General features: G+C 69.2%; 47 protein-coding genes and 3 pseudogenes (1 of these 50 only partly in view). 21 read left to right on the forward strand and 29 right to left on the reverse strand.

Annotated features, from left to right (window positions below; all coding sequences use genetic code 11):
* Positions 1 to 276: 276 nt before the first annotated feature.
* From ACZ5NH_RS05500 to ACZ5NH_RS05510, 3 genes are all read right to left on the reverse strand, one after another.
* Entirely contained in the window at positions 277 to 504 is a 228-nt protein-coding gene (locus ACZ5NH_RS05500; protein ID WP_468773096.1) for a hypothetical protein, read from the reverse strand.
* 356 nt (positions 505 to 860) lie between these two features.
* The gene (locus ACZ5NH_RS05505) at positions 861 to 2366 is read right to left on the reverse strand and encodes a S53 family peptidase (RefSeq protein ID WP_468773097.1); all 1506 of its coding nucleotides are present in this window, start codon (positions 2364 to 2366) and stop codon (positions 861 to 863) included.
* A 657-nt stretch (positions 2367 to 3023) separates the two neighbouring features.
* Positions 3024 to 3356: a helix-turn-helix transcriptional regulator gene (locus ACZ5NH_RS05510; protein WP_388627181.1), complete on the reverse strand. Its 333-nt coding sequence runs from the start codon at positions 3354 to 3356 to the stop codon at positions 3024 to 3026.
* 177 nt (positions 3357 to 3533) lie between these two features.
* On the opposite strand from ACZ5NH_RS05510, the gene ACZ5NH_RS05515 reads away from it, so the two are divergent.
* On the forward strand, positions 3534 to 4292 hold the full coding sequence (locus ACZ5NH_RS05515) for an ANTAR domain-containing protein (protein WP_468773098.1): 759 nt from the start codon (positions 3534 to 3536) through the stop codon (positions 4290 to 4292).
* 224 nt (positions 4293 to 4516) lie between these two features.
* Here the strand turns inward: ACZ5NH_RS05515 and ACZ5NH_RS05520 are convergent, their stop codons facing one another.
* From ACZ5NH_RS05520 to ACZ5NH_RS05540, 5 genes and pseudogenes are all read right to left on the reverse strand, one after another.
* Positions 4517 to 5146, reverse strand: a complete 630-nt coding sequence (locus tag ACZ5NH_RS05520) for a M1 family aminopeptidase (RefSeq protein WP_468773099.1) — start codon at positions 5144 to 5146, stop codon at positions 4517 to 4519.
* Between the two features lie 19 nt (positions 5147 to 5165).
* Positions 5166 to 5981: a phosphopantetheine-binding protein gene (locus ACZ5NH_RS05525; RefSeq protein WP_468773100.1), complete on the reverse strand. Its 816-nt coding sequence runs from the start codon at positions 5979 to 5981 to the stop codon at positions 5166 to 5168.
* Positions 5982 to 6036: 55 nt separating this feature from the next.
* Positions 6037 to 6858 carry a polysaccharide deacetylase family protein gene (locus tag ACZ5NH_RS05530; RefSeq protein WP_468773101.1) on the reverse strand — a complete coding sequence of 274 codons (822 nt, stop codon included), beginning with the start codon at positions 6856 to 6858 and terminating at the stop codon, positions 6037 to 6039.
* 537 nt (positions 6859 to 7395) lie between these two features.
* The gene (locus ACZ5NH_RS05535; protein WP_468773102.1) at positions 7396 to 8451 is read right to left on the reverse strand and encodes an alpha/beta hydrolase; all 1056 of its coding nucleotides are present in this window, start codon (positions 8449 to 8451) and stop codon (positions 7396 to 7398) included.
* Positions 8452 to 8725: 274 nt separating this feature from the next.
* Positions 8726 to 9616: pseudogene (locus tag ACZ5NH_RS05540) on the reverse strand (FtsW/RodA/SpoVE family cell cycle protein); the annotation flags it as partial.
* 215 nt (positions 9617 to 9831) lie between these two features.
* On the opposite strand from ACZ5NH_RS05540, the gene ACZ5NH_RS05545 reads away from it, so the two are divergent.
* Both ACZ5NH_RS05545 and ACZ5NH_RS05550 read left to right on the forward strand, forming a co-directional pair.
* Complete coding sequence (locus tag ACZ5NH_RS05545) at positions 9832 to 10806, forward strand: magnesium transporter CorA family protein (protein WP_388627169.1); 975 nt, start codon at positions 9832 to 9834, stop codon at positions 10804 to 10806.
* Between the two features lie 8 nt (positions 10807 to 10814).
* On the forward strand, positions 10815 to 11168 hold the full coding sequence (locus tag ACZ5NH_RS05550; RefSeq protein ID WP_468773103.1) for a cupin domain-containing protein: 354 nt from the start codon (positions 10815 to 10817) through the stop codon (positions 11166 to 11168).
* A gap of 205 nt (positions 11169 to 11373) precedes the next feature.
* Here ACZ5NH_RS05550 and ACZ5NH_RS05555 read toward each other — a convergent pair whose 3' ends face one another.
* On the reverse strand, positions 11374 to 13008 hold the full coding sequence (locus ACZ5NH_RS05555; RefSeq protein WP_468773104.1) for an oxidoreductase: 1635 nt from the start codon (positions 13006 to 13008) through the stop codon (positions 11374 to 11376).
* A 150-nt stretch (positions 13009 to 13158) separates the two neighbouring features.
* On the opposite strand from ACZ5NH_RS05555, the gene ACZ5NH_RS05560 reads away from it, so the two are divergent.
* Entirely contained in the window at positions 13159 to 13281 is a 123-nt protein-coding gene (locus ACZ5NH_RS05560) for a hypothetical protein (protein WP_468773105.1), read from the forward strand.
* An 869-nt stretch (positions 13282 to 14150) separates the two neighbouring features.
* On the forward strand, positions 14151 to 14978 hold the full coding sequence (locus ACZ5NH_RS05565; RefSeq protein ID WP_468773106.1) for an alpha/beta fold hydrolase: 828 nt from the start codon (positions 14151 to 14153) through the stop codon (positions 14976 to 14978).
* Here the strand turns inward: ACZ5NH_RS05565 and ACZ5NH_RS05570 are convergent.
* Positions 14929 to 15210: a hypothetical protein gene (locus ACZ5NH_RS05570; protein ID WP_468773107.1), complete on the reverse strand. Its 282-nt coding sequence runs from the start codon at positions 15208 to 15210 to the stop codon at positions 14929 to 14931. The genes ACZ5NH_RS05565 and ACZ5NH_RS05570 overlap by 50 nt on opposite strands.
* 49 nt (positions 15211 to 15259) lie before the next feature.
* A pseudogene (locus ACZ5NH_RS05575) lies at positions 15260 to 15346 on the reverse strand (YbhB/YbcL family Raf kinase inhibitor-like protein); the annotation flags it as partial.
* Between the two features lie 380 nt (positions 15347 to 15726).
* Between ACZ5NH_RS05575 and ACZ5NH_RS05580 the strand changes: the two are divergent.
* Positions 15727 to 16425, forward strand: a complete 699-nt coding sequence (locus ACZ5NH_RS05580; protein WP_468773108.1) for a type 1 glutamine amidotransferase domain-containing protein — start codon at positions 15727 to 15729, stop codon at positions 16423 to 16425.
* 887 nt (positions 16426 to 17312) lie between these two features.
* Here ACZ5NH_RS05580 and ACZ5NH_RS05585 read toward each other — a convergent pair.
* Positions 17313 to 17447 carry a hypothetical protein gene (locus ACZ5NH_RS05585; RefSeq protein WP_468773109.1) on the reverse strand — a complete coding sequence of 45 codons (135 nt, stop codon included), beginning with the start codon at positions 17445 to 17447 and terminating at the stop codon, positions 17313 to 17315.
* Between the two features lie 289 nt (positions 17448 to 17736).
* On the opposite strand from ACZ5NH_RS05585, the gene ACZ5NH_RS05590 reads away from it, so the two are divergent.
* Both ACZ5NH_RS05590 and ACZ5NH_RS05595 read left to right on the forward strand, forming a co-directional pair.
* Positions 17737 to 18300 carry a dihydrofolate reductase family protein gene (locus tag ACZ5NH_RS05590; RefSeq protein WP_468773110.1) on the forward strand — a complete coding sequence of 188 codons (564 nt, stop codon included), beginning with the start codon at positions 17737 to 17739 and terminating at the stop codon, positions 18298 to 18300.
* A 593-nt stretch (positions 18301 to 18893) separates the two neighbouring features.
* The gene (locus ACZ5NH_RS05595; RefSeq protein ID WP_468773111.1) at positions 18894 to 19553 is read left to right on the forward strand and encodes an MSMEG_1061 family FMN-dependent PPOX-type flavoprotein; all 660 of its coding nucleotides are present in this window, start codon (positions 18894 to 18896) and stop codon (positions 19551 to 19553) included.
* A gap of 85 nt (positions 19554 to 19638) precedes the next feature.
* Here the strand turns inward: ACZ5NH_RS05595 and ACZ5NH_RS05600 are convergent, their stop codons facing one another.
* The 5 genes from ACZ5NH_RS05600 to ACZ5NH_RS05620 form a co-directional block, all read right to left on the reverse strand.
* A complete protein-coding gene (locus tag ACZ5NH_RS05600) occupies positions 19639 to 21573 on the reverse strand; it encodes an ArnT family glycosyltransferase (RefSeq protein WP_468773112.1) in 1935 nt (644 codons plus the stop codon).
* Between the two features lie 72 nt (positions 21574 to 21645).
* The gene (locus tag ACZ5NH_RS05605; RefSeq protein ID WP_468773113.1) at positions 21646 to 22737 is read right to left on the reverse strand and encodes an NlpC/P60 family protein; all 1092 of its coding nucleotides are present in this window, start codon (positions 22735 to 22737) and stop codon (positions 21646 to 21648) included.
* Positions 22738 to 22780: 43 nt separating this feature from the next.
* On the reverse strand, positions 22781 to 23263 hold the full coding sequence (locus tag ACZ5NH_RS05610; RefSeq protein ID WP_388627160.1) for a poly-gamma-glutamate biosynthesis protein PgsC/CapC: 483 nt from the start codon (positions 23261 to 23263) through the stop codon (positions 22781 to 22783).
* Positions 23260 to 24723: a poly-gamma-glutamate synthase PgsB gene (pgsB, locus tag ACZ5NH_RS05615; RefSeq protein WP_388627158.1), complete on the reverse strand. Its 1464-nt coding sequence runs from the start codon at positions 24721 to 24723 to the stop codon at positions 23260 to 23262. Before pgsB ends, ACZ5NH_RS05610 begins: the two co-directional genes overlap by 4 nt.
* Before the next feature lie 15 nt (positions 24724 to 24738).
* Complete coding sequence (locus ACZ5NH_RS05620; protein ID WP_468773114.1) at positions 24739 to 26991, reverse strand: HAMP domain-containing protein; 2253 nt, start codon at positions 26989 to 26991, stop codon at positions 24739 to 24741.
* 609 nt (positions 26992 to 27600) lie between these two features.
* On the opposite strand from ACZ5NH_RS05620, the gene ACZ5NH_RS05625 reads away from it, so the two are divergent.
* Positions 27601 to 28434, forward strand: a complete 834-nt coding sequence (locus ACZ5NH_RS05625) for a PIG-L family deacetylase (protein WP_388627155.1) — start codon at positions 27601 to 27603, stop codon at positions 28432 to 28434.
* Between the two features lie 131 nt (positions 28435 to 28565).
* Here ACZ5NH_RS05625 and ACZ5NH_RS05630 read toward each other — a convergent pair whose 3' ends face one another.
* Both ACZ5NH_RS05630 and ACZ5NH_RS05635 read right to left on the reverse strand, forming a co-directional pair.
* Positions 28566 to 31322 carry an ATP-binding protein gene (locus ACZ5NH_RS05630; RefSeq protein ID WP_468773115.1) on the reverse strand — a complete coding sequence of 919 codons (2757 nt, stop codon included), beginning with the start codon at positions 31320 to 31322 and terminating at the stop codon, positions 28566 to 28568.
* Positions 31323 to 31932: 610 nt separating this feature from the next.
* Positions 31933 to 32607: a polysaccharide deacetylase family protein gene (locus tag ACZ5NH_RS05635; RefSeq protein WP_468773116.1), complete on the reverse strand. Its 675-nt coding sequence runs from the start codon at positions 32605 to 32607 to the stop codon at positions 31933 to 31935.
* A gap of 853 nt (positions 32608 to 33460) precedes the next feature.
* On the opposite strand from ACZ5NH_RS05635, the pseudogene ACZ5NH_RS05640 reads away from it, so the two are divergent.
* The 5 genes and pseudogenes from ACZ5NH_RS05640 to ACZ5NH_RS05660 form a co-directional block, all read left to right on the forward strand.
* Positions 33461 to 34345, forward strand: a pseudogene (locus tag ACZ5NH_RS05640) (DUF1152 domain-containing protein); the annotation flags it as partial.
* A gap of 151 nt (positions 34346 to 34496) precedes the next feature.
* Positions 34497 to 35114, forward strand: coding sequence for a hypothetical protein (locus ACZ5NH_RS05645; protein WP_468773117.1), 618 nt, complete (start codon positions 34497 to 34499; stop codon positions 35112 to 35114).
* Between the two features lie 288 nt (positions 35115 to 35402).
* Positions 35403 to 36542, forward strand: coding sequence for an acyltransferase family protein (locus tag ACZ5NH_RS05650; protein ID WP_468773118.1), 1140 nt, complete (start codon positions 35403 to 35405; stop codon positions 36540 to 36542).
* Between the two features lie 213 nt (positions 36543 to 36755).
* Complete coding sequence (locus ACZ5NH_RS05655) at positions 36756 to 37469, forward strand: DUF4232 domain-containing protein (protein WP_468773119.1); 714 nt, start codon at positions 36756 to 36758, stop codon at positions 37467 to 37469.
* A gap of 198 nt (positions 37470 to 37667) precedes the next feature.
* The gene (locus ACZ5NH_RS05660; RefSeq protein WP_468773120.1) at positions 37668 to 38498 is read left to right on the forward strand and encodes an SAM-dependent methyltransferase; all 831 of its coding nucleotides are present in this window, start codon (positions 37668 to 37670) and stop codon (positions 38496 to 38498) included.
* A gap of 88 nt (positions 38499 to 38586) precedes the next feature.
* Here ACZ5NH_RS05660 and ACZ5NH_RS05665 read toward each other — a convergent pair whose 3' ends face one another.
* On the reverse strand, positions 38587 to 38880 hold the full coding sequence (locus ACZ5NH_RS05665; RefSeq protein WP_468773121.1) for a hypothetical protein: 294 nt from the start codon (positions 38878 to 38880) through the stop codon (positions 38587 to 38589).
* A gap of 407 nt (positions 38881 to 39287) precedes the next feature.
* Here ACZ5NH_RS05665 and ACZ5NH_RS05670 point away from each other — a divergent pair, with 407 nt between their 5' ends.
* Complete coding sequence (locus tag ACZ5NH_RS05670; RefSeq protein ID WP_451553662.1) at positions 39288 to 39923, forward strand: nucleotide-binding protein; 636 nt, start codon at positions 39288 to 39290, stop codon at positions 39921 to 39923.
* 309 nt (positions 39924 to 40232) lie between these two features.
* Here the strand turns inward: ACZ5NH_RS05670 and ACZ5NH_RS05675 are convergent, their stop codons facing one another.
* Positions 40233 to 40400 carry a hypothetical protein gene (locus tag ACZ5NH_RS05675; RefSeq protein WP_468773122.1) on the reverse strand — a complete coding sequence of 56 codons (168 nt, stop codon included), beginning with the start codon at positions 40398 to 40400 and terminating at the stop codon, positions 40233 to 40235.
* Positions 40401 to 40611: 211 nt separating this feature from the next.
* On the opposite strand from ACZ5NH_RS05675, the gene ACZ5NH_RS05680 reads away from it, so the two are divergent.
* Positions 40612 to 41628, forward strand: coding sequence for a DNA-directed RNA polymerase subunit alpha (locus ACZ5NH_RS05680; RefSeq protein WP_388627139.1), 1017 nt, complete (start codon positions 40612 to 40614; stop codon positions 41626 to 41628).
* Between the two features lie 59 nt (positions 41629 to 41687).
* Here the strand turns inward: ACZ5NH_RS05680 and ACZ5NH_RS05685 are convergent, their stop codons facing one another.
* The 3 genes from ACZ5NH_RS05685 to ACZ5NH_RS05695 are packed head-to-tail and all read right to left on the reverse strand — an operon-like array spanning position 41688 to position 44459.
* Complete coding sequence (locus ACZ5NH_RS05685; protein ID WP_468773123.1) at positions 41688 to 43118, reverse strand: DHA2 family efflux MFS transporter permease subunit; 1431 nt, start codon at positions 43116 to 43118, stop codon at positions 41688 to 41690.
* A gap of 14 nt (positions 43119 to 43132) precedes the next feature.
* Entirely contained in the window at positions 43133 to 43951 is an 819-nt protein-coding gene (locus ACZ5NH_RS05690) for an alpha/beta fold hydrolase (RefSeq protein WP_468773124.1), read from the reverse strand.
* A 49-nt stretch (positions 43952 to 44000) separates the two neighbouring features.
* Complete coding sequence (locus ACZ5NH_RS05695) at positions 44001 to 44459, reverse strand: cupin domain-containing protein (protein ID WP_468773125.1); 459 nt, start codon at positions 44457 to 44459, stop codon at positions 44001 to 44003.
* Between the two features lie 150 nt (positions 44460 to 44609).
* On the opposite strand from ACZ5NH_RS05695, the gene ACZ5NH_RS05700 reads away from it, so the two are divergent.
* Positions 44610 to 45230, forward strand: coding sequence for a TetR/AcrR family transcriptional regulator (locus ACZ5NH_RS05700; RefSeq protein ID WP_468773126.1), 621 nt, complete (start codon positions 44610 to 44612; stop codon positions 45228 to 45230).
* A gap of 251 nt (positions 45231 to 45481) precedes the next feature.
* Here the strand turns inward: ACZ5NH_RS05700 and ACZ5NH_RS05705 are convergent, their stop codons facing one another.
* Positions 45482 to 46384 carry an RNA repair domain-containing protein gene (locus ACZ5NH_RS05705; RefSeq protein WP_468773127.1) on the reverse strand — a complete coding sequence of 301 codons (903 nt, stop codon included), beginning with the start codon at positions 46382 to 46384 and terminating at the stop codon, positions 45482 to 45484.
* A 921-nt stretch (positions 46385 to 47305) separates the two neighbouring features.
* Between ACZ5NH_RS05705 and ACZ5NH_RS05710 the strand changes: the two genes are divergently transcribed.
* The 3 genes from ACZ5NH_RS05710 to pntB all read left to right on the forward strand — a co-directional run bounded on the left by ACZ5NH_RS05710 (position 47306) and on the right by pntB (position 51483).
* Positions 47306 to 48166: a pyridoxamine 5'-phosphate oxidase family protein gene (locus tag ACZ5NH_RS05710; protein ID WP_468773128.1), complete on the forward strand. Its 861-nt coding sequence runs from the start codon at positions 47306 to 47308 to the stop codon at positions 48164 to 48166.
* Between the two features lie 287 nt (positions 48167 to 48453).
* A complete protein-coding gene (locus ACZ5NH_RS05715; RefSeq protein ID WP_468773129.1) occupies positions 48454 to 50010 on the forward strand; it encodes a Re/Si-specific NAD(P)(+) transhydrogenase subunit alpha in 1557 nt (518 codons plus the stop codon).
* A gap of 6 nt (positions 50011 to 50016) precedes the next feature.
* On the forward strand, positions 50017 to 51483 hold the full coding sequence (pntB, locus tag ACZ5NH_RS05720; RefSeq protein WP_468773130.1) for a Re/Si-specific NAD(P)(+) transhydrogenase subunit beta: 1467 nt from the start codon (positions 50017 to 50019) through the stop codon (positions 51481 to 51483).
* Between the two features lie 157 nt (positions 51484 to 51640).
* Here the strand turns inward: pntB and ACZ5NH_RS05725 are convergent, their stop codons facing one another.
* The 4 genes from ACZ5NH_RS05725 to ACZ5NH_RS05740 form a co-directional block, all read right to left on the reverse strand.
* On the reverse strand, positions 51641 to 52882 hold the full coding sequence (locus ACZ5NH_RS05725; RefSeq protein WP_468773131.1) for a L,D-transpeptidase: 1242 nt from the start codon (positions 52880 to 52882) through the stop codon (positions 51641 to 51643).
* A gap of 76 nt (positions 52883 to 52958) precedes the next feature.
* On the reverse strand, positions 52959 to 53912 hold the full coding sequence (locus tag ACZ5NH_RS05730; protein WP_468773132.1) for an SCO6745 family protein: 954 nt from the start codon (positions 53910 to 53912) through the stop codon (positions 52959 to 52961).
* A gap of 30 nt (positions 53913 to 53942) precedes the next feature.
* On the reverse strand, positions 53943 to 55061 hold the full coding sequence (locus tag ACZ5NH_RS05735; RefSeq protein ID WP_468773133.1) for a Ca2+-dependent phosphoinositide-specific phospholipase C: 1119 nt from the start codon (positions 55059 to 55061) through the stop codon (positions 53943 to 53945).
* 157 nt (positions 55062 to 55218) lie between these two features.
* Positions 55219 to 56475: an alkyl sulfatase dimerization domain-containing protein gene (locus tag ACZ5NH_RS05740; protein ID WP_468773134.1), complete on the reverse strand. Its 1257-nt coding sequence runs from the start codon at positions 56473 to 56475 to the stop codon at positions 55219 to 55221.
* Positions 56476 to 56550: 75 nt separating this feature from the next.
* Between ACZ5NH_RS05740 and ACZ5NH_RS05745 the strand changes: the two genes are divergently transcribed.
* On the forward strand, positions 56551 to 57237 hold the 5' portion of the coding sequence (locus ACZ5NH_RS05745) for a PucR family transcriptional regulator (protein ID WP_468773135.1). It continues 474 nt past the right edge of the window; the window shows 687 of its 1161 coding nt (coding positions 1-687); it begins with the start codon at positions 56551 to 56553; the stop codon falls past the right edge of the window.

Raw genomic sequence — 57237 nt, forward strand, 5'->3', positions numbered from 1 at the left:
AGCACGCGCGCTGCCCGGCGTCAGCAGCGGCCACAGGGCGGCTCCTGCGGCTGCCGCGGATGCTCCCGACACGAACCGGCGACGGCTCATCCCGCTCATGAATCCCCCTGTCCACGGCGGCAATTGAGTGTCACGCCCGAGGGCCGGGCGCGTCCGCCGGGGCAACCTTACTGAGGGGTAGACAAGTGTCCAGAGCACAGATGCAAACTTGGGGGAAACAGGGGGAACGAGTTGCATCGGCCGACGGGGAACTCAGCCCAAGGGCCTCTCCCCGCGTCACTGCTCGGCGAGGACGACCACTGCGGCGGCCGCGGTCAGTGTCAGTGGCACTGTCTTGGACGGGTCGAGGAAGACCCCGTACGCGGGCAGTACGCCGTTCGCATTCCTTGATCGATTGACGGGCGACGCGGTCGGCGCCCGGTGGCCGAGGCTGAGTGCTGTGATGGTGGCGGTGAGCCGGTCCGGGACGAAGGCGCGGGTATACACGAATCCGGCGCCCGGCATACGACGTCTGTGCGCAGGTTGACGGTCCGCGGGTGGCCGAGCCCGGGGTGGAGCCGCGGCGCCGGGCGTCCTGCCGGAAAGCAAGACCGGTCTCCGTCACCGCCAGCAGTGGCAGCGTACGTCGCCGTCCCCGACCCCGTCCCACCCTGGGGTGCGCGCGGTCGCTCATCGGCAGCGGGCGCAACGCGGCGAAGGCGTTCGTGATGGGCCGGTGGGCGAGACGCAACAACACAAGCGATCACGATGCCGCAGACGTGGACAGGGCGGTGAACTGGCTGAATGACGATTGTGGCAGGCGCAGTGCCAACGACTGCCGGGCATCCCGGTGTCGGGATGCCCGGTTGCTGCTCCGTGGGTCAGCCGCTGTGCACGGCACTGACGAGGTCGGGTAGGAGCTTCGCCGCATTCGGCGTGCCCAGTCCGGTGACGGGGTCCCACCCTGTGGTGGCCGAGTAGCCCGGGACCGAGGCTTCGGCGGTGTTGTTGCCCACGGTGATGTCGTTGAAGTCCGCCGCGTATGTGGCCGGGTCCGACGCGAGCTTGTACAGAGTCGGGTTGATGAGTCCGAGTCCACCGCCGTTGATCTGGTCGGCGAGGGAGACCAGGCCCGCCCACTGGGGACATGCCAACGACGTGCCGCCGATGTCGTACCAGCCCGTGCTGCACGGTGTGCTGCCACACTTCAGCCCGCTCTGGCCGTCGGGCGGGAGGGACAGGTACACCAGCGCTCCCGTGGAGGGGCTCGCCTGCAGGGAGACGTCCGGAACGCCGCGTGTCGCACCGATGGAGGTGCTGCCGGCCGGCATCGCGCCCGACTGGTAGTCCGGCTTGGCGAAGACGCTGCTGTAGCCGCCGCCGGAGCCGATCCAGCCGATCTCCGACTGGCCGGCGGCCTTCTGACAGGCCCCCGGCGGGGAGGCGCTGTCCACGACCCTGCCGTTGGTGGCACCCGGGTCGGTGCACAGGTCCGTGCCGCCGACACCGGTGACCAGCGGGTCGGACGCGGGCCACTCGACGGCGGGACCGGTGAGCGTGGTCCCGCCTTTGCCCACAGGCGTCTTGGCCGAACCGGCGCTTCCATCGTCACCCGACGAGCCGAGTACGGTGACGCCGTTCTGTGCCGCCGACTTGTAGGCGTAGCGCAGGTTCTCCAGCGATCGGGCGCTGCCGAAGGCGCCCTCCGCGGAGGCGAACGACTGGGAGATGACGGTCGCGAGGTGGTGCTCGACGACGTACTGCTCGGCGGCCATCATCTGAGGGAGACCCTGCACCCCGAGGGTCTCGGCGGTGGGGGTGGTGACCAGCAGGATGTTGGCGCCTGGTGCCATGGCGTGGGCGGTCTCGACGTCGAGAGCCACCTCCAGTGCCCACGCGCTCTTGTCCTCCTGCCCAGGGGATTTACTCGTGGACGGCGGCGCCTTGGTGGCGGGCGAGCCCTGCAGATGAAGCTCGCTGAAGGTCGGCATGCCGGGTGCGCAGCTGACGTTCTCTTCCCCGCACATGGCTGCGAGGTTGAACGCCTGGTCGAATACGTGCAGGTCGTGGGCCATGGTGTCGCTGCCGTAGGAGTCGACGATCGCGATCGTCTGACCGCGGCCATCGTCTCCGGCTGAGTGCAGCGGGCCCACGTTGTAGGCCGCCTGGATGGCCTGGGGGGTGAAGCAGCGGCGTCTCACTGACGCGCACTGAGCTTGTGTGGGGGGCGTCTGGCTGGTCGTCAACTGCGTGTAGTCGGCGACGGTTGGCCGTACGTGCGGATAGGTTGCCTGGTGGGCAGCGCTCGTCGCGGGCACGGCGCCCGCCGCTGCGAGGCTGAGTGTGCCCACCCCCGCGAGCAGCCACCGTCTGATGGTGCGTGCCATCAGAGTCCTTTCTTGAGATCGAAAGGGACCTTGCGTGTCCGCCCCTCAGGTGGGGGGTGGTGGCACAGGGGTTGCGGACGGGGCGAGGTTACTCTCGCAGTTGTTGGGCGGACAGTCTCGTCCTGTCAACAATGACCAAAGAATGGTGTCACTGGACCAGTTGAGCGGTGGTGCCTGAGTGTTCGGGCCGCTCGCGTTCGCCGCCACGTGGTCGCCGAACTGTTTGGCGCCCGCTCCGGCTCGGCTGGAGGCTGAGGCATGCGCTGCCGGCGCCCGGGGCCAGGTCCCTCGTCGGTGCTGACACATCCCGGATGGAGATGGTGCACGTCGGTTCTGCCGTAATGACCGTTTGGGGCAAGGCGGCCGGCTGCGAATCCGTTGGTCCATGCCGGCTCGGAGGACTGGGTCGGGCCCACGAGAGCAGCCGGCGCGAACATGCTCTTCCGGCTGCCGTGGCTCGCAGTCGTCAGGGCGGGCGGCCCACGAAGGGGAATCGGCGATCGGGGCAGCCACTGCGATGGACCGGTGGCCGTGGTGGTCGGCCAGGGCCCCGACCGGCGGGCCGCCGGCGGCGATGGCGATGCTCTGGGCCGCGCCGGCCGGTCCCGCGAAGGCGTAGCTGTGGGTCGCCGCCTGGTCCTGGACGAGCGTGGCCGCTTATCGAGTGTGTCTGGCGTCGTCCGCACGGGCGGTGTCGTGCCGGGAGAGGAGGGAGAGCAGGTCTGCGACGGTGAGGTCGGCTTCGGCGGGGTGGCGCAGGACGGTTCCGGGCTGGATGCGGTAGGCGTTGGCCCGGCCCTCACGGGTGTGGGTGAGATACCCGTCGGCCTCCAGATCGGAAATGATCTTCTGGACTGCGCGTTCGGTGAGCCGGCAGCGTGCGGCGATGTCGCGCATGCGGGTTGTGTGATCGTCGGCGATCGTGGCGAGTACCCGGGCGTGGTTGGTAAGGAACGTCCACCCGGTGTGCGGTTCCGGTGCTTCTCCCATGCATCCCAGGGTAGACGTCTTATTCACGTATCCAAAAGGGTGAAATATTTTTCCGGTATTCCTTGACGGGTGAGGTCCGGTGAGCGGAGTCTTGGAAGCGAGGTCGGAGGGACCCGGACGGGAGAGGTGGCCATGTCCGAACCGAGGCTTCCACCGCAGAGCGCCAGGGAGGAGGACATGACCGTGCACGCAGCAATGACCGACGCCTCTGCCACTGCGGAAGCGCCGCTGCAGGATCTGATGATCAATGTCTCCCCGTGCGGTGGGCGTGTGCTGGTGACGATCTGCGGCGAGCTGGACCTCTGTACGGAAGGGGCACTTCGGTCAGCCCTGAGGGAAGCCGTCGGGCGGGGCACCCGGGGCGTTGACCTCGACTTGACCGGGACAACGTTCTGTGACTGTTCCGGGCTCAATGTCCTGCTGGCCGCTCGGCGCGATGCCCTACGCACCGGGAAGACCCTGACCGTCCAGGCCGCCAGTCGGCAGGTCCAGCGTCTGCTGAGCGCGACAGGGACCGGTTCCCTGTTCGTATGTCGTCGTGCCCCGTACCCGCCGTCAGGGACTGCCCTGCCGGCTGCCGAGACCCAGGAGGATGCCCTGAGTCAGGAGGAGGAGCTGCGCACCGAGGTGGTTCAGCTGCGCCGCGCCATGCAGACACGCGCCGTCATCGACCAGGCGCTCGGGGTCCTGATGGCCTCGTTCCGCCTCAGCTCCGAGGACGCCTGGAACGTGCTGGTCACGGTCTCCCAGAACACGAACATCAAGCTCCATAGGCTCGCCGGGCAACTGGTCACCACAGTCCAGGGAGTTGCCCTGGCCGATGCGGTGCAAGCGCAAGTGGCCGCAGCCGTCGCTGCTCTGCATGCCGCCGCGAACATGCCTTCAGAGGTCCCGCGGCCCACTGAGGCGGGCGAAGGTGGTGGCGACGGGCAATGAAGTCGCCGTCGCGGCACTGCAGTTCATGGCGGATCTGGGTGAGTGCGGAGTGCAATGTGCTCCTGACTGTGCTGACAGCCGTGCTGAGGGCGGCAGCTGTTCTCTTGGTCGTGCCCTGATGAGGGGCGGGCTGGAGTGGCCGTTGCGGCAGGTGTAGCCGGTACGGTTGTGGGTCCAGTGGGATTCCAAGTGTCCGCCGCAGACGCCCCTCGCTCCGGCGGGTTTCAGCTCCGCCCGTGTCCCGGTTCCGGCGGGGGCAGGGGCGGCAGGTGGGTGTCGTAGAGCCAGGCGCGCAGCAGGGGTTCCACCGCCCTCGGTACGGTCCGGCCGGCGTGGGCGACGAAGGCTGCGGTGTCGGCGCTTTCGCCGCGGTGGGCGTGGTGCCAGCCGCGCAGCATGGCGAAGAAGCGGTCGTCGCCCATCGTCAGTCGTAGCGCGTGCAGCGTGCACGCGCCCCGGTTGTACACCCGCTCGTCGAAGATGCGGTCGGGGCCGGGGTCGGCGATCCGCAGCCCCTTGCCTTGGCGGGCGAGGGTGTGCCAGGCCGCGCGGGCGATGGTGTCGGCGGAGTCCTCGCCCAGGTGCTCCGACCACAGCCATTCCCCATAGGTGGCGAAACCCTCGTTGAGCCAGATGTCCCGCCAGTCGCGCAGGCTGACGCTGTTGCCGTACCACTGGTGGACGAGTTCGTGGGCGACCAGCGTCTCCCAGGTGCGCTCGCCGTCGATGTGGTTGCGGCCGAAGACGGACGCCGTCTGGTTCTCCACCGGCTGGTCCAGGTCGGCGTCCACGACGCCGGCGCCGTACGTCTCGAAGGGGTACGGCCCGAACCACCGGGTGAACGCCTCGAACATCTCGGGGTGGCGGCCCAGATCATGCCGGGCCCGGCCGGACAGGTGGACGGGGGTAGGCGTTGCGGCCGGTGATCGAGCGGCCGGTCGCGCTGTCCGTGACCTTCCAGGTCTCGTGCGCGAAGCGGCCGGTGCACAGCGCCGCGAGGTAGGGGGCCATGGGACCCCCGTGGTGGTATGTCCAGCACTCGGTGGTGTCCGAGGTGCGCCGCTCCAGCAGGGCTCCGTTGGCGAGCGCCTGGTGGCCGCGGGGCACGGTCACCCGGAAGGTGAACTCGGCCTTGTCGTCCGGACGGTCGTTGCACGGGAACCATGACGGGGCGCCCAGCGGCTGGGCGGCCACCAGCGTGCCGTCGTGTGCGTCGCCCGTGCGGTCCCACCCGATCTGCCCGAACGGTGTGCGTACCGGGCCGGGCCGGCCGCCGTAGCCGATCTCCAGGGTGAAGGGCGTGCCAGCCGGGATCGGGCGCGGGGCGGGCAGCAGCAGTTTGTGCCCCTTCCGGCCGGGCCGTACGGCGGCCCCGTCGACCAGCGCCTCGTACACGGAGAGCCTTGCCAGGTCGAGGCGGACCTGACGCAGCGTCCGCTCGGCCACCACGCGGATGTGCGCCCGGCCCTCCAGGGTGCCGGCGGCCGGGTCGTAGGCCAGGCGGAGGTCGTAGGCGAGCGAGCGTCGCAGCACCGGGTGCCGGTAGAGGTCGGCGACCGACAGACCCGGGTGATCCCGGCGCAGCATCGAGGCCATCCGGGCGGCGGTCAGGCTGGTGCCGCCCAGCTGGACGAAGTCGCTGTCCGGGCCGGGCCGCAGACCCAGCAACTCCTCCCAGCCGTCCGCCATTGGCGAACCAAATACCACAATTCACCCTGTCGTACTCCGGCGTGGTCCGGCCGCCTCACCGCACCGGGAAGCCGAAGACGTAGCCCTGCTCCTTCAGCCGGGGCAGGAGCGCGGCGAGCGCGGCCACCGTCTGCGACCGATCCCCGCCGCCGTCGTGGAAGAGGATCGTCGGGCCGTTGTGCAGTTCCCGTTCCACGGTGCTGAGGATCGTCCGCACCCCGGGCCGCCGGTAGTCCTTCGTGTCTATGTTCCAGCCGAGCGGGCGCATCCCCAGCGACGCGGCGATCTGGCGGCTGTACGGGGTGAAGGCGCCACCGGGCGCGCGGTAGTACAACGGTTTCACCCCGCCGGACGCGCGCTCGATCATCCGCTCCGCGTCGACGACTTCGCCGTACTGGTAGGAGGCCGGCTTGCGGTCCATCGCCGTGTCGTGGCGGACGCTGTGGTCGCACAGCCGGTGCCCGTCGGCGACGACCTGCCGCAGCACGTCGGGATACCTGGCCGCGTTCCGCCCGATCATGCAGAAGACCGCCTTGACGCCGTTGTCGCGGAGCACCTTCAGCACACGCGGCGTCCATACCGGATCAGGGCCGTCGTCGACGGTGATGTTGACGGCGTGCGCACCCTGGTCCGAGGCATGGGCGATGTCCATGCTCACCACCGGGGCGGACAGGTGCGGATCCGGTACGGACTTCTGGTCCGCCGGCGGCTGCTCGGAGGTGTAGAGCGGCGACGAGGGCGAGGCGATCGCCCGACCCCGGCCCTCCGGCCGGTCGTCCGTCGCACTGCCCGTGTGACCGCCCCATATCGGGCCCAGGACCGCGGCGACGACCACTGTGGTGGCGGCCGCGAGCACCGCCCGGGTTCCTTCCCGCATCCCGTGCTCCCCCCCCTGTTCGTGGCCTGAGTGTTCCTGCGTTCCCGTCCCCCGACACCGGACAAGAGGGCGGGATTCCGTCGCGGCAGCCCGCCCGGCTCGGTGCGGCGCTCATCCGGCAGGCGCCTGGGGCCAGTTCACGTACGAGCATAGCTTGCCAGCTTGCGCAACCATGCAACCAGGGGATTGATGCCGGGCTCGCGCCTCCGTACGTACGCTGCCGCGGCCGCCGCTCTTGCAGCGCTCCCGATCCCGACGACCGCCGCGCACGCCGCCCCGGCTGCTACGGCCGTCTCCAAGGCGGACCGGGCCTGTCCCTGTGGCCGCCACCTGTCGAGGCCTACCGCTGCGCCTACGTCACCAGCTGGGAGGCGGACAAGACCCGCTGGGACTTGAGCATCGACCGATCATCTGCGAGTTCAGCACAGTGAGGGCGGGGGAGTGCGGTATGCGCGGAAGGAACGCCTTCCTCGAGGCGCTGCGGGCCGTGTACGACCACGCTGCCAGTCCGCCAATCACTGAGGATTCCCATGCCCCTCATCCCTTCGGTGCGTCGGTATGGTGGCTGAGGAAGTTGAAGGCCACCGGGTACAGACGCATCCAGGTGTTGTAGTTGTGGCCGCCGCTGGGCAGCACCAGAGTCCGGGTCTGGACGCGTGTGCCGGCTGCGGCCTTCGCGAACTGTTCGATGTAGTGCGGCGGACTGAGCCGGTCCTCCGCCGAAGTGGCCAGGAAGAGGCTCACCGGTGCGGTGGTGTGCGTCACCATGTACGTGGGACTGGTACGCCGCCGTACCGCCGGGTCCCTGAGCACGCCCTTGTCACCGGTCAGCGGGTCGGGGTCCAGCGCGGCGCCGGCGCCGAAGACCTTGGGGTAAGCAAGGGGGAGTCGGGCGGCGCAGAAGCCTCCGGTGGAAAAGCCCATCACACCCCAGCCCTTGGGACCCGACAGTGTGCGGAACTTGTGGCTGATCAGTTCCGGCACGTCACGCGCCATCCAGGTGGCGACCTTTCGGTTGGGCTGATCGGTGCAGTCGGTGTCGATGCCACCCGGATCGACCACCGGCATGACCAGAATGAAGGGGTGTGTGGTGCCCGCGGTCATCAGCTGCTGGAAGTCCTGGGGCATGCCGCCGTGTTCCAGCCATGAGGCGGGGCTGCCCGGCACTCCGTGCAGAAGCAGCACGATCGGGAACCTGGTGTGGCGGTACCGGGGCTGGGTGTACTGCGGCGGCGTCCAGACGACGACTTGCCCGGAAAGCGCGGAGTGCCGGCCGCGGAAGTAGGTGTCCAGCAGCCCTGTCTCGCTGTTGGTGAACTTGGCACGGTCGGCGGGGGGTCCGGGCATGGCGACGGCCCCGGTGTTCCTTCCCAGCAGGTCGTCCCAGGAGGCGTACAGGCCGTAGTCGTTGTTGATCCACGTGGCGACCACCGAGATCGCGGTGAGCTGGCACAGGCCGATCATCAGCAGCCGTAGCAGCCAGCGCAGCGTGTGGGGGCCCCGGAGCCGCGACCACAGCAGCATGGTGCCGATCACGCACAGTGCGGTGGCCGCGATCAGCGCGACGAAAAATGGCGTCCCCGTCAGACTCATGGTCAAGCCCCCAGTTGTCGATGTCTCTCGGCAGCCATGTCCCACGCAATCACATCCGGGCAGGCGAAGGGGGCTGCCGTCGGCCCGACGTCGTGCGCGGGTCCGGCCTGCATGGGGACGCCGGCGCTTTTGAACACCGTGCGCTTGCGGTGAGCGGCGGGGGCCGAGGTCAGGGTGCTGCCCAGTTTCGGTGAGGTCCCAGGACGAGCAGGTCCAGGGGGCTCACGTCGAACAACATCGTGCCTCCGCTCCGTCCCCGAGGGAAATGCCGGCCTCACGGTCGTACGAACAGGGCTTCGGCGGCGCTGACATCGGCGGGCGGGACGGGCGGGGGCCGACGGGCGGTGTCGCTCACTTTGACCAGGATGGCGATCAGCAGCCAGTTGGCGACCATGGACGAGCCGCCTTGGGCGAGGAAGGGCAGCGCCTTGCCGGTGAGCGGGATGAGTCCGGTGACTCCCCCCACGACGACGAAGACTTGGAGGACGAGCGCCGAGGCCAGGCCGCCGGCCAGCAGTTTGCCGAACGGGTCGGTTACGGTCAGGGCGGTGCGCAGGCCGCGCTCGGCGAGCAGGGCGTAGAGCAGCAGGGCGATCGTCACCCCGGTCAGGCCGAGTTCCTCGCCGACCGTGGTGAGGATGAAGTCGCTGCGCCCGGCGAAGCCGATGACCTCCGGGTGCCCTTGGCCGAGGCCGGTGCCGAGGATGCCATCCGAGCCGAAGCTGAACAGTGCCTGGGCGGCCTGGTCCGAGACCAGCCCCGGCGGGCGCTTGTCGGGCGGGAGGAAGATGTCCGTGGGGTGCAGCCAGGCGACGACACGGCCGTGGACGTGCGGTTCGAACGACCCGACGATGAAGGCGCCGAGGGCGAACATGGCGACGCTGAACACCACCCAGCTCGTGCGCTCGGTGGCCACGTACAACATGATCACGAACAGGCCGAAGAAGATCGGCGAGGTGCCGAGGTCCCGCTCGAAGATCAGGACGAGCAGGCTGAGGATCCACACGGCCGCGACGGGGCCCAACTGCCGCCCGCGCGGCAGATACATGCCCATGAGGCGCCGCCCGGCGAGCGCGAGGGCGTCCCTGCGCAGTGTCAGGTATCCGGCGAAGAACCGCCGGTGGAGCAGCGGCGCCTCGGACCAGGGCTGGGCGCACGTCGCGCCCGCGTCGACGGAGTCCTCGACGGTGGCCGCGAGGGCGGGCCGGACCGCATGGACACGCATGCCGGTCGGTGGTGACGTCGGCGATCGACGGTCGGTCCGGGTCGGCGCGGCGAGAAGAAGACCCTGCTCAACCAGGTCAGCCCCGGCGATGCACCTGGGGCAGGCAACGAGCGCAGAGGCAGGCTTCTTACCGAGGCGGCTTATGGTGCGTCGCCATGACTCGTACACGGCTCTACCGCAACGGCTCCCTGATCCTGGAGGACTTTCCGACCGCTGACATCTCGGATTACGTGAATGATCCGGACGTGGCGGTCTGGCTCGACCTGTGCGATCCGTGCTCCGCCGACTTCGCGATGATCAGCGAGGAGTTCGGACTGCACGAGCTCGCGGTGGAGGACGCGCGTCACGAGCATCAGCGGCCAAAGCTGGACCGCTACCGCACCCATGCCTTCCTCAGCGCCTACGCCGTCAGCGCGGACGAGACCGGTGGCCGGCTGACCGCAAGTGAATTGTCGGTGTTCATAACGCCCACAGCGTTGATCACCATCCGCCCCGACCACCGGTTCGACATCGAGAAGGTCGTCGAACGCTGGGACAACAACAGCGATCTCGCCAAGTACGGCGTGGGATTCCTGCTGCACGGACTGCTGGACCACATCGTTGACGGGCATTTCGCCGCCGTGCAGGAACTCGACGACCGTATCGAAGCGGTGGAGGATCTGCTCTTCGACGAGGGGCGCGAGCAGATGGACTCCGTCCAGCGGGACTCCTACGCGCTGCGCAAGAACCTCACCAAGCTGCGCCGCGTAGTGTTGCCGATGCGGGAGGTCGTCAACAGCCTTCTCCGGCGTGACCTGCACATCGTCGCCGAGCCCTTGCTTCCCTATTACCAGGACGTGTACGACCACGTCCTCAGGGCCACCGAGTGGACCGAGTCACTGCGGGACATGATCACGTCCATCATGGAGACCAATCTGACCGTTCAGGGCAATCGCATGAACCTGATCATGAAGAAGGTGACCAGCTGGGCGTCGATAGTGGCCGTGCCCACAGCCGTCACCGGTTTCTACGGGCAGAACGTTCCGTATCCGGGTGTCAACACCCACGTCGGCTTCCTCACCTCCACCGGTGTCATGGTCGTCGCATCCGTGCTGCTCTACTGGGCCTTCAAACGCAAGGACTGGATATGACCCCGTGCGTGTCCGGCGTGAATCGCACGCGCCGCAAGAGCGTGGCCAAGGACTTGTTCGACGGCCGAATGGCACGTTGTCGATCCGCGCTCGCCGGGCGACGCTGTGGCCGGCGTGGCCCGCAGCCGGTCCGTCAGCGAGACGAGCCACTGGAGCCCGACGGTATGCACACGACGCCGACCGTCGACTACGGCCTCGTGCTGCAGGGCGAGATCGTCGTGGAACTCGACGACGGCCAGTGCACTCAACTGTCGGCTGGGGACATCGTGATCCAGAACGGCACCATGCACGCGTGGCGCAATCGCAGTGACAAACCGGTCACCATGGCCTTCGTCCTCATCGGCACCAACCGCGACGGCTGACTGAGCCCAGAATACGGTCGCGGTCCTCGTTGCGTGTTCGTAGGTGATGGTGATGCCCGGGGCGTCGTAGAGTTCGTCCCGCTGGGCATGGTTGATGGCCTTGAGGGCTGCTTGGTAGCGGTCACCGGGAAGCGCGCGGAAGGTTGTCCATCAAACCGGGCCAACTTCACGCTCCGGCGAGCAGCGGGACCGCGCTCGCTCCGGTTCACGTGGCCATGCACAGTCTGCGAGCGTCGAAAATCGCGGCGTGGACGTTGCGGTGGGCAACCGCATCACCGATGCGGAACAGCTGGTAGGTGCCGTCCTGATTGGTCACCTGGACTTGTGGCCGGCCCGCGACTAAGGCGGTCGGGTCGGTCTGGCCAAGGTTGCGCGAACTCGCCCTCAGCTGGTGGTACAGGTCGTCGGCAGGGGTGGTGCCGTGCTCGACGACGACCTGGTCCACGGTTCGCTCGCACACCGCGTCGGTGTAGGCGTTGGCCAGCGTGGCCACAAGTGTGCTGCCCTCGCGACTGACAGTGCGCAGGACGTGGTCCGGGGTCAGCACCGCACCGTGGGCGTACAGGGTGCGCAGGTAGTCCGGGTAGATCGTGCCGGTGACGTCCGTGCCGACATGCCGGTCGGGGGTCACGATCTCCACCTGTACGCCTGTGGCGGCAAGCCGCTCGGCGGCGGTCAGCGCCTGCTCCCCGCCGTGGTCATCGAAGATCAGTACCCGGCTGCCGGGCCGGGGCGTCCGGCTCAGCACGTCCCAGGTCGAGGCGACCAGCTCCGCACCGGTCCTGAGAACGGCAGTGTTCGGGAGCCCCCCGGTCGCCACTATCACGATGTCGGGCTGTAGGGCGAGGACGTCGGCAGGCTCGGCGAGGCAGTTCAGCCGTACCGTCACTCCCAGGTGCTTCGTCTCCTGGGCCAGCCAGTGGATGATGCCCGCCTTCTCTGCGTGCCGGGGGGTCCGGGCGGCGAGGATCATCTGGCCGCCGAGCCGGTCGGCGGCCTCCAGCAGCGTCACGTGGTGCCCCCGTGCCGCACAGACGCGGGCGGCCTCCAGGCCGGCCGGGCCGCCGCCGACCACGACCACCCGCTTGGTGGTGGGCGCGGGGCTGACCAGTTGCGGGATCACCGCTTCGCGGCCGGTCGCGGGGTTGTGCAGGCAGAAGGTCTCGACCCGGGAGGCGCAGTAGGTGGCGCCGACGCAGGGACGGATGCGCTCCTCCTGTCCGGCGAGGAGTTTGGCGACGATGTGCGGGTCGGCGATGTGCGCCCGCGTCATGCCGACCATGTCGGCGTAGCCGCCGTCGATCGCGTGCCGGGCGGTGGGCAGGTCGGCGATGCGGCCGGCGTGGAAGACCGGGATGCCGACCTCCTTGCGGATCGCGGCCGCCACCGGGAGGTGGGCGCCCAGCGGTCGGCCGTACACCGGGATGGCGTCGGCCAGTTCACGGTCGGTGTTGCCGGAGCCGTAGATGACGGACAGGAAGTCGAGCTTGCCGGTGCGGGCCATCGCCGTGGCGATGCCGACGCAGTCGGCGGGCGTGAGGCCGCCGGCCGCGCCCTCGTCGCCGGGGACGCGCATGCCGACGACGAAGTCGTCGCCGACCTCTTTGCGGACCTCTTCGAGCACCATGTGGCCGAAGCGCAGCCGGTTCTCCAGAGTGCCGCCGAACTCGTCGGTGCGGTGGTTGGTGCGCGGCGACCAGAACTGGTCGATCAGGTGGCCGGCCATGGCCGCGATCTCGATGCCGTCCAGGCCGCCCTCCCGCGCCCTGCGGGCGGCCGCACCGTAGGCCTTGACGATTCGGTCGATGTCGAAGCTGGCTGTGGCTGTCCAACCTGGCACTCCTGGCAGGTGCCCAGTTCAACGTCGAGCTCTCGCGGCAGGCCGTCAACGCTCATGCGCGCGGACATGGACAACCCTGATGGCCGGTGCCGACCGGGCGTGAGGCGCGCGTGAGCCTGGTGCGGGGTGAGCAAGAGCGAAGATCGGTGTGTGACGCCGACCGATCGGCCCTACGGGCCCGATGTCGACCCCGTCGGCGGCTGCCCGCACGCCCTGATCGCCGACCTGCGGGCCCGGGGGCCCATTGCGGACATCGTCCTTCCCGGCGGGTGATGAGTAGGCGGTCGGTGCACTCGCGGCGGACGGTGCCTGCCCAGCATGCCGCGAAGGCGTTTGCCTTCGGCGATCTCTTCGGGGAAAGCAGCACCTGCACGCCCGCGTCGGCGAGCACGGCGTCGAAGTCGTCGGGGAACTTCCCGTCCCGGTCGCCTAGGAAGAACCGGAACCGGTCCACCCGGTCTTCGAGGCCTATCACCAAGTTCCTCACCTGCTGCGTCGCCCAGCCCCGGTTCGGGCGCGCGCTGATGCCGAAGATGTGCACTCGGCGCGTTGCGACTTCCATGACGAACAGCACAGCCGCTGGCAGAGCGCGGTATCCACATGGAAGAAGCCGCAGGCCAGCAGTCCGGAAGCCCGGGCGCGCAGGAAGGAGGCCCAGGCGTCGTGACACCGAGGCCTGCGGTCCACGCTCGGCCGAGCTCATCCCTTCCAACGAGTACGTGGCCATCGAGGGCGCCGGCCACGGCCTGTGCTGGACGCACGCCGACGACGTCAACGTCCAGTTGCTCAGGTTCTTCGCCGACTAGGAGCGGTGAAAAGGAACCGTTCGTGTACTCGACGGTCATATTCAGTGACCCGGACGACATTCAACTCGAGTTCGTCGCCGTCGGCTGGACGGAGAAACTGAAAGCACCGGGATAAAACGGCCTCGATGCCGGCGGCCTCCCTGGAATTCGGCGAATAATCCTTGTCCACCACAGCTTGCGGCAGTGATGCCGCGAGATTCCGAGTTCACTCGAATGGCCCCGGCGCCGGGACGAGCCGTCAGGTGCCGTCGAATATGGAATCCCGGGCGTCGTCCGACGTCCCCGCACCGAAGGACCGGCATGCGAATATCCCGCGAGTCCCTCCGTACCGTGCACATGGCCCGTTGGGCTGCGGCTCTTCTGGCCGTATCGGGTCTCACCTGCGCACTGACAGTCGAAACGGCGCAGGCCGGTGGTGGTCCGAGCGGTGATCCCGGCCGGGCGAAGCCCACCATCGTGCTCGTGCACGGCGCCTTCGCCGACGCGTCGAGCTGGAACGGGGTCGTGCAGCGGCTCCAGCAGAACGGCTACACGGTGGAAGCGCCGGCCAACCCGCTCCGCGGCGTTCCCCAGGACTCGGCCTACCTCGCGAGCTTCCTGAAGTCCGTCAAGGGACCGATCGTCCTGGTCGGCCACTCCTACGGCGGCGAGGTGATCTCCCAGGCCGCCGCCGGAAACGACAACGTCAAGGCCCTCGTCTACATCAACGCGATCATGCCGGACACGGGAGAGTCCTTCTCTAGCCTCTCCGCGAAGCTCCCGGCCGCCCCGCTCACCAAGGCCCTGAAGCAGGTGCCCTTCAGTAGCGGTGACGGCACGACGGGCACGGACGTCTACGTACAGCCGGACAAACTGCACCAGGTCTTCGCCGCCGACCTGCCCACCAGCCAGACCGACCTCATGGGAGCCACCCAGCGTCCGATCGCGCTGTCGGCGTTCGCGGACAAGCTCACCGGCGCCGCCTGGCGGAACAAGCCCGTGTACGTCCTCGTCGGCAGGCAGGACCAGGCGATCAACCCGGCCCTGGAGCTGTTCGAGGCGAAGCGCGCGAACGCCCGCAAGACAGTGGAGATCAACTCCTCGCACGTGTCCCTCGTTTCCCACCCGCAGGCGGTCAAGAACCTGATCGTCGACGCCGCCGAGGACTATATGCGGAAGAAGTGAAATAGGGTGGCCGTACGATGGTCCGTCGGCTTGCTGACGGACCCTCATGCTCCTTCAAGACAGGCCCGCTCAAAGGTGCCGTGGTCGTTGTGCCGGACACCTCCAGTTCTTCCACGTCGACGGCGTGCACCACAAGGAAGTAGCGGTCCGGACCCTTGCCTGGAGGCGTTGCCGGACCGAGGTACCTTCTGTAGCCGGCGTCGTTGGCCAGTGTCACCGCGCCACCCGGCACATCCCTGCCGTCCCCCCGCCCCGGCCGGAAGGTCGGTCACGGAGGCGGGCAGATTGGCCACAGCCCAATGCCAGAAGCCCGAAGCGGTGGGCGCATCGGGGTCGAACATCGCCACTGTGAAACTCCGGGTCTCCACGGGAAAACCGGACCAGCTCAGCTGTGGTGAGATGTCGATCCGCCTGCCCCCAGGATGCCCCTCACCTGCTCACGGGCCAGTTGCTCGCCGTTGGCCACGGAATCGGAAGTCAACGAGAAGGTCCTGATCGGCGGCATGGAATCGTAGGGGCCTAGGGTTTGATCATGGCAATCCTTCGAAATATTCTACTGTCGGAGCCGTGCGCATCCTATTTTTCGGCGTCAGAATTCCATTAGAGTTTCTTGACGCTCACATACGAGACGCGTGCATCGATCGGTCGCAAGTTGCCGATTCCGAGTTGTCTGTTCACGCTTGTTATGTAGGTCTCAAACTGGTCATACTGCACCCTCCCCAGGTGTCATCTTCTAGAGGAGCATCCCATGGCCAAGATCTTGTGCGTGATGACCGGCGCAAGCTATTGGACCCTGAAGGACGGGCATCGGCACCCCACCGGATACTGGGCCGAGGAATTCGTGGCGCCGTACACCGTGTTCACCGATGCCGGACACGAGGTCACCGTGGCAACTCCGCAAGGTGTCATTCCCGTTGTGGACACGATGAGCCTGCGGCCCAGTATGGCGGGTGGCGAAGAGAACTCCCTCCGGGAGGAGGCCGTCATCGAGAAGGCCGAGGAGTTGCGGCACCCCATCTCCCTCAAGGACGTGCGTCTCGAGGACTTCGACGCGGTCTACTACCCCGGAGGCCACGGCCCGATGGAAGACCTTTCGGTCGACCCGGACTCCGGGGCGCTCCTGCGGGAGGCACTCGCCTCCGGCAAACCCCTCGGCGTCGTGTGCCATGCCCCGGCCGCTTTCCTCGCGACCCGTGACGAGAACGGCGACACGCCTTTCGCGAACTACCGGGTGACGGGTTTCTGCAACGAGGAGGAGGCCGGTGTCGGTTTCGCCGACAAGGCCAAGTGGCTGCTGGAGGACGAACTGAAGAAGCTGCCCACCGACTATTCGCGGGGGCCTGCCTGGGAGCCCTACACGGTCGCGGACCGCAACCTCATCACGGGCCAGAACCCGGCGTCCTCGGGCCCCCTCGCCAAGGAACTCGTCAAGGCTCTGTCCTCCTGAAAGGATCTACCGGCTCTCGGTCACAGGAGCCGGTGCCCCGCCGGGGCGACGCCCGGCGGGCTGACAGTGCTGATCAAGAAGCGTCGGAGGGCGGTCGAGCTCAGCGTCCTGCCCTCGGTGACATCGGTCGATAGTGAAGGTGCCAAGAACTCCGTAGCTGTGCAAAGCTGATCCGCCTGCGGTATGGAAGTTCATTCATGGCACAGAAATAGGAGGGGAGCGCGGGGCGCATGGAGGGTGCATGCACGGGCGCAGGGGGCCTCCCCGGGCAGCGCGCCGGTTGAGTGCTGAGGCGATCGACCGATGCCGGATACGGCTTCCTGACGGTCATCGGACCCTGCGCCCTGGCATGATGATGCCCATGACCATGTACCGAAAGGCCGATGCCGCGTAGACGGCCTGGCGCGCTGCGCGCTAAACAGTCTCCTCGTGTTGCATGGAGCTTGCTTCCAGACCGCATTCACGGCCTCTCTGCCCGAACCAGCACCGAGATAGATCGAATAGAGAGGCTCTCGAGCAGCTACTACATCTACCCCGGTGCCACCGACCGTGCTCTGCGCCGGTATCGAGCGTTTCTGCAAGCACCGGGGCGACGGCCCCTCTATCCGCAGGATGCGGAGTGTTCATGCCGTGGCTGTTCCTTCGATGACGTGCGGCATGCCCGCGACGTCCTTGAGGAGGTCTTGCAGCAGTTGCCTCCCTGTCCCCGCACCGAACTGAATCACCTAGTGCGTGCTCTGGACACCAGGTACGTGAAGCGCACACTGCCGGATCCGTTCGCCGGTCACCGGCAGTGGCGTTCTGACCTCTGGTGGCGGCGCCGTCTGGCTGGCGGCCGGGAAGCCGGGTGAGGAGCCTGCACTGGCATCGAAGTCAGGGTGACATGATCAACGCGTGGCTGGTGTGATCACGACGTCGCAGCCGTCCTGGATAGGCCCGTTGTGGTCGGTGCGCCGGTGGTTCCAGACCTGCCGGCCGGTGTAACGGGGATCGGCCAGGATGGCCCGCACCGTGTTCAGCACGCGCCGCCCATCGCGGTGTGGGTTCCGGGCTCGGTCGGCGGCGGCCGGGAATCAGTGGGTTCAGGGCTCCGTCTGCGTGGCCGGATTGCGTGGCCCTCGCGCCTCCATGCGTCGAGATATGGCCGTCGTCCTTGACGATGCCCTGCGCCCTTGATGCCTCTTAGGCAATGAGATCTTCTCAACGAAATGATCTCGTGACGTGACTCGGCGCAGGGACTCCGCGAGCCGCGATGAGTCCTGGGGCGTTCGGCGGTCGTACTGTCGAACCCGTTACCGAGGAGGACTTCTGATGCGCAGCGTGACCTATTCGATGAGCGTCTCACTTGACGGCTACATCGTCGGGCCGGACGGCGGCTTCGACTGGACGGCGCCCGACGAGGAGGTGTTTCGCTTCTGGATCGACGAGATTCGACAGGTCGGCGTCCACCTGTTGGGACGACGGCTGTACGAGACGATGCTGTACTGGGAGACCGCCGACCAGGATCCTTCGCTCGACGACTCCATGCTCGAGTGGACCGCGCTCTGGAAGCCGCTGTCAAAGGTGGTGTTCTCCACCACGCTGTCGGCGGTGCAGGGCCATGCCCGCCTGGCCTCCGGCGGCCTGGCGGAGGAGATCGAGCGGTTGCGAGCCGAGCCGGAAGAGGGCGACATCGCGATCGGCGGCGCCTCTCTCGCCGCCGAGGCGGCCGCGTCGGGTCTGATCGACGAGTACCGGGTCATGGTCTACCCGGTGCTGGTCGGCGGTGGCATTCCGTTCTTCCCCCAGCACGAGCGCCGGGTGGATCTCGAACTCCTCGAGACCCGCACCTTCAGCTCGAGAGTCGTCTACCTCCGCTACCGCGTGGCGCGCTAGCCGGCTCGCCCGCCGAGCCCTAGGAAGAACGGGCCAGTCAGTGACGTCTTTCCGGGGACCCGGATCCCGATGCCCGCACCGATTGGCCCTTGTTCGCCAAGTCGGCATTCCCTCGGCCGCCTTGCGCTTCTTGCTGAACCACCACGGACGCCGGTGAGACGGTCCGCCTCGATGAGCGTGCCGTCAAGGATCACGTGAGTCGTCCCCTCCTACCGGCAGCGGCAGCTGCACAGGCCGCTCGGCGGCGCGGTCGGCGACAAAAGCGGTGATGGCGAGGTGAGTCTCTCCATAGGCCTCGCGGCGGCCGGTGCACCGCTGGAGCAGGCGCCGCTGCCGGACTTCGGCGTTGGCGTGCTCGACACAGATCCGGCGGGAGGACCGGCGGCGTTTCATCTCGCGCCAGCCGTACCGTTCGGTGACAGGGCTGTCGTGCGGGGCCTTTCCCGCAGTCGGTCGCCCTCACGTCGCCCGTGACGCCCGGACTCACAGCCCGCCGCCCAGCGCGGGGCGAGTTCCGCGACCACGAGGCCGTCTCCATGTCCCCGCACTCCCGACCAAGATCGATCGTAGGTCGGCCCATTAGGGTCGGGGGCATGACGACACCCCTTGCCAGTAGTGCCTTTGACTCGCTCCGCCTCGACGCCGTGCCCGACGAGCAGGCGTTGCGCCGGGTCTACGAACTCCCCAGCGACGCGGCCGTGCGGAAGCAGATGACCGAACTCACCGAGCAGACCCGGCGGTTGATCGGCTGCTCATCGCTGGTCCTGGTCGCCAGCGCGGATGCCGAGGGGAACTGTGACGTCTCCCCGCGCGGCGGCCCCGCCGGGTTCGTCGCCGTCCTGGACGCACGGACGGTGGCGATACCGGACGCGACCGGCAACAAGCGGCTGGACACCCTGCAGAACGTCATCGCCACCGGACGGGCCGGGCTGCTGTTCGTCATTCCCGGGCGCACCACGACGCTCAGGGTGAACGGCAGGGCCTGTGTCTCCACCCGTCCGGAGCTGCTGTCGCAGCTGACCGCCGTGGGCAGGCCGCCGGCCAGTGCGCTGGTACTGGGGATCGAGGAGGTCTACCCGCACTGCCCCAAGTCGCTCCTGCGCAGCGGAGCCTGGAAGCCGGAGCAGTGGCTGCCGGCGGACGCCCAGCCGACCTCGGCCGAGGTGACGCTGGCCCAGCTGCGGATGCCAGAGCTGACGATCGCCGACATCGAGCAGGCGGAGGCGGATTCGCTCAAGTACCGGTACGAGTAGCGGGCAGACCCTGCGATTGCTGAACCACCAGCCCGCCGAACCAGCACGCCCCGAGATCAGTAGCGGGAGGTTCGGCGGGGGCGCCTCACCTCTGGGTGTTGCAGTCGTAGAGGGCGAAGCTGCCGGCGGTGCGGCGGCCGTAGGCGGTGGGCGGGATGCGGGTGCAGTGGGACTTCACCCAGGTGGTGGCGGGAGTGGTGGGGCGCTGGGTGGTGAGCAGCGCATAGCGCAGTTGGCGGGTGGTGACGAGGCTGCCGAGCTGTTGGGCGGTGGGGAAGGGGGTGTTGCCGGTGAAGCCGCCCATGACGAGGACGGGCTCGGACTTCGCGCGCAGCAGGGGCTCGGCGGTGTAGGCGGCCTGGGTGGCGAGCAGGTACTTCTCGCCGTGGCGGTGCGTGGTGAGGTAGTCGAGCAGGGCGGTGTCGCGGGCGCTGGGCCGGCCGAGTCCTACCCGCTGCGGAGCGTGGCGGTGGTGGACGCCGTACGCCTTGCCGACCGGACCGGTCATCGGCGAGGTGGCGGCGCCCGCGTAGAGCGGGTCGAGGCTGGAGATGGCCCAGCCTGCCGGTACGACCAGGGTGGCCGCGATCCCGCCGGCGAGGGCGGCGTGCACCATCCGCGGGGCGGTGCGCGGCCCGCGGGTCCACAGGCCCGCCACGCCGCACAGCGCGAGCATCACGGCGATCGGCAGCAGCCGTGAGACGAACCGGGTCGGCCAGTCGAGTACCAGTGCCCACGCCACCGTCAGCACGATCGCCGCCGGCAGCGCCATGTGCCGCCGGCCGCCCGTCCCGTGCTCCGCCTCGTGCACCGGCTGGTACTGCGCCTCGTACTCCGATCGGAAGAGCGCGAGCCCGCCGCCGGCCAGCGCGGCGAGTGCCGGGGCGATGACGGCCGTGTAGTAGGCGTGGTTGCCGTTGGAGGAGCTGAACACCAGTGCGTGTATGGCCAGATAGCCGCCCCACATCACAAATCCCGTGCGCAGCGGATCCGTTCGCGGTTGCCCTGCGCGCCAGACGACGCCCAGGACCGCGGCGAGCACGGCGAGCGGCAGGAACCAGGCGATCTGCGGGCCGACCGTGTGGTTGATCAGCATGCCCCAGCCGGTGTTGCCGGTGGTGCGGCTGGCGGCGGTGCCCGCGACGGCGCCGAACGCGGTGGAGTCGCTGCCGAAGCGACTCAGTCCGTTGTAGCCGAAGACCAGGGTGAACGGATCGTTGTTGGACGTGCCGTCGAGGTACGGGCGGTTCGCGGCCGGTGTCACCCAGGCGATCAGCACCCAGGAGCAGGAGACCGCCAGCGCGACCGCGCCGGCCAGCAGGACGCGCAGGGCCCGGTTCAACCTGGTCCCGGGCGCGGCGAGTTGGTAGACCGCGGCGAAGACGGGCAGCACCAGCCAGGCCTGCAGCATCTTGGTCTGGAAGGCGAGCCCGACCCAGATCCCGCAGGTGATCAGCGGCAGCAACCGCTCGGTGCGCACCGCCTTCTGCAGCGCTCCGGCAGCGGCGACCAGCAGCAGGGTGAGTGCGGTGTCCGGGATGGTGGCCCTGTTGAGGACCACGGTGATCGGGGTGAAGGTGAGCGTCAGCGCGGCGATCAGCGCGGCGAACGGCCCGGCCCAGGCCCGTACGATCCGGTGCAACAGCCATACGGTGAGCACGCCCTCGACGACCTGCGGCAGCGCGGCCGCCCACGTGCTCGGACCGAAGATCCAGACGGTGACGGCGTCGGGCCAGAAAGCGCCGGGCAGCTTGTCGATACTGATCGAACCGCTCGCGTCGAGCCCGCCGAAGAAGAAGGCCCGCCAACTGTCGGCCATCGACCGTATCGCCGCGCCGTAGAAGGGGTGGAGCGCGGCGTGCCCGATGCCCCACGAGTACAGCACCGTGGCGACGACCAGCACCGTGGCGAGCGCCGGGCGCTCCCAGCGCGGGGCGTCTTCCGGCGGGACGGAGCGGCGGCCGGCCGCCCGGCGGCCTCGGTGCGCGCCGGTGGGCTGGACGGCGGAGACGGCGGTCATGGCAGTGGTCCTCGGATCAGCAGGTCAGGTGAGGCGGTGGGGCACAGGGGGCGGGCTCATCGGGCGGCGGGTTCACAGGCGGCGGGCCGCCCGGAAGCCACGGGCGTAGAAGTCGGTGCCGTCCAGCAGCGAGCGGCCCGACAGGTCGCCCAGCGTGGGGCCGTTGGCGGCGGAGCGGCTGGAGTAGAAGCGGTGCCGGCCCTGGTCGTCGAGGCCCATGTACATGCCGCAGTGGTCGATGAAGTTCGGCCGGTCCTTGATGATGGCGAAGAAGACCAGATCCCCGGGTTGCAGGGCGCCCAGGTCGGTGGGCTGCTCGCCGTTGTCCGGGATCACCAGGCGGCCGGGGCCGTAGGCGGCGATGGCGAAGGCGCGGCGCGGCAGTCCGGGGCCCCGGGTGTTGGTGTTGTGCAGGGGGACGCCCATGCGGTAGCCCCACACCAGACGCTGGAAGCCGGAACAGTCGACGTCGCCGTAGCGGGCCCGCTCCGGCTGCACGCGCGTGCCGTCCGGGAAGGTCCAGTCAATGCCCAGATAGTCGTAGAAGTCGGACTGTTCGTCGTGGTAGGCGAAGTCCAGCGGGTTGTTGACCTTGGCATTGCGCGGGCCGAAGTGGGCGGTGCCCGCGTAGCGCACCCCGGCCGCGTTGTGCTTGTCGGGCGCTCCGGCGCTCGAGTACTCGAACGCCACCGCGAAGACGTCCGGGCTGGTGTCGCCGAGCGCCTTGCGGAACCAGCCCTTGAACCAGGCGGACTTCTCCATGCCCTGCTGCCACTCGTGCGGCAGCACTCGCACCCAGGCGTCCGTGGTCACCGTGGCCTCGGTGGTCCGCGGCTCGCCGAAGGTGCGGTTGGGGCCGGTGAGTACGGCCGTACGGGCGCCGTCGGTGAACGTGGCGAGCGTGCCGCCGTCGGCGGCGCGCACCACGGTGCGGTCGGGAGCGGACAGCCGCTCGAAGGTGTGGGGCCCGGTGAGCCGGGCGCTCGGGGTGGTGCCCGTGCCGTCGGTGGCCGTACCGCCGAGGTCGTCGCCGCCGCCGCGGTCGTGCCCGAGGTGGTCCCAGGCGTATCCGCCCGCCGCCCCGGCGGCCGCCACGCCCGCGATCGTCCAGAGCACGGCGCGGCGCGTCGGGCGACTGCGTGTGCCGGTGGGTTCGGAGTGCATGGCCGATCCTTTGGAAGTGCGAGGTGAGAGTGCGGTGGACAGGTCAGCTGGTGGGCAGCAGGCCGATCAGCAGACCGGAGACCAGCACCACGTACGTGGCCAGCGTCACCGCCGTGGTCGAGATCAGTGTGGCCGCCATCGGCTGGCGGACCATCTGGTAGGAGACCAGGCCGGGGACGATGAAACCGAGGGTCTGTGACGTGTACAGCAGCGGGAACTCGTGGCTGAGCGCGAGCATCACGGTGGTCTGCATCAGGACCGCGCACAGCACCACGGCGGCGAACAGCCGCTTGCCGTAGAGAATCACCGTGCGCTGCACCAGCTTTGTCATGAAGTACGTGAGCGCCGCCACACCGACCATCAGGGCGGCCATCTGCACGTCGGTGATGAGCGTGAGGGCGATCCACCCGGGGGTGATCATCCCCCCGGGGGAGAGATTGGTCGTCAGGTAGCAGACGAGCGAGAAGATCAGCCCGAGGGCGATCCCGAGCGCGGCGGTCTGTGCGGTGAGGTGGGCGGGGATCACGGGTTCCTCGTGGACTGGGACGGATCGTAGGAGTGGTGCGGGGCGCCTTGCGTACTCTCGCCGGCGGGCCGGCCCTGGCGGGCGGCGAACCGGCGGGCGAGTTCGCGCTGCTCCGGGATGTGGAAGCCGTACGCCGGTGTCTCCAGCGGTGCGACCCAGCTGTACGGCTCCGGCTCGGGCGGCCGGGCCACCGCGATCCGCGGCCGGGGCACCGCGATCTGCATGGTTTCCTGGTCCAGGCCGTCACCGTCGGGAACGGCGTCGAGCGGGTCCTCGGAGTCGTCCAGCGGCAGTTCGGCGAGGCATTCCAGGAACAGCTCGCCCTGGCCGTGGATGTTGCCGATCGCCACCAGCGAGGAGGCCGGGCCGAGCTCCGCGAGCATCGCCGCGGTCAGTTCCGCGGGGTCCCGGCGGTCGCCACCGAGATCCACCACCCGCCCGGTGAAGCCGGACGGAATCGCATCGCGGGCACTCTTGGTCGGATGGCCGATCAGGAACACGGTCTCGGCGGCCAGGTCGGGGACGATCGCGCCCATCTGGCCGTTGCGTTCCACCCGGTCCGGGCGGCAGTTGATGACCACGTTGAGCGGCCGTCTGATCGCGCCCAGATCCTCCAGCTGCTTGACGTTCATCAGCGTCGACTCGGGATCGTTGGCCGCGAAGACGTTGGCGAACCGCAGCCGTTTGCCCTCCGGGGTGACGTAGCGCTCCACCGACAGCACGCCCGGGTCGGGCGGTGCGTCCCACATGCCCTGCATCGCGGTCTGCCGGTCCACGCCGAGCAGTTCGGCGACGGTGAGCGCGATCGCCACGTTCTCCTTGAAGGTGAACCAGCTGAAGCCGCGCAGCTCCTCGTCGGTGACCGTCTCGGGGTCGGCGTAGACCAGCTTGCAGTTTCGGGCGTCGGCCTCCTCCTGCAGGATGTGGAAGCGGTCCTTCTCCGCCGTCACGCACACCCCGCCCACGGGCATCGAGCGGGAGAGCGAGCGGGCGACGTCGTCCAGCGTCGGCCCCATCTCCTCCAGATGGTCCTCGCGGACATTGCACAGCACGCCGATCGTGGAACGGATCAGCTTCTCCTGGTTGATCTCCTGCAGCGCGGGCATCACCGCCATGCACTCGATCACCAGCGCGTCCGGCCGGTAGGTCGCCGCCCGCCGCACGATGCCGATCTGCTCGACGATGTTGGACAGCCCGAACTTGCGGTACACCGGCTCCTCGGTGGCATCCGGATGGATGAACCGGGCCGCGGTGCCGGTGGTCTTGGCCACCGTGACCAGGCCGCCGCCGCGCAGTGCCCCCGCGCACAGCCGGGTGATCGAACTCTTGCCGCGGATACCGTTGACCAGCACCCGCGTCGGTATCTGCTCCAGCGAGGCGAAGTGCCGCTGCTGCTCCAGGATTCCGGCGATCCACAGCGCGGCGCAGCACAGCAGGACTATGACATAGAGGAAGAGCACGCCGATTCCGTCCTTCTACCGCTGGAGGGTCTGCTCGCGCAGGGACCGGGAGGGCCTGGCGGTATGGCCGGACCTGGCTGCGCGGTCGCGTTCCGCCAGGGCCTGGCGCATCAGCTCCAGGCTGCGGGTGACCGAGCCGACCTCGTCGTGGTTGACCGGGTGCAGCACGGTGCGGCGGTCTCCGCCGGCGAGCCGCTCGACGAGCACGGCGACCGCGCGCAGCGGCCGGATCACCACGACATGCAGCCAGCCAAGGCAGGCCGCGCCCAGGGTGAGAGCCAGGATCCCGGCGAGCATGGTGCGCTGCTCGGCCTGCACCGCTGGGATCTGGAGCGCCGCCGCGGGCTCCGCGGTCACCACGTGCCAGCCGAGGCGGGCCGTCGGGCCGCTCTGGGCCAGCGGCGCCGCCGCGTCGACCGAAGCGCCGGAGGATGTGCGGAGCGCCGCCGAGGTCGCGGTGCCCGCGGCCCCCGGGGCGCCCTGGGTGGCGCGGGCAAGACGGGTCAGGCCGGAGTCGGGCAGCGACTGGAAGGCGCGGTAGCCCACGCTCGCCGCCAGCACCTTGTTCTCGTCGTTCGTCACCCAGACGCTGCCCAGCTTCGGCCTGGGCAGAACGGAGTTGAGCGCCTTGACGTCGATCTCGCCGAACAGGACCACCCCGGCCGCCGGGGCCTTGCCCTTGACGGCGCGGACCTGGGCGTAGGCGGCGATCGCCGGGATCCGGCCCGAGGTGTTGACGGTGGTGATCCCGCCGCCGTCGGGCACGTGGACGAGGGTGCGCAGCGGTGTGTCGCCCACCCTCAGCGTGATGCCGCCCGAGCGGTCCAGGAGATACAGCGAGCGGTACTGCTTGTGGTCGGCGAGGGTGTGCCGCAGAACCTCGGTCTGGGCGGCGCGGTTCCGGCCCGGCAGGCCGGCCGCCACGTCGCTCAGGTCGGTGTACGACTGGTCGAGGGACTGCCGGATCCGGTTCGCCGCGACCTGGGTGCGCGCCTGCTGGTCGGCGAGGACCGGAACCGGAACCGCGGTCGCGGTGTCCGCCCGGTTCAGCATGAAGATCATCGGCACCGCCCAGCAGGCCACCACCACCACGCCGACCACGGCCAGCGCCCGGTAGCCCGGCCCGCGCCGGGCCGGCAGCTCCTGCGGGCCGCTCTCGCCGAGCAGTTGCAGGCGCAGTGACTCCAGTGCCCGCCCGATCCGGGCCAGTTCCCCGAAGCCGTGCACCGGAACCGGCCGGAACAGCTCCTCGAACGCGCCCGGTCCGTCCTCGGTCGCGCCCCGGGCCAGGCGCCCGGCGGACAGATACAGCCGTAGCAGCGGCCGCTGCACGAAGAAGTGCAGCACCAGCCCGAGCAGCAGCGCGAGCCCGGCCAGCGCCCCCGCGGCCTCGAGCGCGAAGCGCGAGTAGTCGGCGGCGGCGGTCGTGGTGGGCACCGCGCGCGAGGTGAGCACCACCAGACCGAGGTTGTCGGTGTCGCCCGGACCGGTCGCCGAGGCGACCTGGGCCCAGCCGGCCACCGTGCGCCGGGAGCCCGTGGCGGCGCCCAGCATGCTTCCCGAGGCGTCGGTGTCACGCCCCGACCCGTTCGCGGCGCGGGCCGCCGCCGCGGGCAGACCGCTGTCGGTGACGGCCGGCGACGCCGCGCCGTCGGACGTGGCGGCGAGCGCCGTGCCGCGCGCGTCCAGCACCTCGGCGCTGCGTCCGTCGCCGTACGTCGTGAGGGCGGGGAGCGTCTCGCAGACCACCAGCAGCCACTGCCGGTCGGGCCGGCTCGGGACCTGGAACTGGTCCTGGTTTGCGTCCTCCTGCAGCGCGGGCAGCGTGACCCGGGCGAAGTAGAGCAGTTGCCGCGTGCCGCCCGAGGTCACCAGCCGGGGCGGGATCGCCCCGTGCCCGGACGCCGCTCGGACGACGTCCACCCCGGCCAGCGGCACCGGCCTGCCGCCGGCCGCCAGCAGTTTGCCGGTGCGCGGGTCGAGCAGCGCCTTGCCGAGGACCGCCTTCCTGGCGGAGGTCAGCGCTTGGAGCGCGGTCGTGGGCGTGGATGCGCTCGTCGCCGGATACGCGTTGGCCGTACGGCGTACGGTGCTCGCCTCGACGTCGATCGCGGTGCGCACCGACTGCGCGGTGTCCGCGGCGATCTGCTGCTCGCCGTTCAGCACGGCCTGCGGCACCCGCTCGGCGTGTACGCCGCCGAGGCCGATCACAGTCAGGGCGGCGACCACCAGCAGGAGTACGACGAGTGCGGCTATAGGCGGGCGCACCCCGCCAAGGATCGGCATATCGGCGCGGCGGCGGAGGCGATGCCGGCGCGGCGCCTGGGCGGCGGAGGGCAGGGCAGGGGATCCTTCCTCAACTGGCGCCGAGCGCCGTAACGTTCGATAGAGCGAACACTCTAGCCTCCTGCGATTACATAATCATCACACTTTCGTCCCTGTGTCGTACGCGTTAACCGGGCTACTGGGCGACGGCCGACGCATGCGGCCCCCGACACGCCGAGGGGCGGTCGCAACCCCGGCTGCGTTGCCCGGCGCGTCCTGATCCGCGCACCGGCGGGCCGGGGCCTGGCCGGTGTCACGAGCCGACGAAATCGTGACGGCCCACGGGCACCCCGGAAGCGATGTGCACGGGGCGAGTGCCAAGGCCCAGGAGTTCCCAGGCACGGCGGGAACATCCGATGCGGCCGGCGCTGTTGCACCGGCCGAGGAACTGACGCCGCGCGGGCGGGGAGCAGAGGGGCGAAGAGCTCGCCCGCCCCGACGGGATCCAGGCCCGGGGTCCGCGCTACGCCCGGTCGCCCGATATCGGGGCGACCACTTGTACGCCTGGCGCAGACTCGGACCGAGGCCTTTTCACTACAGGAGGACTGTTACATGAATGACCGGCCCTTGACGCTCATGGCGGTGCACGCCCACCCCGACGATGAGGCCACTGGAACGGGAGGTGTCCTCGCGCGGTACGCGGCGGAGGGTATTCGCACGGTCCTCGTGACGTGCACCGACGGCAGTTGCGGTGACGGGCCGGGGGGTGTCAAGCCGGGCGATCCCGGGCACGATCCGGCAGCCGTCGCCTTGATGCGGCGGCAAGAACTCGAGTCCAGCTGCGGCATCCTGAAGGTCAGTCATCTGGAAACGCTGGACTACGCCGACTCCGGGATGATGGGCTGGCCGACCAACGAAGCCCCGGGATCCTTCTGGCAGACACCTGTGGAGGAGGGCGCTGCCCGACTCGCGGAACTCATGCGCCGCTACCAACCCGATGTGGTCGTCACCTACGACGAGAACGGCTTCTACGGCCACCCCGACCACATCCAGGCAAACCGGATCACGATGAGGGCGCTGGCCATGACCGCGCAGACTCCGAAGGTGTACTGGACGACGGCGCCTCGCTCGATGATGCAGCGGTTCGGGGAGGTCATGCGCGAGTTCGGTGCGGACTGGCAGGAGCCGGATCCCGCCGAGGCCGCCGCGATGGCCGAGATCGGCCTCCCCGACGCGGAGATCACCACATGGGTGGACACCAGCGCGTTCGGCGGTCAGAAGTTCGATGCGCTGGCCGCGCACGCCAGCCAGGGCGAGAACATCTTCTTCCTCAAGATGGGCCAGAAGAATTTCACCGAACTGATGGGCGTCGAGACCTTCGTACGTGTCCAGGACACCACCGGCGCTGCCGTGCCCGAGAACGACCTCTTCGCCGGACTGCGCTGATCCGCAGGGCAGGAGATCCTCGCTGTCCCGGACCGAGGCAAGCAACACCGGCTCTGCGACAGGTGAGGGCCGGTGCGCCGTCCGGTGTACCTGTGGTCGCGACGCGGGCGCTTGGCCTCTGCTGGGTGACCTCAGTGCCGTAGCTCCTCAGTATCCGCACGGCCCGGCTCTGCTGTCCGCTCTTCCCGCTGCGCCGAGATACGCAGTTCACTCGGCCGGAAGCCGGCGGCGGCGATCTCCGCCTGCGCCCGCGCCGCGAGATGTTCCGCGCCGCACCTCCCCGCCAGGTCGGCACCCTCGAAGAGCAGTTCCGCCGCCTGATCGGCACGGCCGCAGCGTCTGAGGCCGATGGCGAAGTCGACCAGTGCCTCGGCGTACAGGTACTGATTCGGGGACTTGCGGAGCGTCTCCACCGCGCGCTCCAGCAGCGCCATGGTGTCCCCGTCCTCGGACACCGCCGCGCTGAAGCGCAATGCCTCACCTTTGGCGGTGGGCGTGCCGTAACGCTCCGCTCGGCGCAGTGTCTGCGCTGCGAGGGCGCGGGCGCTTGCGGGGTCCTCCGGGGCGAGGGCGAGGGCGAGGTGTCCCGCCCAGGGACACCAGGTCGGATTGAGTATGCCTTTGGCCTCCAGCCGTTCCCCGGCGGCGGTGAGTTGGGCGATGGCTTCCCTGCGCCGGCCACGGACGAGCAGCAGGCGCCCGTACAGCGTCTGGGGGTCCGGGAAGACCACCGCGTTGGGGTAAGGGGGCGCGAAGTCGTGCGTCTCGGCGACGTTCAGGGCTTCCTCGAAGTGGCCGCGGGACAGCAGGACGTCGAGCAGCAGACCGACGGCGTACCACTTGGCGGGCAACCTGGGTCCGACGCGGTCCGCCAGCCGGACTGCCTCACGCGCGCAGCGCTCGGCCTCGACGAGGAGTCCGCGCCGGAAGTGGACCAGCCCGAGGAGGCTGAAGCCGAAGGACAGGTGGGCTCCGCTCCATCCGACCTGCTGGCACTCGGCGATGGCGGAGCTGAACAGCTCCTCCGCGCGGTCGCACTCGTCGGCGTACATGTATCCGAGGGCGGTGATGCTGGGCAGCTCGAAGCCCCAGTCGGGGTCGGTGTAGCTGAGCCCCACGGCGCGTGTGGCGACGGCCAGCGCGTGTTCGGCGGGCTCGCTGCGCAGCGTGGCATCCCAGGTGCGCAGGCACAACAAGGCCTTCTCTCCCGGGTTCTGCCCGGACAGATGCTCGGCGAGCCGCGCGAGCCGACGGGAACGGACAGGCGCCTGTACCTCCCGCGCGTCGAAGACCCGCCACAGGTGGTGTGCGGCCTGCAGGCGCAGCCGCGCCCCGGATGTCCGTGCGTGGGCGGCCTCGGCCCCCACCACAGCGGCTGCTTCGCCGAGCTGGTCGTTGTGGGCGAGAGCCTGGGCCAAGCGGAAAGTGGCGTCCTCTCTGAGCGTGGGGTCGAGGTCGGGAAGCTCCAAGGCCGCCGAGAGGTGGTTGACTGTGGTGGCCGGGGAGGTGAGCAGGGCAGAGCAGCCGAGCTCGTAGAGCACGGCCGCACGTTCCTCGGGCGGGGGCGGTTCGCGCAGCGCACGCTCCAGGCAGCGGCGAGCGGCGTCCGGAGCACCTTGGCGAAGGTTCTCCCGCGCGGCCGCGCGCAGTTGCTCCACGGTCTGCGGGTCGTTGCCCGGATGAGTCTCCAGCAGGTGCCGGGCGGCGACGGTGATGTTCAGGCCCGCGTCGGTCACCGCGCTGGCGGCCTGCCCGTGTATGGCGGTCCGCATCGCCGGCGGGATGGCCCGGTACACCGCGGTGGCGATGAGGGGGTGGACGAACTCGAGCGTCCTGGTGCCGGTCAGGATGCGAGCGACTCGCAAGGTGTCCGTGGCGTCCTGAGCCTCGGCCGGTGGCAGCCCGGCCACCGAAGCCGCCAGTTCGGGAGAGATCTCGGTACCGAGTACGGCCGCCGCCCAGGCGAGCCGCACGGCCCGGTTGCCGAGCCTCTCCAGTCGCTTGACCAGCCCGGTGCCACGAGACGACGCACCGAGGTCTCGCAGCAGATGAGCCGACTCCTCGGAGGGGGTCAGGCCTCGGTCCTGGATCTTGGCGACGAGTTCGACGGTCTCGTAGGGGTTGCCGCCGGTGACGGCCCAGCACTCGCGGCAGAAGGGATCGTCCGCGTCCGGCCCGAGGACGCCGCGGACCAGCCTCGCGACCGACTCAGGGCTGAGAGCGCGCAGGCTGATCGGGTGTGACCCGCGCCCGCCGACGAGTTCACGGAACGCCGCGGCCTCCGCCGGAAGTTCGTCCGGGCGGTACCCCAGGACGATCAGGACGGGAAGGTCCTGCACGCGCACGGCGAACGTGGCCAGCCAGGTGAGGGACTCCGCGTCACCCCAGTGAGCATCGTCGACGACCGTGATGATCGGCGCCCTGCGCACGGCGAGCTGTGTGAGGACCCAGTCCAGACCGTCCCGGACGCCCTGTGGATCCGGCACGGCGGTGCCGGCCTGCTGAGCGAAGAGGCCGACGGCCGGCCCCGCGATCTCATACCAGCCCCCGAAGATCTCGCGACGCTCGGCCTCGGTGCAGGAGGCCAGGACGGGTTGCAGCAACTGCCGGACGACGTGGAAAGGAACCGTATGCTCCTGCTCGCTGCCGCGCGCGGACAGAACCGTGCACCCGCGGGCGGCGGCCATGCCTCGGATCTCGGCCAGCAAAGTCGTCTTGCCCAGTCCGGCGGCGCCGCTCAGGAACAACAGCCCGCCACGTGGACCACCGCTGTCCGCCGGGCGGTTGCAGAGCGCCTCCACTGCCTCCCGCGCGGCGGCCACCTCGTGGTCACGCTCGTACAGGGGCGTTCCGGCCCGGCTGGGGCCTACCGAACCGACTCGCCTCACGCTGCGCTCCTGCTCCGGCACGCTGTTCCCCTCGCTTCCCAGCCTGTTGGTCAGCCTAGCGAGGTGGGGCGATGCGCCATGGAAATATGCGGGAACCGTGTAGGCAGTCTTTCCAGCAGGGAGCCGCAGTGGTAGGCGGTGAGCGCGGTCGCGAGGCATTCGGGGCGAGTCGCAATCCTGACGCGCCACCTACTCGACGACCACGACCGTCCGCGACAGAACGGCTCGGTGCGGGTTCTCGGCCCCGCGGTGAAGCTGCCGACGTGCACCCAACGCGTTTCACACGTACCAGGCGTGAGGCCATGGTTCATCTCGCACCTGGTCGGACTTCTGGGACGACAACACCCGCGGTGCCGGGCACCGCCCCTGGATGCCGGCACCCGGGAATCACGAGAACGAGCTCGGTAACGGTCCCATCGGTTACGAGGCGTTCCAGACCTATCTCGCGACTCCCCGGCAGCCCGGCCAGACGGATGTAACCCGCGGCTCCGCTCCCTTCGTCCGGGGCCGCGTGCCTCCGCGCGAATGAAGCGGAGTTGTCCGCTTGGCTGCCACGATGCGGCCGTCAGCGAATGACCTCGAAGACAGTAAGGTCCGGACGGCGTCGAGCTCAGGCCGGGAAGCCGTAGCCGTAGCCTTGAGCGTCCAGCTGATTGAGGAGACGGGCGAGCGCCTGCACGGTCTGCGAACGGTCGCCGCCGCCGTCGTGCATCAAGATGATCGCGCCGGGTCGCAAGTCCTGGTTGACGTTGCGCAGGATGCCGTCCACACCCGGGCGTCGCCAGTCGTTGGCGTCGTCGCTCCAGCCAAGCGGCTGCAGGCGGTTGGCGCCGGCTATCCCCCGGATCGTCGGGTTCCAGTCGCCGCCGGGTGCCCGGTAGTACATCAGCTTCACGCCGCTTCCCGCGGCGTCGGTTATCTCGCGCTTGGCGTCGACGATCTCGTGGATGTTGTACTCGACCGACTTGCGGGTCTGCTGCTCGTCATGATGGACCGAGTGGTCGCACAGCCGGTCCCCGTCCGCGATGATCGCCTTGGTCAGGTACGGGTAGCGCTGGGCGAGCGGCCCGAGTTCGCAGAAGGTGGCCTTCGCGTGGTGCTGAGCGAGGAGCGCGAGCACCTGCGGGGTCCACCGCGGGTCTGGGCCGTCGTCGAAGGTGAGCGCTACGGACTTGCCGCTGCCCTCCACCCCGTAGCCGACCAGCGCGTCGGAGCCCGCCGGGGCGCTCGGCAGCTGCCCGAAGGCATTCGCCGAGCCGGATTGCGAAGCCTGCCCGGACGGCACCGCGGCGGAGCCGCCATTGCGGCCGGAGTGCGTTCCTCCTGCCGCGCGGTCGGATGCCGACGCGGACGGGGAAGCGTACGAGGGCGACGGCGCCTGGGACGGCGAGTGCGGCCTGGAAGAAGAGGGCGTCGTCGAGGGAGTCAGGCTGCTGGGCGAGCTCTGGGGTGTGTGCCCGCCTGCGTGCTGCCCGCCTGCGTGCTGCCCGCCTGCGTGCTGCCCGCCTGCGTGCTGCCCGCCTGCGTGCTGCGCGTCTGCGTGCTGCGCACCTGCGTGCTGCCCGCACGCCGTGAGCACGCCTCCCGCGATCGCCGCGGTGAGGACGGTTGCCGTTGCCACTTTGATTCTGGCCAACGCCACAGATTTACCTCCGTCGGCACCACTCGGTGCTCAAATCGGTGCCTGGTACTGGTCACGTCGAGGCAGGGCTGAGCACATGCGCGCTGCCGGTCGACGGCACGGCGGCATCCATACTCAGGTCCGCTGGTGATTTACGTCCCTGGGCGTCCGTGCCCCGGGGGTTACCGGTCGCTCCAAGTGCTCCGGGGGTCGGTCAGGCGGCGGGCTCCGTCGCCCGGCCGCGGATCCCCCGGCTCTCGACGGAGATGGCCGGTACATCCGGTTTAAGCCTTGATGTCCGACCACAGTAAGGGAGGTCGGTCGCTTTGCTTAATAATTCCAATCTGTGATGAATGTCGCATTGATTCTGAGATGAAAGGAACCGAGCCGAAAACAAAGCCGCCGGCGTCGAATCGGACCACGCAAAGTCAAGGATCGTAACATTCTGTGATGGCCCGATCGGATCTGTGGTGACTGGTGCAGGTGTCTCAGGAGTGAACAGGCGCCCCAGGGGGCCCTGCGCTCCGCGCGACGGGTACTCGTCGCCGGTGCGGGCGGCGGCTTCGATGTCTACGCCGCACTGCCCCTGGCGCTCGCACCGCGATCGGCCGGTACCGAGGTCCACCTGGCCGACTTGTTCCTTCTGCGATCTCCATGGCCTCGGGCCGGGCCACTGGGTGGCGGAGGACGTTGCCGCCGTCCGCCCGGACACCCCGTTGCGGGGTGACTATTTCCCGGAGCGGTCGTGTACGCCTTCCCCCCGCACGGGCGTCGAACCCCTCCGGTCCGCCTACCGGGCGCTGGCCGAACATCTGGGCGGCGTGGACGTGGGCGTGCTGGTGGATGGCGGGACGGACATCCTGATGCGGGGGGACGAGCACGGGCTCGGCACTCCGGAAGAGGGCATGGCGAGCTTGGCCGCTGTCGCGGACCTCGACGACGTTCAGCACCGGCTGGTGGCCTGCCTGGGTTCGGGGTGGACGCCTATCACGGTGTCAACCACTCGCTGCTGGAGAACCTGGCCGCACTGGCCCGCGACGGCGGCTACCTCGGCGCCTTCTCCCTCACCCGGGACAGCCCCGAGGGGGGCGCCTACCTCGATGCGGTCGCCCATGCCCAGCGCCTCCACGCCGACCGTCCGAGCATCGTCAATGGGTCCGTTGCCGCCGCAGTGCGCGGTGACTTCGGCGACGTGCGGTTCACCGAACGCACCCGGAACAGCGAGTTGTTCATGAACCCCTTGATGGCCCTGTACTTCTGCGTGGACCTGCCCGCTCTGGCCCGTACCAACCTCTACCACGACCGGTTGGCGGACACCGTCCTGATGCGCCAGATCAGCTCCGCCATAGCCGGCTTCCGTGAGGAGCTGCCCCGCCAGCGGCCGCCGCGGGCGTTCCCTGTCCTTCCGGTGAGCTGCCGACCGGTCGTCGCTGCCGCTGATGAACGGGGCAACCTGGGATGCGGTACCGGCCGCGGCTGACCGAGTCCGGTGGATAGTCAAGACTCCGTCATGTGACATCAGCGGTTTGAGAGGGCGGGAGTTGTCCGACGTAGTGGGGGAGGAAGCAGACGGCGATTTCCCGACGAAGGGCAACTTCGTGATCCCGCAACGCATCGTCCTCGCCTCGGCCGCAGGTCTCGTGTCCGCGTTCCTGCTAGCGGCATGCGGCTCTTCAGACGACAACGCCTCCAGCATGAACTCCGGCAATGCCACACCTGTCGCCACGGCTGCGTCGGATCCCGCGAGCTCCGCACCGGCCACCTCCGCACCTGCGGACAGCGGCGACTCCGGCAGTGGGCACATGGCCACGACCACCATGCTGATGGCCAAGGCGGTGAAGGGGATGGGCAGTGTGGTCACCGACGACAAGGGGATGACGCTCTACCGCTACGACAAGGACCAGGCGACTCCCTCCAAGTGGACGTGTGCCGGTGAGTGCACGAAGACGTGGATGCCCGTCATGGTGCAGGGCTCCGTACGGACCATGGGTGTGAAGAACAGCCTGCTCGGCACGGTTCACCGCAACGGCATGAAACAGGTCACCCTCGGCGGCTGGCCGCTGTACCGGTACATGGGCGACACCAAGGCCGGGCAGATGAACGGCCAGGGCAAGGGCATGCAGTGGTACGCCGTCACCCCGACCGGCCAGAAGTCCACCATGACGGGCTGACTGGCAATCCCGGCCTGGGCCGGCTGCGCAACCGCCAGGGCCCCCAGCCGCCACCGCGACGGCCGCGTGGTCGGCGGCGCTTGAACCACTCAGCCGGAGGCCACGTACCGGTCACTGTGGACGCATCGCGCAGTGACCATCGAGCCGTAGGGGCGTGCGGCAGACGGTGTCCGGAAGAAGGGTTGAACGATTTCAGTGCACTCGAGTCGTCCGGTCAGCAGTGCTCTCGACTCAGCCGCCCCAGCCGGCCAGGAGAAGAGGGCGAGCGGAGCGCATGTCCGTCGGCAAGTGCTCGGCCTGGACGGCCTCCGCGGCCTGGCGGCACTGTATGTGGTTCTGTTCCACTGCTGGTTGTACACCTTCCCGGGCTACCCCCACAGTTCGGCGCCTCCGTGGCTGGCCGGACTGATGTTCGGGCGCCTCGCCGTCGTCTTCTTTCTGGTGCTGTCCGGCTTCTCCCTGGCAATCTCCCCGGCACACCACGGTTGGCGGTCGGACGGCGTCACCCGATTCCTGCGCCGACGCGCCTGGCGCATCCTGCCTCCCTACTGGGCAGCACTGGCCATGAGTCTGGTCATTTCGTGGCTCGTGGTACCGGCATCGCACTTCGGGCCACCTACCGGTGCCTCAATCCTTGTGTACGGCACCGTCGCACAGGACATGGTCACCGCCCCGACACCCAACGGCGCATTCTGGTCGATCGGGGTGGAGGCCGAACTCTATCTCCTCTTTCCTCTTCTCCTGTTCGTTCGGCGGCGGTGGGGCGCGATCGTCCTCGTCGTGTGTGTGACGCTTCCGGTCATCGTCCGTGGGCTGACGGCGACTGACGCATCCCCCGTGGAGGGCGACAACTGGCTCGCTCCGCAGCTCGCTCCCGTGTTCGTCGCAGGAGTGGTAGGCGCGGGAGTCGTCGCTGCGTCGGACAGAGTTCAACGCCTGCCATGGGGATGCTTTGCCGCCCTGGCCGCCTTGCCTGTCCTGGCTCTCGGCTTCATCCAGGGTTCTGTTTGGACGGTGAACCACTACTTCTGGATAGACCTCGCCATCTCTCCCGCCATGACGATGCTGCTTGCCGCGGTTGCCACCGGCAGATCCGCCATCCTTGTACGGCTCCTGACGGCGCGACCCGTTCGCAGCCTCGGTGGCTTCTCCTACAGTCTCTACCTGATCCATCTTCCGATCGTCATGGCCGTGATTCGCCGAACAGCCCCGCATTTTGTGTCGTCCCGACTTTCCGTGTTCGGGTTCACTCTTGTCCTGGGTCTGCCGGTTGCGGTATTTGGGGCGTGGCTGTTTTCCCGGTTCTTCGAGATGCCGTTCAAGCGCAACAGATCCTGGAAATCCGTGATCGCGCTCGGCGCGAGGAGATCCTTGATCCTGCACACACGAGACACTGGTGTCGAGTCGCAGTCGAAGACCACCGCTTGATCAGAACGCCGGGCGACAGGCGGACACCGCCGGCCGGTGAGCGAAGCCCCGCCTTGGCCCGCGTGGTCCGCGCTGTGGTCAGGTGCGGGACGGGCTGCGGATGCATAACTGTGAAGTTGCTGGTACGCGTCCGGTACAACCGGCGCGGCACCTGCGGCGTCATGAGTGTCACACGGCGAATGAGCCGCTTTGCGCAGCAGAAGGGCAACCTCGATGTCATCCTCACTCACGCTCCGGCGAGTATTCCCGGCCACCGCGCTCACCTGCGTCGCGGTGCTCGCCACCGGCTGCAGCGCAGGCTCGTCCACCTCCTCCTCCGTCGGTACCGCTGCAGTGACGGCTTCTGGAGCGTCGGCCACGACGGCGCCGGCCACGACGGCGCCGGCCACGAAGGCGCCGGCCGCGACAACGCCGGCCGCGGCCGACACGGCTCGGTCCAACGGTACGGTCACCAGCGCCCAGGCGCCGTCAGCCGGGACGACGCACAAGCACACCGCTGCCTGCGCCACCCGTGATCTGCACGCCAGACCAGGTATCAGCCAAGGTACGGCCGGCAGCGTCTACCAGGTGATCGACTTCACCAACATCTCCCAGACCACCTGCACCCTGTACGGCTACCCCGGGGTGTCGCTCGCCGGCGGCAGCCCCGTGCGCCAGATCGGCCCGGCCGCCACACGGAACACCACGGCCCCTCGCGCGCTGGTGACGTTGGCACCGGGGGCCACGGGCAACGCGCTGCTGCGGATCACAGACGCCGGCAACTACCCCACGACGCAGTGCCACCCGACGGGCGCCCAGTACCTGCAGGTCTACCCGCCGGGACAGACGACTCCGAGCTACGTCGCCTACAACTCGACGGCCTGCGCCGGGACGGTCGGCCTCCTGAGCGTCAGTGCGGTCCAGGCGGGCTCGGGAAGTACGTCGTAGCACGCCGCGGTGCCGTGGGCGCGACCCTTTGCCACTCCAGGTCGTCCAGCAGGCCGATGTCTCGGTGCACCAGGGACTCCGGGCGGCGTGCCCGGTGGGCGAACACCTCGAACTGGTCCAGCCGGGAGGTGCGTTCCGCACCGACCGCACCGGCGGCGGCAGTTCCGACGCATCGATGCCGATGTAATGTCGGGCGTCATGACGCACTGGCAACCGTTGAGCGCCGTGTCGAAGACGGCGCTGGCCGTGGCCCGGGTCCGGGCTCACGAGAGCGAAGCCGGTAACGCCTTGTTCGACGATCCGTACGCCGCGGCCTTCCTGGCCGCCTCGGGAGAGCCTTTGCGACCGCGGCAACGTGTCGGTCCGCTGGCGGCCGCGCTGAAGTTCCAGACGGTGATCCGGACTCGCTTCTACGACGACCAGCTCCTCCAGTCCGGCTGCGATCAGGTGGTTCTGCTCGCAGCCGGACTGGACACCCGCGCCTACCGGCTCCCCTGGCCGGCTGGGACCCGCTTGTACGAGCTCGACCTGCCGCCGGTCCTCGAGTTCAAGCACCGCGTGCTGGCAACGGAGTCCGCGGACCCACGCTGCGACCGCACCGCCGTGCCCGCGGACCTGCTGAGCACCACCTGGGCCGACCGGCTGGTCGATGCCGGCTTCGACCCCGACCGACCGACCGCCTGGCTCGTGGAGGGCCTGCTCGTCTACCTCACCGCCGACGAGGCGGCCGCGCTGCTGCGCACCGTCGGCGAACTGTCGGCACCCGCGAGCCGACTGGCCCTGGAGCGAGGACGCAGCGGACAAACCGTTCTCGACGACCCCTCCCTCGCCCACATCACCTCGCTGTGGAAGGGCGGCCTGGGCGCCGGCACCGCCGAGTGGCTCGACGACCACTGCTGGAGCACGGAGGCCCATCCACTCGACACCGTCGCGGCGCACTACGGCCGGCCGACAGCCAACCCTTCCGGCACCGGCTTCATCACTGCCGTGCGCACACCAGGTCGACATGGAGGAAGTAGCAGGCGCTGATGCCATCGGCCGGTGCACCGCGAGGAACTGACGCCACGTCGGCCCGCTGCGCCGACGATCAGGGTGACCGCCATCCGGTCCATCCGGTCTAATCTTCAGTCCGGTACCAGTACGTGTAGGTGTCGTCGCCGTTGTCGATGCACCACCAATGCCGGTACGCCAACCCATAGGCATACCCGTAGGCATAGCAGAGGGATTCCGATGAAAAAGTCGGCCCCTCAACCCAAGTCATAGGCAAGCGGGAGGCAGTTGGACGCGTCTGGGTGATGTGGTGGCTGACGGCAGGAGGCGATCCCGACAGTTCGGTGGCCACGGCGGTGGGCGTGACCAGGGCTGAGGCCGCGACTGCCGCCGCAACTGCCGGGACGATGAGTCTGCGCATGATGTCACTCCCTCGGATCACGAGGGTCTTCTGCCGCGTTCTGGGAATGTTTGCAGCGCGCCATGTGCATAATGCGGGTTGGCGCGGCAAGTCAGCGACGACACCCGGTGTTCACTGGGCTGCGCTCTGCGCACATCGTGCCGCAGATGAGCGGCGGCACGTACTCGATCTCTCTTTTCGACGCTAGTTCTCGTCGGCGGAGGCCGCAACCCGGCCTCGTGTTTCGGGCGCGGACCGTACCGCTTCGGAATAGTCGCACAGCAGGCCAGGCCAGACCAGGCCGCCTCGGGCCTTGCGATCTCCGTACTGGACCATACGAATGATTCACCGGCGCCGCAGGGTGAACGGTGGCCCTGTGTGCCCCGAGTCGAGGGCCGACAGCCGCTCGCGATCATACGTTGACTCGTGTGTCGCTGAGCTATGCCTTTGTGAACCTGAAGCCCGGGGTGGGAAAGACGACCAGCGCAGTCTGGTTGGCCCACGCACTGTACGAGTCGGGTATCCCACCGCTACTGGTCGACAGTGACCCCGCTTCCTCCGCGCTGCGCTGGAGCGAATTGGCAGGTGGCTTCCCGTTTCCTGTGGTCGCTCTGCCAGTGGGCGATGTGCACCGGCGCGTGAACGACTTCTTGGGCGACCGGCGGGCCGTCGTGTTCGACGCTCCGCAGCTGGAGGACCACGCGCACATCGCCCGCAGCATCATGAGGTACGCGAGCGAATGGATCGTGCCGGTGACCCCAGCACCCATCGAGCTGGATCGGATGGCGCCCATCGGTGGCGAGATGGGCGACGTACAGTCCTTGCGCGTCCAGCCGGCCCGTGCCGCCGTTCTGCTGAACCGAACGAATCGGGCCGACGCCACGCGTACGGGTCCCGACGCCGACGCCCGCGAAGCTCTCACCGAGCGGGGGTTCGACGTGTTGTCCACACACATTCCGCGGCTCGACTTGTACGCCCAGTCATTCGGAAGTCCGGTGCAGGTCAAAGGCACGGCGTACATGAACCTCGCAGACGAACTCATCAAGCGACAGGACAAGGCATGAATCAGCGCAAGGACACCTACCGAGCCGCATTGCAGCGCGGACCGGACGCCGTCGCACCGCGTCCCGTCAAGGTCACTCAGCTGCACACCCGATACGTGCGGGTGACCATCGAGCTCGACACCGGCTTGCCGCGTGACCTCGTCCAATGGGCAGGGTCATCGGTGTCCGCGATGGTGCGGGCCGGCGCCGCTGCTCTGCGACCCCTGAGAAGCGCCCAGTAAGCGGGCGATCTCGTTGGATGGCGGAGGCCCGGGAGTCCTCGCCAGGCTCGGCTGCCCTCGCCGCGACTCCCCGCTGTGGAGAGCGGCCCTACCACTTCCGCCACTTGTCGGTGAGCTGGTACCGGTCCAGACCGTGGCGGGCGGTCAGTGCAACGACATCGACGCCGTGCTCAGCGAGCGACGCGTCGATGCAGTCGCACAGCTCCTCGCGCTCGTCGGTTTCAGGCGCACTCGGGGCACAGGGTGCCGACGGCAAGCTCTTCGGCTTCCTCGGCTGTGCCCTGCCGCCAACTCGTGGGCGGTCTCTCAGCCGTGGGCAGGACCTTACCGGCCTGTACTGAGAGCTGACCCTGCCGACGCGCCGGCCTGCAGACGGGCGGGTCGCCTTCGCAGGAGGCCGCACCACACGTACCCTTCGGGGACCACGGCGTCAGATAGCGGGCGCCAAACACTGGAGGCAATACCTCGTGCTGATTGCTCAGCGTCCGTCACTGACCGAAGAGGTCGTCGACGAGTTCCGCTCCCGGTTCGTGATCGAGCCGCTGGAGCCGGGCTTCGGCTACACCCTCGGCAACTCCCTCCGCCGTACCCTCCTGTCGTCGATCCCCGGCTCTGCTGTCACCAGCATCCGCATCGACGGCGTCCTGCACGAGTTCACCACCGTGCCGGGCGTCAAGGAGGACGTCACCGACCTGATCCTCAACATCAAGCAGCTGGTCGTCTCCTCGGAGCACGACGAGCCGGTCGTGATGTACCTGCGCAAGCAGGGCCCGGGTCTGGTCACCGCCGCCGACATCGCGCCCCCGGCCGGTGTCGAGGTGCACAACCCCGACCTCGTCCTCGCCACGCTCAACGGCAAGGGCAAGCTGGAGATGGAGCTGACGGTCGAGCGCGGCCGCGGCTATGTCTCCGCCGTGCAGAACAAGCAGGTGGGCCAGGAGATCGGGCGTATCCCGGTCGACTCGATCTACTCGCCGGTGCTCAAGGTCACGTACAAGGTCGAGGCCACGCGTGTCGAGCAGCGCACCGACTTCGACAAGCTGATCGTCGACGTCGAGACCAAGCAGGCGATGCGTCCGCGTGACGCCATGGCGTCGGCCGGTAAGACCCTGGTCGAGCTGTTCGGTCTCGCCCGCGAGCTGAACATCGACGCCGAGGGCATCGACATGGGCCCGTCCCCCACGGACGCCGCCCTGGCCGCCGACCTCGCGCTGCCGATCGAGGAGCTGGAGCTCACGGTCCGCTCCTACAACTGCCTCAAGCGTGAGGGCGTCCACTCGGTGGGCGAGCTCCTGGCCCGCTCGGAGGCCGACCTGCTGGACATCCGCAACTTCGGTGCGAAGTCCATCGACGAGGTCAAGGCGAAGCTGGCCGGCCTGGGCCTGGCCCTCAAGGACAGCCCGCCCGGATTCGACCCGACCGCCGCTGCATTCGATGCGGACGACAACGGGAACACGGGTTTCATGGAGACCGAGCAGTACTGAACCTTGCGCCGGGTCGTGATGTGGACCTCGACAGCCCGCGGATCAGGCCCCGCCGACGCTCAGCCCGTGGTGTCCGCGGTGTCCACCGTGACGTGCGGCGGGTTGGGCCCCGGCGGGGCGGCGGCGCGTTCGGCGGTGGCGGCCGCCCAGCGGCCGGTGGTGATGGTGCCCAGTGCCAGGATGGCCGCCCCGCACCCGGCGATGATCCACCAGGCCGTGGGCCGCGCGCCGGAGGCGACCGCGGCGCCGATCACCGCGATGCCGAGCGAGGATCCGACCTGACGGCTGGTCGCGGCGACCGCGGCGGCGACTCCGGCCTGGGCGCGCGGCATGCCGGACACCGCCGTGTAGGTGATCGGGGCGTTGACGAAGCCGAAGCCGAGACCGAACAGCGCGTACGTGACGTACAGCAGGATGTCCGAGGGGTGGGCGGAGCGGGTGACGGCGACGGCCAGTGCGCCGCTGGCGGCGATGTTGGCCCCCGCGAGCACCAGGGGTATCCGCGGACCGCGGCTGCCCACGATCCGCCCGGACAGCGGCGGGCACACCAGCGACAGCACCGCCATCGGCAGCAGGTGCAGCCCGGTGCCCAGGGCGCTCAGTCCCACCACCCGTTGCAGATAGAGGGTGTTGGCGAACAGGAAGCCACCGAGCGCGCCGAAGGCGAGGACCGCTGTCGCGGTGGCCCCGCTGAATGGTGCGCTGCAGAAGAGCCGCGGCTCGATCAGCGGTTCGGCGCGCCGGTTCTCGTACGGTACGAAGGCGGCCAGCGCGCCCGCTGCCACGATCAGGCAGGCCACGATGGGCGGCGCGGTCCAGCCCTCGCCGGGCGCCTCGATGACGGCGTACGTCAGCGTGCCGAGCAGGATGATCACCAGCAACTGGCCCACGGGATCGGTGCGTCGGGCCGCCGGTGCGCGGGACTCCGGGACGAACAGTGCGGCGAGCGCCAGCGCGGCCAGCCCGATCGGCACGTTCAGCCAGAACACCGACCGCCACCCTGCCGACTCCACCAGTACGCCCCCCAGAACCGGCCCGGCCGCCATGCTCAGGCCGACCACTGCGCCCCAGACGCCGATGGCCCGTGCCCGCTCCCGCGGTGCGGTGAAGGTGTTGGTGAGGATGGCCATGGCGACGGGGGTGAGCATGCTGCCGCCCACCGCCTGCACCATGCGGAAGACGACGAGCCGGCCCGTCGTGGGCGCCACACTGCACAGGGCCGACCCGCCGGTGAACAGCACGAGACCGAGCAGGAAGACGCGCCGCCGCCCGACGCGGTCGGCGGTGGCTCCGGCCAGGGTCAGCAGCGAGGCCAGGACGATGGTGTACGCGTCGAGCGTCCACTGCAGGCCGGAGACGGACGAGTGCAGGGACCGCTGCATCGAGGGGAGCGCGACGTTGAGGACGGTGACGTCGAGACTGACCAGCAGCACGCTCAGGCAGCAGACGGCCAGGACGAGCCGGCGTCGTCCCTGTACGGGATCGGGCACGTGGGCTCCCGCGCTCAGTCGGTGAGCCGGTGGGTGGCATGGGTGACGGCGAAGTCCCAGATCACGGGGAGGAGTTGTCCGGGGGTCTCGATCTGCGGCATGTGACCGGTGCGGGGGAGGAGTTGGAACTCGGCGCCGGGGACCGCGGCTGCGTACACACGTCCGTACTCGGTGTCGACGACCTGGTCGCTCTCGCCCCACGCGACGAGGACCGGGGAGCTGACTTTGGCCAGGCGCTCGCGCAGGGTGGGGTCGGCCATGGCGTGGGGGCCCGAATAGACCTGCAGGGCGGCGCGGTTGGCGGAGGCGACGGCGCGCTGCTCGTCGGAGAACGTGCTGGGGTCGATGCGGAACCTCTCGGCGTCGTGGAAGGAGAGGGCGGACAGTTCGGCGGGCGTCAGGGTGAAGGGGTCGGCGACCGGGTGGCCGGGGACCTGGATGCCGGCGGCGTTGACGAGGACGACGCTGCTGATCCGGTCACTGCCGAGCAGGGCGATCTCGGCGGCGATCCAGCCGCCTATGGAGTTGCCGACGACGGTGACGTCCTCCAGGCCGAGTTCGTCCAGCAGCCGTACGTAGATCTGGGCGAGGGTGGGCACGTCGGTGAGCCAGTCGGGCCGGGCGGTGCCGCCGAAGCCGGGGTGGACCGGGGTGATGACCCGCGCCGGCCGCTGCCCGGCGAGGAGCGCGGCGAACCCCGTGACGGTCTGTGGGCCACCGCCGCCGTGCAGGAGCAGGAAGGGACGGCCCTCGCCCCGCTCGTCGACGGTGAAGCTCAGGTCGACGTCGCCGGAGTCGAGGGTGAGGGTGATCGTGCGGGCGGTGCTGGTCATGGAAGTCTCCAAGTCGGTTTCTGGCAACGGGGGTTACTGACGCGGGCCGTCACGCGTAGTCGGTCGCCGGTACGGTGGCGTACCGGCTCATCACCTGGACGGTCGCCTGTGGGCTGAGCTCCTGGCCGCCGGCGATCATGTCCCGCAGGTCGCGGAAGTACTGCACGTACAGGTCAGGGGTGAAGGTGTTGAGCATCACCGCCGGCTCGTCGCCGTGGTTGGCGAAGGTGTGCGGGGCGCCGGGCGGGATCATCGCGAGGGTGCCGGCCGGTGCGACGTGGGTCGTGTCCCCGACGGTGAAGTGCACGGTGCCGGAGACCACGTAGAAGCCTTCGTCGTGCTGGGCGTGGCGGTGCTGCGGGGGCCCTTCGGCGTGCGGGGCGAGGGTGATCTCGCCGATGCCGAGACGGTGCCGAGTGGTGCTGCCGTCCTCAAGTATGCGGATCTGTGCCGGTCCCAGACGGATCGTCTCGCCGTCGTCCGGGCCGACCACGGAAACCTCGGTCATCGCCATCTCCTTCGTGAGAGTCAGCTCTCACAAAGGAGCGTAGAGGGTGCTGTCTCGTCATGCAAGTGAACTCTCACGATGAGGGCGGGCAGTGATAAGGTGGTGGCGGATGGACGGACACGAAACGGACGCGAAAGGGGACGTACCGGGGTGGCGACGACGCAGGCAGACACGGGCACCGGCCGCAGCAATCAGAAGAAGCGCACGCGTACGGCGATCCTCGAAGCCGCCCGCGAACTCATCGGCACGGGCGGCGAGGTGACCATGCCCGCGATCGCGCGCGCGGCCCTGGTCTCCGAGGCCACCGCCTACCGCTACTTCCCCGACCTCCCCTCGCTGATCAGCGAGGCCCTGGCCGGCGCCTGGCCGCCCCCCGCCGAGGCGCTCGCGCCGGTCGCGGACTCCGCCGACCCGGTCGAACGGGTCGCCTTCGCCTGCGAGTTCCTGTTGCGCGGCATACTCCTGCGGCAGGGAGCGGTGCGCGCCATGATCGCGGCCACCATCACCCATCCCGAGGCGGCGACCGCCAGGCCAGGTATCCGATTCGGGCTGATCGACCACGCGCTCCTGCCCCTGGAGGAGACGCTGGGGGCGACGGATCCGGAAGCCCTCGCCCAGCTCAAGCGCGACCTCGCCGTGGTCGTCAGCGCGGAAGCCCTCTTCTCCCTCACCGACCTGTGCGGCCTCGCCCCCGACGACGCCATCGCCAGCGCGGTACACACGGCGACCACGCTGACCGAAGCCGCACAGCGGACGATCGCGCGAGGGTGAGCCGAGCGCGGAGATCCTCCGGCGCTCTGCCACCCCCAGGACCGCAAAGCTTCAACGGCCCCTCGTCCCGCGAGTCCGTCGGCGTGACACTGTCCAGTTGCCCGATGGTGCTGGCTCCGGGGACGTGAGAACCACCGGCGTCGATGTCGTTGCTGTCGGAGCGGTTCGCAGCGGGCGTCCCCGTCACTGCCCAGGCGCTCGAAGTGCGCGCCACAGCAAGAGAGTTCGCATGGGCCCGCCTGGCTGCGGCCTCACCTGTCGGTGATCGCGGTGAGCCATGCCGTGTCCTCCGGGTCAGGCGCTTCGAGGCCGGGTGCGGTCAGCCGGCGTACCTCGCCCGTGCGCAGGGCGACCGTGGCCCGTGGCTGCATCGGTCCGTGACCCCTGCGCGAGAGCAGGACGAGTTCCCAGACTGTCGCCGTCATGGCCTCGAGCCGGGTGGCGCAGTCGGCGCTGACTCGCCGCGGATCCCGGGTCCGTCCCAGGGACAGGTGTGGGGTGAAGTTCCTGGCGAGCCCATGGCAGCGCGGGAACCGCTGCTGCAGTACGCGGTGCAGGTCCGCCCACGGCGCAGTGCCGTTGGCCGTCGGGTCGAGCCACACGGTGAAGTACGCCCTCTGCTGGAAGGTCCGTACCCCGTCCAGCCGGGCGGTGAAGACCGGCGTGTCGGCCGTCGCCGCGGCGAGCAGCGGGGCGGCCCGCTCGAAGTCGGATTCCGGCACGAAGCCGAAGAGGAGATTGACGTGCGGCGGCCAGCGGTGGATCTGCGGATCGTAATCCCGGCGGATGTCCTGGATCGGCGGCCACAGCTCCGCCGGCGGGATCCAGGCCACCGCCGTGCGAGCCGTCGGGGACAAACCGAGGACACCGACGGGTTCTCCGCTGCCGAAGCTCGGGTCCGCCTGCGGGTTCCGCACCCGGCCGGCATCCGACGCGTCGATGCGGTCCACCCTCGTGGCCCGGTCCCAGATCACCTCGCCGTCCGCCTCGATGAACATCACCCGGTGCCATGGGATGTCGCCCCCGGGCACGAAGGAAGGCAGCGCGATGCGTTTGCAGGCACCCCCGCGCTGGCTGATCCCCAGCACGAACCGGGCCGGGGCGAACCGCGGGTCCCAGCGGACCCGGTGATAGATCTCGTCGCTGGTTCGCATCACGCCTCCTCTCCCGCCGTCACACCTCTTCCTCCAGGGTGCCGCCCCCTGTCCTCGCGGTCACTCCTCACTCACGGCGACCTGTCGGGCGCGGTCCGTGAGGGAGCCGGCGTGTGCCGAGGCTGGTCGTCCGGACGGAAGCAAGCGCCGGGTTCACCCCGGCCTGGGGGACGGACCGGCAGCACCCGAGCAGTTCTCCCCGGCCTCCGGTACGGCGATTGCGGCGATTGGTGACCGACCGCAGGGAACCGTGATCTTCCCGGCTGCGGACAGTGCGGCATGAACCGGGGGTTTGCGGATGCGCCGGGGAGCGGCCCCTTGTGCATCCATCCCCGCCGGGTATGGTCTGAGACCGGCTCGGCCAGGCGGTCGTGTCCTGTTGAACGTGAGCATGTGTCAGCCCGGGGTGGAAACTCGGCCCAGGTGACTCGGAATTCCGGCTGTCTGCCTGCGGAGGTGGCATGGAGCGACAGGCTGCAAACCGGGTGAACCGGGGCCTCGACTCCCACACCGGCCGTCGTGGGCGGCCATGGCGTAGGCGGGGCCGCTGGCGGGGCGAGGGGGACGGACGGTGAACTGCCCGGTGGTGTGGGACGGTTCGGTCCGTGGCATCGCCGTGACGCTGTCCCTCCGGACCCTCGGCCCCGACGCACGGCGGCGCCGGCGCCCTTGCGCGGATCGGTGTCCCTCCCGGCGGTCACAGCACGACTCCGTCGTATGACTGGTCGCGGCCACGCCCGGCCGCGGCAGCAGCGCCTGAAGGAGACACAGAGGAACGTGGACGGTCACCTGAACCTGGACGGGCACCCCGGCCGGGACCGGAACGAGGACCCGGGCCGAGAGCCTGTCCCGCAACCTGTCCCGGGGCGGCGTGATGGGACGGAGTCAGGTCCCGAGGGGAGGGCTGCGGGGCGCCCGGACGTGGACACCGGGCAGCCGCGGGCCGGGCAGGACGGCGAAAGGGCCGCCCCGTCCGGGGCCTACGGCGCCGGCCCGGTCCGTGACGGCGACGGCGCTCCGATCCAGCACCAGCGGCTCCACGTACCAGACGCCCGCCGCGTCCGGCGCTCCTCCCACCCCGACCGCCCCGGCAGTGACGGCGAGCACGGGCTCCAGGAGCGCATGGGCACCACGGAACGTGCCGACAGGTTCTACGACGAGCAGGTGCTCGACCGGCTCAATCCGCGGATGCGGGAGTTCGCGGCGCGTCAGGAGATGTTCTTCCTTGCCACCTCCGACCGCCACGGGGAGTGCGACAACACCTTCCGGGCCGGTCCTCCCGGCTTCGTCCAGGTCTTCGACGACAGGACGCTGGCCTACCCCGAGTACCGCGGCAACGGCGTCCTCGCCAGCCTCGGCAACATCCAGGAGAATCCACACGTCGGCATTCTCATGATCGACTTCCTTCGGGACCGGATCGGCCTGCACGTCAATGGCAGGGCCCGTGTCCTCTCCGACGAAGAGATGCGCCGCGAACGCCCGGGCCTGCCGGTCGATCCCGCGCCCGGCCGCCGGGCCCGGCTGTGGGTGGAGGTCACGGTGGAGGAGGCGTACATCCACTGCGCCAAGCACATCCCGCATCTTCGGAAGGTGCCGGCAGGCGGGGACCGCGCGTGGGGCACGGACGACTCCAAGCGCAAGGGCGGTGACTTCTTCGGCGCGGCGGCCGAGGCAGCCGACCGCGCTCCGGACGAGCGCCCGCGCCACGAGGCCGGCGACCCCCGGTCAAGCGCATCGGCGTCCCCGCCGCACGCCGCCCGGCCGGCCGGAAGGGCCTGGTGACCGCAGTCGCCCGTACGCGATCACGACCGTGTCGTCGAATCCCCTCGGATGCCGTGCCCCGTTCGTGCGTGACTGGGTGGGCCGAGTCACCGAGTACCTCCTGCGTACGCTGCGGGCGAACGGCGGCGCAGCGACCGCCGAGTGAAACACACCACGGCCATGACCGTAGGCACGGGCGACCCCGACGGGTAGGTTCCCACGACCGGCGTCCACGAGGACGAACCCTGTGGACGCCCTTTGATCGCGGATAGCCCGTCAAACCCTCCTCCCAGGAGAGAACACGAGAAATGTCTGCACAAGAACCTGCGCACCACCCACCCCAGCGCGTCGGCGTGGTGGCCGAGTCTGTCTCCGGTGAGACGCGTGTCGCGGCGACGCCGGCGACCGTACGTCAGCTGCTGGCTCTCGGCTACGAGGTCGTGGTGGAGTCCGAGGCCGGCGCGGCGTCCGGCTTCAGTGACCAGGCCTACCTCGATGCCGGCGCGGAGATCGGCGAGGCCTGGGACGCGGATGTCGTCCTGAAGGTGAACTCCCCCTCCGACGCGGAGATCACCCGGCTCCGGCAGGGCACGACAGTGGTCGCCCTGCTGGCGCCGGCACAAGGGCCCGAATTGCTTCGGACACTCGCCGATGCCGGGGTGACCGCTCTGGCGCTGGATGCGGTGCCGCGCATCTCGCGCGCTCAGTCGATGGACGTTCTGTCGTCGATGGCGAACATCGCCGGGTACCGTGCGGTGATCGAGGCCGCGCACGTCTTCGGCCGGTTCTTCACCGGCCAGGTCACCGCGGCGGGCAAGGTGCCACCGGCGAAGGTGCTGGTCGCCGGCGCGGGCGTGGCCGGTCTGGCGGCGATCGGTGCGGCGTCGAGCCTCGGCGCGATCGTGCGGGCGACCGACCCGCGGCCCGAGGTCGCGGATCAGGTGAAGTCGCTGGGCGGCGAGTACCTCCCGGTGCACGTCGCCCAGGAGGCGAGCACCGACGGCTACGCCAAGGCGACCTCGGCCGACTACGACCGTGCCGCCGCCGAGCTCTACCACGAGCAGGCAGCGGAGGTGGACATCGTGATCACCACCGCGCTGATCCCGGGCCGGCCGGCGCCGCGCCTGCTGACGGCCCGGGACGTGGCGGTCATGAAGCCGGGCAGCGTCATCGTGGACATGGCCGCCGCCCAGGGCGGCAACGTCGAGGGCACCGTGCCCGGGCGTGCGGTCGTCACCGACAACGGCGTCACCATCGTCGGCTACACCGACCTGGCCTCCCGGCTGCCCGCCCAGGCCTCGCAGCTGTTCGGCACCAACCTGGTGAACCTGCTGAAGCTGCTCACCCCCGGCAAGGACGGGCGGCTGGCGATCGACTTCGACGACGTCGTACAGCGGGCGGTGACCGTGGTGCGCGACGGCGATGTCACCTGGCCGCCCCCGCCCGTGGCGGTCTCGGCCGCGCCCGCCGCACAGCCGGAGAGCACGCTTGCCGACCCCGAGCCGAAGCAGCCGAGGCTGACGCCTGCGGGACGCTTCGGCCTGATCGGGCTCGGCATGCTCGCCATGTTCCTGCTGGTCGCCTTCGCCCCCGCCCAACTCGCGGGAAATTTCACGGTGTTCGCCCTGGCGGTGGTGATCGGCTACTACGTCATCGGCAAGGTGCACCACGCGCTGCACACGCCGCTGATGTCGGTGACCAACGCGATCTCCGGGATCGTCGTGATCGGCGCCCTGCTGCAGATCGGGCACGAGAACCGGATCGTCACCGTGTTGTCCTTCGTGGCGATCCTGCTGACGAGCGTGAACGTCTTCGGAGGCTTCGCCGTGACCCGCCGCATGCTGTCCATGTTCTCGAAAGGCTGAGCCGAGATGACCTCACAGACGGCCTCCCACGCTGCCGACCTGGTCGCCGCCCTGTTGTTCATCCTCAGCCTGGCCGGCCTGTCCCAGCACCGCACCTCCCGCGCCGGCGTCGTCTACGGCATCGCCGGAATGGTCCTCGCACTGGTCGCCACGGTCGTGGTGGCGGCGCAGAGCATCACCGCCGGGGCGGTGGCCCTGATCGTGCTGGCCATGGCGCTCGGCGCGGCGATCGGCCTGTGGCGGTCGCGACGCGTCGAGATGACGCAGATGCCGGAACTGATCGCGGTGCTGCACAGCTTCGTCGGCCTTGCCGCGGTGCTGGTGGGCTGGAACAGCTACCTGGAGGTGGAGGCGCACGGCACGGCGCAGACCCGGATCGGCGCCGACCTGCTGGGCATCCACCATGCCGAGGTGTTCATCGGCATCTTCATCGGCGCGGTCACCTTCACCGGCTCGATCGTCGCGTTCCTGAAGCTCTCGGCGCGCATCGAGTCCCGTCCGCTGGTGCTGCCGGGCAAGAACGCGCTGAACCTCGGCGCGCTCGGCGCTTTCGTCGCGCTGACCGTCTGGTTCACGATCAGCCCGGACCTGCCACTGATGATCGCGGTCACCGCGCTGGCGCTGGCCCTCGGCTGGCACCTGGTCGCCTCGATCGGCGGCGGCGACATGCCCGTCGTCGTCTCCATGCTGAACAGCTACTCGGGCTGGGCGGCGGCCGCGGCCGGCTTCCTGCTCGACAACAACCTGCTCATCGTCACGGGCGCGCTCGTGGGTTCCTCCGGCGCTTACCTGTCCTACATCATGTGCAAGGCGATGAACCGGTCCTTCATCTCCGTCATCGCGGGCGGTTTCGGCATCGAAGCCCCCACTGGCGGGGGCGAGGAGCAGGGCGAGCACCGCGAGGTGCGGGCCGTGGAGACGGCCGAGATGCTCGCGCAGGCCCGCTCGGTGATCATCACCCCCGGCTACGGCATGGCCGTGGCCCAGGCCCAGCACCCGGTCGCGGAGCTGACGCGCCGGTTGCGCGAGCGGGGCGTCGAGGTCCGCTTCGGCGTCCACCCCGTCGCCGGGCGCCTGCCCGGGCACATGAACGTGCTGCTGGCCGAGGCGAAGGTGCCGTACGACATCGTCCTGGAGATGGACGAGATCAACGACGACTTCGCCGACACCTCGGTCGTGCTGGTCATCGGCGCCAACGACACCGTCAACCCGGCCGCGACCGAGGACCCGGGCAGCCCGATCGCCGGCATGCCGGTGCTGCGGGTCTGGGAGGCGGAGCAGGTCATCGTCTTCAAACGCTCCATGGCCTCCGGCTACGCGGGCGTGCAGAACCCGCTGTTCTTCCGCGAGAACAGCAGCATGCTCTTCGGCGACGCCAAGCAAAGCGTCGAGGAGATCCTGCGCGCGCTCAGCACCAACGGCAGCCATGGAGCGGCCCCGGCCGCGCGTCAGGCGACGGTGGCCGGCCGGTGAGCTGGTTCTGAGTTCGTTCGGTGTCCCGTCACCGGCGTCCGGACCGCCTCGATGGTTCAGCCGTTCGAGCGCCTTGACGCCGCAGGCGGCGGCCGACATGGTGTCGGCCGCCGCCTGGCTGAAGGGATTCAGGTGTATGCGTGGAGTGAATGTGGTGTCAGTGGGCCGTGCTGCCCGAGACCCACTCGGTCCACGGCATGTTCCAGTCGCTGAGGCCGTTGTCCGGGGCCAAGGTGGTCTTGTCCGCGGAGTTCTTGACGATCACGACGTCTCCGATCATCGAGTTGTCGAAGAACCACGCGGCGGGCTGCTTGCCGTCGCCGCCACCCTGGACGTCTTTCAGGCCCACGCAGCCGTGGCTGGTGTTGACCTTGCCGAAGACCGAGTCGGCACCCCAGTAGTTGCCGTGGATGAACGTGCCCGAGTCGGTCAGGCGCATGGCGTGCGGTACGTCCTTGATGTCGTACGCGGGCTTGCCGTCCTTCTTCTTGAGGCCGACGCTCGCACCGTTCATACGGATCTGCCGGTACTTCTCGGAGATGACCATCTGACCGTTGTACGTCGGGTGCTCGGGGCTGCCGGACGAGATCGGGACGGTCCTGATCGTCTTGCCGTCCCGCACGACGGTCATCTGCTTCGTCCTGGCGTCGACGGTGCTGATCTGGCTCCGGCCGATCTTGAACGTGACCGTCTTCCGGATGCCGTGGTGGGTCAGCCTGACGGTGACGGTGGAGCCGGGCTTCCAGTAGTTCTCGGGGCGGAAGTCCAGGCGGTCGTCGTTGAGCCAGTGGCCGACGACCCGCTGCCCGCTGCTGGAGCTGACGCGGATCTCCGACTGTACGGCGGCCTTGTCGCTGATCGCCTTGTCGAAGCCGACCGTCACCGGCATGCCCACACCAACGGTCGAGCCGGCTTCGGGGGAGAGGTGCCCGAGGAAGTCGTTGGCCGGGGAGACCGTGGCGATCGTGGCGTTCCCGGTGACGGGGCGGCCCCTGGCGTCCTCGGCCTCCGCGGCGACCTGGTATCTGGTGGCACGCTCCAGTCGGCCGTTCGGCTTCCAGGACGTGCCGTCCGCGGCCAGGGTGCCCGGAATCTCGGTACCGGTCGCGACGGCGGTCATGGTCACCTTGGTGAGCTTGCCGTTGCTGACAGCGACTTCGACGGGGCTGTTGATCCCGATGTTGTGGGCACCTTGCCCGGGAGTGATCTCTATCCGGGCGTCGGAAGCGTCCTGGGCGCCCGCCTGACCTGCCCGCGCCTGCGGTTTCGGGTGATCCCCGGCGCCGTTTCCGCTGGTGGCAGCGTTGCTGGTCCCGCCGAGGGCCGTGAGTGCGAGTACCCCGCCGAGTACGCCGGCGGTAGCCATCAGCGCGGTGCGTCGCTTAGGTGCCGTGATCAAACGCTTCTCCCATGCCACTGATCGTGAATCCCTGAGCTGGTTACGGAGGAGTGCAACCGGGCTCAGAGAGCCACCTTTATGCATTCATCCGTCTTGAAGGGAGGGAATTGTGGCAAATACCACGGTCCCGGTATCGGTCCCGCACTCGCGAAGCGGGCTGGTAGTTCGGTCCCGCGGTTTCATCCACGCGTGCGAGCAGCAGTTCACAAGGGGGTTCGAGGCGCTCCGCGAACTCCGTCGAGAATTCCATGCCGAGCAGTCGCCACGGCAGGGCCGTCAGCTCGTCGGTGAGGTCCTCCAGATGCTGACGCAGCCGCAGACCGGCGGGAAGGAGCCTGCGCTCTGCTGCGAGTCCCTTCCGCGACAGCATGTCCCAGCCATGGTTGATCTCCTCCTCGGTTTGACCCCGGGATCTGCTCAGCCAGTCGTCCTTGTAGCCCAGCCATTCGTTGTGCACGATCGATGCCTCCGAGGACGTCAGACCGGCCGAGGCCATCAGGGCCCAATGCGAGTCCCCCCGCCATTCGCGGATCGCGTTCACAGCGTGCCAGCCCGACAGCAACGGGTTCTGTGGACGAGGCATGGACGCGGTCGCGGCGAACAGCACGCGACCCAGCCTCGGGAGGCGGTCGACCGCGGACCACAGGGTCGGCCCCATCTCCACCAGCGGGTCGACGATGCCGGGCGCGTAGCGGCGCAGGCCTTCGTCGACGGCCTCGTCCCGCAGACGCCAGAACTCGCGGAACGCGGCTGCGTCCCCCTTCAAAAGGCCGAAGGTGACGGTGATGCCGACCGAACCGATGGTGCCGAACGCGGCGGTCAGTGCCTCGACCCCGGCAGGCGCGAGTGGCGCGCCACGGGAAGCGATGTAGCCGAGTGGCCCTGGGAGGCCATGGGCCTCGAACCGCGCCACGGCCCCCGGATCCCAGAAGATCCATCCGACGGTGGTGTGTACGGAGCGGGCGTTGCGACGGCTTGTCTCACTCCACTCGGCATCTGCTGCCCCGTCATGCTCCTGATCGAAGATCATCGATATCCGCCTCTCCTCGCTTGCCTCCTGTCAGCAGTCGCGGGACCAGAGGGTGAATGCGCCGGGTGCGTGCATCCAGTCGAAGGTGGTGGCGCTGGAATGGCCTTGCTGGGCGAGGTACCGGACACGTTGGGCTGCGGCGGTGGGGTCGGGGTCGGTGTCGTCCAGTGCGGGGACGACGCTTTCGGCTGCCCCTTCGACGGTGAGGTAGTGGCTGCGGCAGTACCACGACATGGGGTAACCGTCGTTCAGCCAGTGGGTGGCTTGGGTGTCGAAGATGACGAACCAGGGACGCAGGGCGGCGTCGTAGACGAGGCGGGGGTCGCCGTCGGGGCTTGGTCTGGTCATGGCGGGCCACATCGAGGCCTGTTCGAGCCGACCGGCTGCCGAGAGGTCGGCCAGGTGCTGGGCGTATTCCTGTTCGGTGGACAGATGGTCCAGGTCGTAGCCCGCGAGCTTGTTCTCTATGGTGCCGGTGATCGGAAAGACGATGAACTTTCCGCGGAGCCGGTTCCAGGTGGGCCAGGCTCCGGCCCTCGCCGCGGCGTCGAGCGTCGGGTAGGTGGTTCCGAGCATGTCCGCGGGGGTGAAGAGGTTCTCGGAACCGAGGTGTTCGGCCAGCAGCCGGTCCAGTTGGTCCGGTCCCATTCCCGCGTTGGAGCGGAAGCCCCATTTGAGTTCGAGTTTGATGTAGACGGGGTCGTGACCGGGGTGCGCGTCACTCCAGGCCTTGAGATCGTCGAGGCAGGTTCTCAGGCTGCCGTTCCGCCATGTGGTCCTGAAGACGCCTGATCCGGTGGTGTAGGTGCAGTTGTTGTCGTTGACCAGGGGATCGGAATGGCTGACGACCCATCCGCCGGGATTGCCGTACGTGCTGTAGGTGTCGATCTCCAGCAGGTGCGCTCCGAGGTCCAGGCCCGTGGTGATCGACTTGGACTTGCTCTTGTCGTAGGCGTTGTGCAGCCCGGATACGGAGATCTGGTCCAGGGGAACACTGTTGAACGCGGATGTGTCTGCTGCCGGCTTGTCTTCGGCGGCGTGTCCGGGCGTCGTCCAGGCCCACGGCGAAGCCAGGCCGAGCAGTATGGCGGCGGCGAGGCCACCGGCCTTGCGGCGCCGTGAACGGACTGTCGCGCGAGCGGAGGGCATGGGTGAGCTCCTTAGGTCTGGAGAAGTCGTGCGCGGGGGAGTGCTGATGGCGCGCGATCCACGGGCGGTGGTGCTGGGGACGTCAGCGTCCGCGCCTCCGTTGAGTTGCGGTGCCCATGCCATGCGATGGTGCTGCCTGCCTTCGGCGATGCACGGGTCAGGGCTTGCCACCGCACCGTTGTCGTGACTCGGCGGCGGCCCAGGTGAAGATGCCCTGGGCCATCAGGGAGGACTCGGCCTCGGCACGCGCCTCGTTGATGTCAGCGCGTGCGGCGTGCACCGTGGCGTCGTCGGGGGCGGCCTGTACCGCGAACTCCGCGAGGTGGCCGGCGATCCTCAGCTCGCCCGCGTCGGCGTGGCGTCGGGCCGCGTCCGACAGGGCGTGGGCACCGCCCGCGAGGTCCGCCAACGCGGTGGCGAGTCGGCCCTCGCGAGCCGGTTTGAGGTGCGCAGGGTTGCCGTCGTACCAGCCGGCATAGCGCCGCCACAGATTGCGCACGATGAACTCCGGCTCGTCATACTTGGCTTGCAGGTAGACGCGGTCGGCCAGATGGGCGGGCGGGCGTACGGAGTGGATCAGGTCGTCCAGCCGGGCACCGGAGTTGAGTCCGTCCAACGTCTGCTGGACCAGGCTCTCCAGCCATTCGGCGGTCTCGGTGAGGGCCAGGTGGATCCGGTCGGCGCCGAAGACCGGTGCTCCGTGCGAGGGCAGCATGATCTCCGCGCCCAGGGCCGCCATGCGGCGCAGCGCGAGCGCCCACTCGCGTGGATAGCGCTGAACCTTCTGGGGGTTGCCGCAGTTGGGGGTCAGCCAGATGAACATGTCGCCGGGGCACAGGATGCGGTGTTCGGGGATCCAGGCGACGGTCGCGTCGTCGGTCTCGCCCTTTACGTGGAAGAGTTCGAAGGTCAGCTCACCACGCGTCAGGGTGAGCGCCTCCCGGTAGGTCAGGTCGAGCCTGCGGTACTGGGTCGGCCAGGTCAAATCCGGTACCTGGAACTGTCGTTGGTTGATGACCGTGTTGTAACCATTCGTCAGTACGTAGCGGTCGAACCTCTCCCCGACCTTTTCGTGGGCGAGCACGGTCGGGCGTGGCGCCTTCTCCGCATCGAAGGGACCCATCCCGAAGACATGGTCGATGTGACCGTGCGAGAAGACGGCGGTGGTCACCGGGAGCCGGCTCCAGGCACGGACGGCCTGGTGGAGCCGGCCGGCGGCCAGTGGGTTGCCGGTGTCGAACAGGATGATCTCGCTGTCCGTGCGGAAGGTGATGACGTTGCCGAAGGCGGGGTGCCAGCCGACGCCGTCGACCACCTCGATGACGCCGGAGCCCGCCTGTCCGGTATGGACGATGCTGTCGTCGACGGCGCCTTGCCAGACCCGGTCTGCGTAGTCGGTGAGGGAGAAGCTCATGGTGCCCATGCCACCGTGAACGCATGACCGGAACAATCGGCCGCCGGGCCACTGACCGCTGCCTACAGTTGTGACATGTCACAACCAGACATGGCGCGAGAGGGCGCGATCCGGCTGGCCGTGCGCCTTGAACCGCGGGTCAACCAGCTGGCCAGGGCCATCGTGGAACGTCAGCGGGCCGAGGTGCCCGGCTTCGATCTCCTGCCCGGCGAGATGCGGGATGTGGAGATCGCGGCGACGGCCCGCCGCGCGATCCGTGGGTTTCTCCGCCATGTGCGAGGCCTGCCGGACACCGACATCGTGGTGTTCCGGGAACGCGCCGCCGAACGCGCCGAGGAGGGCCTGCCCCTGGTGCAGTTGCTCAGGGGATACCACGTCGGTGCCGAGGTGCTGCTGGACGCGCTGAGCGAGCTGGCCCGTCCGGGCGAGGAAGCGGCACTGCAGTCGTTGACCCGGATGCAGCTCAGCGCGCTCCAGGCCACCGTCGAGAACGTCACAGAGGCGTACCTTGCGGGCCTCGCCGGCCAGCAGGGGGCGGCACGGGAACTGGCCCGGGCACTGATCCGTGGCGACGAGCCCGAGGAGGTGGCCGCCCGTCACGGACTGTCCCTGGAATCCGGCTACCTCGTGCTCAGTGTGCGGACCCCCGAACCCGCCACACCGCTGGCGGCACGCAGACTGCTGCGTCGGGCGCTCGCCCGGCTCGCCCCGCTGGCCGAGGGCCGCGTGCTCAGCCTGCCGGACGAATGCGGCGGCTGCGTC

The sequence above is a fragment of the Streptomyces sp. NPDC031426 genome, assembly GCF_055581585.1.

What these genes read in the sequence shown, in the direction of transcription:
- ACZ5NH_RS05695 (WP_468773125.1), bottom strand. Translation starts at nt 44,459, where the DNA reads ATGACCGAGGTTTCCGTGGTCGGCCCGGACGACGGCGAGACGATCCGT.
- ACZ5NH_RS05740 (WP_468773134.1), bottom strand. Translation starts at nt 56,475, where the DNA reads ATGAGCTTCTCCCTCACCGACTACGCAGACCGGGTCTGGCAAGGCGCC.
- ACZ5NH_RS05730 (WP_468773132.1), bottom strand. Translation starts at nt 53,912, where the DNA reads ATGATCTTCGATCAGGAGCATGACGGGGCAGCAGATGCCGAGTGGAGT.
- ACZ5NH_RS05690 (WP_468773124.1), bottom strand. Translation starts at nt 43,951, where the DNA reads ATGACCAGCACCGCCCGCACGATCACCCTCACCCTCGACTCCGGCGAC.
- ACZ5NH_RS05505 (WP_468773097.1), bottom strand. Translation starts at nt 2,366, where the DNA reads ATGGCACGCACCATCAGACGGTGGCTGCTCGCGGGGGTGGGCACACTC.
- ACZ5NH_RS05525 (WP_468773100.1), bottom strand. Translation starts at nt 5,981, where the DNA reads ATGGCGGACGGCTGGGAGGAGTTGCTGGGTCTGCGGCCCGGCCCGGAC.
- ACZ5NH_RS05595 (WP_468773111.1), top strand. Translation starts at nt 18,894, where the DNA reads ATGACGACACCCCTTGCCAGTAGTGCCTTTGACTCGCTCCGCCTCGAC.
- ACZ5NH_RS05545 (WP_388627169.1), top strand. Translation starts at nt 9,832, where the DNA reads ATGACTCGTACACGGCTCTACCGCAACGGCTCCCTGATCCTGGAGGAC.
- ACZ5NH_RS05705 (WP_468773127.1), bottom strand. Translation starts at nt 46,384, where the DNA reads ATGCGAACCAGCGACGAGATCTATCACCGGGTCCGCTGGGACCCGCGG.
- ACZ5NH_RS05535 (WP_468773102.1), bottom strand. Translation starts at nt 8,451, where the DNA reads ATGAGTCTGACGGGGACGCCATTTTTCGTCGCGCTGATCGCGGCCACC.
- ACZ5NH_RS05605 (WP_468773113.1), bottom strand. Translation starts at nt 22,737, where the DNA reads ATGCACTCCGAACCCACCGGCACACGCAGTCGCCCGACGCGCCGCGCC.
- ACZ5NH_RS05660 (WP_468773120.1), top strand. Translation starts at nt 37,668, where the DNA reads ATGACGCACTGGCAACCGTTGAGCGCCGTGTCGAAGACGGCGCTGGCC.
- ACZ5NH_RS05600 (WP_468773112.1), bottom strand. Translation starts at nt 21,573, where the DNA reads ATGACCGCCGTCTCCGCCGTCCAGCCCACCGGCGCGCACCGAGGCCGC.
- ACZ5NH_RS05520 (WP_468773099.1), bottom strand. Translation starts at nt 5,146, where the DNA reads ATGTTCGAGGCGTTCACCCGGTGGTTCGGGCCGTACCCCTTCGAGACG.
- ACZ5NH_RS05515 (WP_468773098.1), top strand. Translation starts at nt 3,534, where the DNA reads ATGACCGTGCACGCAGCAATGACCGACGCCTCTGCCACTGCGGAAGCG.
- ACZ5NH_RS05735 (WP_468773133.1), bottom strand. Translation starts at nt 55,061, where the DNA reads ATGCCCTCCGCTCGCGCGACAGTCCGTTCACGGCGCCGCAAGGCCGGT.
- ACZ5NH_RS05655 (WP_468773119.1), top strand. Translation starts at nt 36,756, where the DNA reads ATGTCATCCTCACTCACGCTCCGGCGAGTATTCCCGGCCACCGCGCTC.
- ACZ5NH_RS05510 (WP_388627181.1), bottom strand. Translation starts at nt 3,356, where the DNA reads ATGGGAGAAGCACCGGAACCGCACACCGGGTGGACGTTCCTTACCAAC.
- pntB (WP_468773130.1), top strand. Translation starts at nt 50,017, where the DNA reads ATGACCTCACAGACGGCCTCCCACGCTGCCGACCTGGTCGCCGCCCTG.
- ACZ5NH_RS05580 (WP_468773108.1), top strand. Translation starts at nt 15,727, where the DNA reads ATGGCCAAGATCTTGTGCGTGATGACCGGCGCAAGCTATTGGACCCTG.
- ACZ5NH_RS05590 (WP_468773110.1), top strand. Translation starts at nt 17,737, where the DNA reads ATGCGCAGCGTGACCTATTCGATGAGCGTCTCACTTGACGGCTACATC.
- ACZ5NH_RS05500 (WP_468773096.1), bottom strand. Translation starts at nt 504, where the DNA reads ATGCCGGGCGCCGGATTCGTGTATACCCGCGCCTTCGTCCCGGACCGG.
- ACZ5NH_RS05665 (WP_468773121.1), bottom strand. Translation starts at nt 38,880, where the DNA reads ATGCGCAGACTCATCGTCCCGGCAGTTGCGGCGGCAGTCGCGGCCTCA.
- ACZ5NH_RS05715 (WP_468773129.1), top strand. Translation starts at nt 48,454, where the DNA reads ATGTCTGCACAAGAACCTGCGCACCACCCACCCCAGCGCGTCGGCGTG.
- ACZ5NH_RS05625 (WP_388627155.1), top strand. Translation starts at nt 27,601, where the DNA reads ATGAATGACCGGCCCTTGACGCTCATGGCGGTGCACGCCCACCCCGAC.
- ACZ5NH_RS05530 (WP_468773101.1), bottom strand. Translation starts at nt 6,858, where the DNA reads ATGCGGGAAGGAACCCGGGCGGTGCTCGCGGCCGCCACCACAGTGGTC.
- ACZ5NH_RS05565 (WP_468773106.1), top strand. Translation starts at nt 14,151, where the DNA reads ATGGCCCGTTGGGCTGCGGCTCTTCTGGCCGTATCGGGTCTCACCTGC.